Origin of the sequence: Spirulina subsalsa CS-330, assembly GCF_028330765.1 — a bacterium.
GTDB lineage: Bacteria > Cyanobacteriota > Cyanobacteriia > Cyanobacteriales > Spirulinaceae > Spirulina > Spirulina subsalsa_A.
Genome location: NZ_JAQMTY010000101.1, coordinates 1 through 47,340, shown reverse-complemented (window position 1 = coordinate 47,340; position 47,340 = coordinate 1). Strand labels below are relative to the sequence as shown.

Sequence of the window (47,340 nt, the reverse complement as noted above, 5' to 3'; positions counted from 1 at the left end):
TCCCCCTTATCCTAACTTTCCTACAGGACTAAGTCAACCCTGTAGGATTCGCTTCGCTCAGTTTTCTTTGTTGGTCAAAATTCATCTCACCGTTAAGCCTTCGGCTATAACGGGAGTCCTCTTTTGACACTTGAGATAGGGCATCTTTTCAACCCAAGTGGCTAGCTGAATCTGGGCTGAGTGAGCTAGAGGCTCACACTACTGTCGTGGCACAGCTAAAATAATGCTTAATTGTAGGGTGGGTTAGGCGGCTTAAATATAGACTATAACTGCAATCCAGTAATCCGCCGTAACCCACTGGTTAACGTGTGTCGTGACACTACCATGATTGAAATTCTCTCTGCACCAGTTTCCCAGTCGAGCCTGATGGATGAGCAAAAGCCCTCTGGGAGAGGGCTTTTCAGCAATATTGAAGCGGATTAGGGATGGCGAGGCTTAGAAGCGATGACCCACACCGAACTGAAGGCGACTATCCCCCGTGTTGGTGATGCCAAAATCTGCCCGCAGAATACCGATGGGGGAATTAACCCGCACCCCTGCGCCGTAGCCGAAGCCAGTGCCGGGTTTGGTGGCTTCCGCTTCACCACTTTCGCCCACTTGGGCCGGCGTGGAGCCGAGATCGCTGGCAAAATCAGCGAAGACGACACCGGACACCGGCGAACTAAACAAGGGCACGCGATATTCTGCTGAGGCGAGGACGTAACTGCGACCGGCGGCTAAATCACCAGAGCCGAAGCCCCGCACTGTATTCGCCCCACCGAGTAAGAATGTTTCATAGGGGGGTAGATCCCCGATCGTCGTGCCGCCTTGGACATTGAAGGCGAGGACTTCGGGATTGTCCTGATCCAAAATGCGGGTGGCTTGGTAGGTGGAATAGCTAGCGTTGACTTGGTTCATCAAAATGTTGCCGCTGCCGAGGGGGATGGATTGCTCGCTGCTGAGGGAGACGACCGATCCAGAGGTGGGGTTTACGGGGTTGTCGCGTTGGTCGTTGCTGAGTTGGGCGCGGACGGTGTAGAGGTCGTCGATGCCGGATTCGCTGGTGGAGAGGGCGTTACCGTATTGATCGACGGGGGCGAGGTCTCCGTTGGCATCGCGAATACTGACGCGGCGGAAGTTCACGCCCACGGAGGTATCCCACTCATCGATCGCACCATTGACGGCCACGCCACCCCCAAAGCGACCTTCACGGGGGCGATCGCCGTTTTCTAAATACACATCTTGGTCGAAGTTGCCGGAAATCCCCCGTTGGCGAAAGGCGGTGATGCTGTAGCCCAGTTGATCGGGGTTCGTGACGCGATAGGCGCGGCTGAATTCGGTGTTAAATTGCATATCCCGTGTCCCGATCTGGAGGTCAAGACCGAGATTTTGACCAATGCCGCCGACGTTGCGATCGTTATAACTGACCGAACCAAACACGCCGGAATCTTTGCTATAGCCGCCCCCGACATTCACGCCTCGCGTGGCGGCTTCGTTCAGTTCGTAAATCACATCAATGGTATTGTCACCGCGATCCGCAAGGGCGATCTGGGCGTGCTCGAATAAACCCAGGCTATAGAGTTGGCGTAAATCCGCTTGGGCCTGTTCGACCTTGAACACCTCTCCCGGCTTGATGTTCAGTTGCTCCAGAACAAAATCATCGCGGGTGCGGCCATCGGTGACCATCCCTTCATCATCGGTAAACTGAGCCTGCACCGATCCCACCACCCCTTCACTGACGGTGATGCTGAGGCTGCCGTCTTGCTGCGATCGCACATCTTGCACTTTCGCCAACACATAGCCATTGTCCTGATACCAGGTGTTGAGCCGTTCAATCCCGGCATTGATGGCGCTGGGTTGCACCGCTTGACCCAGTTGCTGATCAAAGAGGGTAGTGGCAATCTCTGGGGTTAAAACGCGGGCATTGTTGAGTTGCACCCGGTTGAGCACAACGGGATTGAGGGCGTATTGCACTTGCCAGCCTTGGTCGTTGGGGATGGCGTTGACCTGCACATCGTTGAAGAGTTGGGTGCGTTTGAGGGCGGCGAGATCGGCGTTGAGTTGGCTGGCACTGGTGGCTTGGCCGGGTTCGGTGGCGATCGTGTTGCGGGCGATCGCGATCAGTTCGGGGTTAGCTCCGGTGATGTCTACATCCGTGGCCATGACGGCGAGATCCTGGGTGATCGGGGCGTTGGGTCGGCGGTTGGCGGCTTGGGGGGAAAATTCAGGGCGTTGGGAAAATTCGGGGGTGGCTTCGACGGCGACGGGTTGCACCGGATTCGCAAAGGCAGCGGGTGCAATCAGAGTTAAGAGGGTGGTGGAGAAGATAGCAGAGCGCATAATCAATATCCTTTGAATCGGTGCTAGATACAGGTTATGACTGCTGAAATCCCCACGGGTTGCGGGATTTGGAGCGGTTTATCATCTGGCACAGGGGTTACTGTGACAGTTGGCCAGGCGGCGATCGCTCCTGTTCCCCAAACCAGACAAGGCAGCTTTAGCCCCTTGCCCATCCCACAAAAAAATCCCCCTGACAACACAGGAGGAACCAAGGGGATCGGTGCAAGATTACTAATTACAGCGTCAAGCGGAAATCGGGTTTAAAGCCCAAGGTGAGGGGATTTTGGGGGGCGTATTCGCTGAATAAATCACTGTGACTAGGCTGGAGATTAAACAGCGGCGCAGGGGTATTGAGAGCGATCGCACTCTGCCACGCGGGACTAACGGGGATAATCTCGTAGGCCTCAAACACGCTCTCCCAATCGCCAAACAAGCCATCAAATTCTGTCGCCAGATCAGCAAAGGACACAGCGGTTTCGTTCAAGAAGTCCGCTCCAAATCCGAGATCCTCAAACTTGATAGCAAACTGGGCATTCTCCCAAGGGGACAAATCCGTAAAGGTGGCGATCGCATCATCCCAATTCACCACCGACAGTTTCAACGCCGCCAGATTAAACCGGGGCATCGTAAACGCCGTGCTCAGATTCACGGATTCCCACATCATTTCGGTAGTGGGGGCGTTGGGGTTGGTGGGGCTGAAGTAGCTCACCTCGTCCCCAGCGGGGAAGGCCGTCACGTCCATCATGAGTCCCGATTCTAACGGGGCACGACGCACAGAACCGACCACATCCTGGCGAATGGTGTCCAGATCCCGTTCAAGCTGTTGGAGGCGGGGAGGAGTGGCCGCCCCAGCAGCAGCGGAGACGGAGCGGGCCGGAGCGGGCGATCGCCGTACCACCGGCGGCGCAGGGGACGGGGCGGGAGCTTGGCGGGCCACCTGTGCCGCCGGTAAGCCGCCTGTCCGCTGACGATTCGCCGCCGTGGAGGGGGAAATTAAATCATCAAAACTGCGGTTGTTGCGGTTGATCTCCTGAAAATCCATGGTCCGCACCGCCGACTGTTGGGCTGGCGTTTGGGGGTTAATCGCTGTCCGCACCATAGGGTCATTTTCAATGAAGGGGGTGGCTGTCGGCATGGGGCGCGGGGCGGCCTGGGGTCGAGGGGGCGGCGGCGCAATATTGACCGAGGGGGTGGGTTCGACATCGAGAACGAGGGGGGCCGGCGCTGGGATTGGGGCGGCGATCGCTTCGGGGGGGGTTACGGTGGGTTGAGCCGCGATGGGTTGCGTTGCGATCGCATCGCCACCTATCGCATCCGGAGCATCGGGCATCGCTTGGGCAAGGTGAATATTATTCGTTTTCACCAAGGTGCGCTCGACCAGGGAAACATCTTCCACAGCTTGAGCCGCCACATTTCCCAGAGCCACCCAGCCCAAGGCCGCCGAAGTGGAGTAGGTCATAAACCAAAATTTTGTCATCTTCAACATCCCCTTATGATTATTTCGTCGCTCAAATCACTCATGATCATCAGTCTATGATCACCATTAATAGATCATAGACAGTGAAGCCGCATCCGTGGAAGGGCAACATCGCTGAATTATGGTGAATGTTTACCCGGTTAGCAATCTTGATCGTGCCATACCCGTGAGAACAGATGGCCAACACGGTACGGGTTTAGGGCGCGATGTGACCCACGAGTTCCGGCCCCGTCCATTCTAGAGTGTCGCCGATCGCCGTCCCGTCATGGTAGGCCGCAAGGAGCACTTCACTGGTTTTGCCCCAGGCGATCGCCCCATCCGCCGCCAGGGAAATCGCACCCAGATCCCGCTTATTTTGGGACGCTTCGGCCATGGATTTTGCGATCGCCTCCGCCAAGCTCATCCCATCGGTCACCCGAATCACAATCTTCGCCGCCAAACATTCATCGATAATATCTTCGCCAATGCCGGTACAACTCACCCCGGCTTGAGGGGTGGCGTAGTTCCCCGCCGGCATTGCCGAATCACTAACCCGACCAATCCGCTCAAACCCTTTACCCCCCGTCGAGGTTCCCGCCGCAATTTTTCCGGCTTGATCCAACACCACCACACCAATTGTGCCGCGCCCTGCTTCGGACTCTGCCCCTAGCTCCTGCTCGGCAATCACCCCCGCCATGGTTTTGTCAAAATCGCCCTTCCGCTCGGCGAGCCATTCATTGAGGCGGAGATCCGTCAGGGGGTTGTAAATTGGAACATTCAATTCCCGCAGGAGTTCTGCCGCGCCGTGATCGGAGAGAACGCGATCGCTCTCCGTTTGCAAGGTTTTCGCCAACTGGATCGGATGCTGCACCCGCATCACATTAATCACACCGCTAAACCGTTGGGCCGTCCCATCCATCAACGCCGCACTCATGCGCACCTGGCCATCGGACTGCAACACCGACCCCGTCCCCGCATTAAACCGGGGGTGATCTTCGAGTAATTCGCACCCCTTCACCACCGCCGCCGCCGCCGCCGCCCCCTGGAGGAGATCGTCATACACAGCGGCGACAATGCCATGGAGGGCCTCCCGCACCACAGCCAAGCCCCCTTTACCTTTCAAAGAACTACCGGCTCCACCATGGATAATCAGTTTCGGTTGCATGGGTTTTACGTTGGGATGGGAAATTTTTGCATTGTTGATCTTATCGCGTCTTGGGTTAGAGTTTTAGGAGAGATCTGAGCATGGGTCTGGAATGCCTGATAAGGCTCATGCATCAGGTCTAACCGTTGTATTCTTGGTGCCGGAGCAGGTATTTGTGCCGAAACAGTCCCAAAAATCGCTACTGGGGTCAATGGATGATATTCCCATTGCCCAACGGGATCTGCCCAACTCATCCCCACGCCGATCCCCCTGGTTGATCGGTGTGGGGGTGGTGCTGGGGGGAGGGGCGATCGCCGCCGGACTCATCTTCTGGATCTCGCAACAACCCCAACCCACCGTCACAGCACCCGATTCAGTAGAGTCCCCCGCAGCACCGCCCCCCGTGGAAAACATTCTGGGCCATCTCCCCTACGAGGAAGCCAACCCTGAAGAGTTAACCGCCATCACCGCCGATGGCTCGATTCGGCTGCGTTCCGCTGCGGCCCAACGGTGGATCGAGATGGTGGATGCCGCCCGCCAGGAGGGGATCACCCTCGCGGCTTTATCGGGCTACCGGACAGCCGAAGAACAGGATTATCTGTTTTTCGAGGTCAAAGAACAGCGCAATCAACCCCCTAGCGAACGCGCCGAAGTGAGCGCCCCCCCTGGCTTTAGCGAACACCACACCGGCTACGCGATCGATATTGGCGATGGGAATGATCCGAGCAGTTATCTCACGGTGGAGTTTGAAAACACCCCCGCGTTTCAATGGCTCGCCACCAACGCCGCCCGCTTTGGCTTTGAACTGTCGTTTCCCCCCGATAATCCCCAAGGCATCGCCTATGAACCGTGGCACTGGCGGTTTGTCGGCGATTCCGACAGTTTAGAAACCTTCTACCGTGCTCAAAATTTACCCCAATCCCCCGCAAGCCCATGACCTACGAACTGGAAAACCGTGAATGGTGGGTGGAGCGGTGGCTGGAACTGCTTGATTCCTATCGGTTTAAAAAACGGCTTGAGCGGGCCCGTCGCTATTCCACCGAGGGCAATGTGATTAGTATTGACTTCCAAGGGGCGCGGGTGGTGGCCCATGTCCAGGGGAGTGATGAGGAACCTTATGTGGTGTCTCTGTCGCTGAATCCGTTTAGTAATGAGGATTGGCGCTATGTGATTAGCACCATGTCCCAGAAATCCCTCTATTCGGCGCAGTTGTTGGCGGGGGATATGCCAGCGGAAATTGAGGAGGTGTTTACGGCGAATGGGTTGAGTTTGTTTCCGTTTACGCTGTCGGAGATTCATTCGCGCTGTACCTGTCCGGATAAGGCGAACCCCTGTAAGCACATTGGGGCGGTGTATTACCAATTGGGCGATCGCTTCAGTGAAGATCCTTTTGTTTTGTTCCAATTGCGCGGCCGCACGAAGGCCCAGATCCTCGATGCCCTGCGCCAATTGCGCGGCAAGGGCAACCGCAAGAGCCGCACGGGGAAAAAAGGCGGGGCGAAACCGGGGACAGTGCCGTTGGTGATGAAGCAGTTTTGGGTCTACGATGAACCCCTTGATCCGTCTCTGGTGGCGATCGCTCCTGCCCCGGCTCAGCAAACCGTCCTCGATCGCCTCGGCCCGATTCCACTCCCCACCGCCGAAGCCCAAGACCTCCACAGCACCCTCGCGGAAGCCTATAACCAAATTCGCCAAAATGCGATCGCTCTGGCCCTGAATCGGGATTAAGACCGCCAAGCACTTGAAGGTCTTGGCTCAGAGCCGGGGATTTCAATCTCCAGCGTTAACCCTTCACCCCACTACCAGCAGCGGTGGGGATAATATACCGCTGCACGAACAGGAACACGATCAGAATCGGCAGAATGGAAATCACGGAACCCGCCGCGATCAGTCGCCAATCGAGGGAAAAGGTACTGGCCAGATTCGCCACACCGAGGGGGAGGGTGTAGTATTCGGGGCGATCGATCACAATCAACGGCCAGAGGAAGTCACTCCAGGAGCCGATGAAGACGAAGATGGCGAGGGTGGCCAGGGCCGGACGCACGGCGGGAATCATCACATGCCACCAGAGGCCGAGTTCGGTGCAGCCGTCGATGCGGGCGGCCTCTTCGAGTTCTTTGGGGACACCTTGGAAGGCTTGGCGCAGGAGGAAGATCCCAAAGGCGGAGGCGATCGCCGGAAAGATAATCCCTAAATAAGTATTGCGTAACCCAAGCTGCACCGTGAGGACGTAGAGGGGAATCATCACAATCTGAAACGGGATCATGATTGTCGAGACGACGCTCGCGAAAATCACGTCACGCCCTCGGAAAGAGAGGCGGGCGAGGGGATAGGCAGCGAGGGAGCAGAATAACAGGTTCAGGGTGACGGTGAGGCTGGCAACGATGACGCTGTTGGTGAGGTATTGCCCAAAGGGGTAGCTTTGCCAGACGGTGCGGAAGTTGGCGAGGGTGGGGGCTTGGGGAATGAGTTGGGGGGGGAAGCTAAAGACCTGCTCACTGGGGGATTTGAGGGAGGTGCTGATCAGCCAGAGCAGGGGAAAGAGCATGATCACGGCGATCGCACAGAGGGCGAGATAGAGACCAACAATCTTGAGTAGTCGAGTTTGGGAGGTGGGCATGGGTTCCACAAGTGAAGGCTGCGCCTATTCATCATACGGTGTGGGTTGATCGGCTGGGGAGGGGAACGCGATCGCCGAGTGCGATCGCAACCATGACCCGATGGCGGTGCGATCGGGTCTCCACAGACCGCGAAAAAGCAACTTTGTAATTCTTATTTTTTAGATCGCTTTTCCCCAACTCAATCCCCAGCTTTTCCACAGGTTTTACGGCAGTTTTCCCCAGAAAAAAACGGGTTCTCCACAGAATCAAAAAGCGAAGACCGAGTCTCTGGTGTGATCAGCGATTGGCGGTGGGGCGCTGGGGCAAAGGTGGACATACTGAGTTTAAGTAAAGTTGTGTAACAAAAAAAGGCTTCAAATTCTGATTCTGTCGTAAATCTTTAGCTTTTCTAAAGTCGCTGTTAACATTTCTCAGCATTGACAAATCCCCCCATTTTCCCCGAAATAGGAATAGAGTCGTAATTAACCTACGATTAACATTCGTGAAAAACCTGCCAGTCACGCCCACGGTTTTTCACCATTCGTGCCTTGCCGATGGTCATTGTGGTGTGAACCTGTCCTGCGTCGGCTGTTCTCCCTGCGGCGTTGTCATTGGGGCGATCGCCAGTGATAACCCCCCGTCACTCACCTGAGGCTGATTGGCCACGGCTCCCCTCTTCGGCGGTGTTGGTGTTGAGCAACGCTCGCAACACTGACGATCATTTCGTTGCTTAGTCCCTGCTCGTGAGGTCATCATGACAACTCAAATCAGCATCTTGACAGAAATCCCTGAAGACCTACACCAATCGTTGCGGAATTACCTCGATCAGCATCCCACCTGGGATCAAGACCAAGTGATGACAGCCGCGCTCTCGTTTTTCTTGCTCTTCAGCCAAAGTCAGCGCCCCTTGCAATCGACGCAATCCCTCGATCCGGCCTGCGCCAAGGCGTACTTGGAAACCTTATTTCACACCTAAGGAAGTGGTAAACTAAGCCCTGTTTCTCTATGCTCTCCTCCTATGTTAGACAGTCTGATTGTGGGGGCCGGTCTCAGTGGTTTGACCGTTGCCCATACCTTGCAGCAGTGCGATCGCACTATTCTCGTCGCGGAAGCTAGCCCCGATGTGGGGGGCAATATTATTAGCCGCCAACAGGGTGAATTTCTCTGGGAGGAGGGCCCAAACAGTTTTCAACCGAATCCGATCCTGCTCAAGTTGGCGGTGGATGTGGGACTAAAGGATGACCTCGTCTTTGCCGATCGCAAGCTGCCCCGCTGGGTCTACTGGCAGGGTCGTCTCTTGGCTGTGCCCATGAGTCCGGGGTCTGCGGTGCGATCGCCCCTCCTCAGCCTGACGGGAAAACTGCGGGCACTGTTCGGGGCGCTGGGGTTTGTGCCGCCCTTGGTGGGGAATCACATTCAGGCCCAAGGCGGCGATGAAACCATTTGGCAATTTATTAACCGTCATTTAGGACCAGAAGTGGCCGAGCGGCTGATTTCGCCCTTTGTGTCGGGGGTCTATGCCGGGGATGTTCACGCCCTGAGTATGGCGGCAGCGTTTCGGAAAATTTATCGCCTCGAAACCCTCGGCGGTGGCTTGGTGGCGGGGGCGATTCGTTCTCGACAGGAGAGCAAAGGCGATCGCCCCCCGGTTGATCCCCACATCCCCACGACGAAGCCGGGCCAGTTGGGATCATTTCGGGAGGGGATGGCGATGTTGCCCAAGGCGATCGCGGCTCGATTGGGCGATCGCCTCCGCTGTCAGTGGACGCTCACCCAGATTGACCCCCTAGAGCAGGGCTATCGCGCCCATTTTGACACCCCCGACGGCGGCCAAACCATTGAGACGCGCACCCTCGTTTTAGCGATTCCCGCCCATCGAGTGGCTCCCCTCCTCGCGCCCCTGATGCCGGAGTTAAGCGCCACATTACAAGCGATCCCCTATCCTGCCGTAGCCTGTACCGTCATGGCCTATCCAAAAACGGCCTTGGTGCGATCGCTCCACGGCTTCGGCAACCTCAACCCCCGCAGCCAGGGCCTCCGCACCCTCGGCACGATCTGGTCATCCACCCTCTTCCCCGGTCGTGCGCCGGAGGGTTGGGTGATGTTGAGTAGTTTTATCGGCGGCTCCACCGATCCGGCGGTGGCGCAGATGGATGAAGGCGCGATCGCCCAAGCCGTCCATCACGACCTCAGTAACATTCTCGTTAAACCCGACAGCACCCCGAAAGTGCTCGGCGTGCGGCTCTGGTCAAAAGCGATCCCGCAATACACCCTAGGGCATTGCGATCGCCTCTCCGTCATGGCCGAACACCTCAAAGCTCACCCCCACCTCACCCTATGCAGCAACTACACCGACGGCGTGGCCCTGGGCGACTGCATCCGGCGCGGCATCGAAGCGGGAGAGGCGATCGATCGCCAGCTTTAAGCCCTCACCCAACCCTCTCCCACGGGAGAGGGCTTACTCCCTTCTCCTGGGGGAGAAGGGCGGGGGATGAGGGAAAATTGCCCTAGAGTTGATCGGGATCGATCCCCAGGGTTTTCAATTTTTCCGCCAGTCGTTCAGCCCGTTGATATTCCTGTTCAGCGCGTTGACTCTCTTGTTCGGCTCGTTGATCCAGTTCCAGCATGGATAAAAATTTGCGACCATCGGGGCGATAAATTTCGAGCGTTTCCGGGGTTAACGTAAACCGAATTTCCAGCCGTGGACTCGTCCAATTGTGCAGATCTTCAATCACCGTCAGCGTCTCTTCACCCCGATACAGACCATTGAAGTCATGACGGTCAGGATCATAAATGTAGTATTCTTCCACCCCATAGCGATCATAGAACTGTTGCTTTTTCGTCATTTCCTTGAGGCGATTCCCCGGCGAAAGAATCTCAAAAACCACCTGAGGCGCAATGTTATCTTCTTGCCATTGGCGATAGGAACCGCGATCGCCCTTGGGACGACCAAACACCACCATCGCATCGGGAGCCACACGAATTTCGGGATGTCCTTCGACGGGATACCACAGCAAATCCCCGGCCACAAAGACATCCGGCTGCTCGGCAAATAGCAATTCTAAATTCTCTTTAATCAACACAATCCAGCGAAATTGCTGCGTATTATCTGCCATCGGTTGGCCATCACTGTCCGGGTAAACAATCGTCTGCTCTACGGAAAGGGTCATGGGCGGTCTTGCCTCGTAGCTCGCTGCCTATAGTATAAATAAACTTCTCCCAGCGCGATCGCCCCCCCTCCCAACCCTAGACTGAGCAGCCCCCCTAACCCGCCGAGGCTGCCGATCAGGAGGGCGATCATTTTCGTTGCTTTTTTAGTCAATCTAATAGCACTAAAAAAGAACGTTTAATTTGAAATGGGGGGGTTTTGATGGGTTTTGTGGATGACGGAGATAACTCGTTCGAGATCGGCATGGGTGAGGTTGGAACCGGAGGGTAAGCACAGACCTTGTTGAAAGAGATGTTCTGCAACTTCACCACCAATGCGATCGCAGTCGGAAAAGACGGGTTGAAGGTGCATGGGCTTCCACACGGGGCGGGATTCGATGTTGTGGGCTTGGAGGGCTAGGCGTAGTTGTTCGCGATCGCATCCAAAGGCGTTGGGATTGATGGTGAGGCAGGTTAGCCAGCGGGTGGATCGTCCGAAGGGGGCTTCTGGCATAAATTCGAGGCCGGGTAGGTGGCCTAGGGCCTGTTGATATCGGGTAAAGTTGTCTCGTCTGGCTTGGACTCGTTCGGCTAGGACTTTGAGTTGTCCTCGACCGATGCCAGCGAGGACATTGCTCAGTCGGTAGTTGTAGCCAATCTCGCTGTGTTCATAATGGGGGGCGGGATCACGGGCTTGGGTGGCGAGGAAGCGGGCTTTGGCGATAAGGTCGGGGTCTTCTGAAACTAACATGCCGCCGCCGGAGGTGGTGATGATTTTGTTGCCGTTGAAGGAGTAGATGCCCATTTTGCCGAAGGTTCCGGGGGTTCTCCCTTGATAGGTTGCACCGAGGGCTTCTGCGGCATCTTCGATGAGGGGGATGTTGTAGTGGTTGCAGGTTTTGAGGATGGGATCGATGTCGGCACTTTGTCCGTAGAGATGGACGAGTACGACTGCTTTGGGGAGTGTGCCGGTTTTAGCCCGTTGGTCTAGGGCGGTTTGCAGGAGGTCTGGATTCATGTTCCAGGAGGTGCGATCGCTGTCGATAAAGACGGGTTTTGCGCCGAGGTAGGTGATGGGGTTGGCAGTGGCAATAAAGGTGAGGGTGGAGCAAAAGACTTCATCGCCGGGTTGGATGCCAATGAGTTGGAGGGCAAGATGGAGGGCGGCGGTGCCAGAACTGACGGCAGCGGCGTGGGTGGTGCCGACGAGTTGACAGAATTCTTGCTCGAAGGCATCGACATGGGGGCCAACGGGGGCGATCCAGTTGGTGTCAAAGGCTTCTTTAACAAATTCGAGTTCTGCTGCTCCCATATGGGGAGTTGAGAGTAAGATCTGTTTTGTCATGTTGAGAAATTGGTTTGCCTAATTTTAGCTGGACAGCCATAGGCTAAAACATGGGAAGGCAAACACTGAATGACCACTGAGCCTGCACCACAGGTGGTATATTCTCCAATTTCAAGGGAAGGACAAACTGTACTACCTGCACCTAAAAACACACTTTTTTTAACATGAACTTGACCACAGAGAGCCGAACCTGGGGCAATGTGGCAGTAGTCATCGATCTGACAATCATGATCAACCGTTACTCCTGTGTTGATGATGACGTGATGACCGATTTGGGTATCAGTGTTAATAACTGCATTGGCCATGACGACAGTACCGGGAGCAATCTTGACTCCTAGGGCAATTTGGGCTGAAGGATGGATCGCTGTGGTGAATAAGTGTCCTTGGTGATTAAGTTTTTCAGCAATACGTTGACGAGTTTGGTTATTGCCAATGCAGATAATCCATTGACTTTGCTCCGCTATCGTGCTGAGGAACTCTGATGCTAAGTGAACAGGGATGCCATGAATTTGCTTTGTTTGAATGGCAGGATTGTCATCCACAAATGCTGTGACTGACTGTTGTTGTTTTTTTAGAATATCAAGAACAACTTTAGCGTGTCCACCACAACCGTAGAGGTATGTTTTCACGGATATAATCTTTATCGATTGGAGGATTTATTGCCTTGGAATTCACTCATGGTGACATGGTTTGCTGCTGAGATTCCTTCCCGTTTAATTACTTTTATAATTGTGAGGAGGAGAATTTTTAGATCAAGCCAGAGGCTCCAATGATCAACATACCAAACATCTAGTTTGAATTTTTCTTCCCAACTAATGGCGTTTCTACCGTTGACTTGGGCCCAGCCGGTAATTCCGGGTTTGACTTGATGACGGCGGGCTTGTTCTGGGGTGTAACGGTCTAGGTAGGAGACTAGTAGGGGACGTGGGCCAACAAAGCTCATGTCTCCTTTCATGATGTTGATTAATTCAGGGAGTTCATCTAGGGATGTGCTACGTAGCCATTGTCCAAAGGGGGGAAGACGTTCGGCATCAGGTAGGAGTTTTCCTTTCTCGTCACGGTCATTGGTCATGGTGCGAAACTTCAGGATATTAAATAATTTACCATTAAGACCAGGACGTTTTTGACAAAATAAAATGGGTTTTCCTAATTTTAACCTTACTAATAAGGCTAAAATTAAAAGAATTGGACTGAATATAACAACAGCTAAAGATGCGGCTATTTTATCACAAGTTCTCTTGATAAATAAATTTACAGAATTAAGCATAATTTAGTTCAGAAGTCTTTTGATGGATAACTGAAAATAGGTTTGAATTATTTTCAATTATTAAGATAAGAATATTTTCAACTATTAAATTTTAACTGAGAACTGCTTCATAAAAGCTTATCAAAGCTTGAATGATTTTTGTTTGATCAAAGTCCTGTCTAGCACGAAGACATGCTTGTTTAGCTAAAGATTGACGTAATTCAAAATTATTGAGAAGAAAAGACATTTTATCAGTAATATCTTGAATATTCCCCGCTTCATGCAATAGTCCTGTTTCTCCATCTACCACTGCATCGGTGATTCCATATATCCTTGATGCCAAGGCAGGCAATCCAACACTAGCGGCTTCAATAATAACATTTCCGAAGCCTTCTCTATAACTGGGTAAACACAGAATATCTGCTGTTGCCATGTATTGTTCCGGTGTATCGGTGTAACCAACGTAGTGCAATTTACTAGAAGCACTTATAATTGATTCAGATTCATGAAAAATTTGGGGCATTAAATTTTCTTCATCTGGCCCTACTAAAAGTAAATGTATATCTTTTTCATCATTAATTAAGTTTCTAACAAAAGCCTTGTGCAGATCCAGAATGCCTTTGTCGTGATTGATACGACCAATAAATAAAAACACAATGGCATTGTTGTCAATATTGAAATTTTGCCTTAATGAGTTGCGGACTGAAGAGTTCGGAGAGAATTTATTGATGTCAACTCCGCAGATCGAACCCTTCCCCAATACATAAGATTTATGAAAACTTACGATATTATTTTTGAGCAAAAACTCTCTCTGAGAGAGACTATCTGCTAACAAATGAGTTGCGCAAAACGAAATTACTTTATCAAAGAATTTGAGCATCCAGCGACTAACCCCTTTCTTTGTAACCCAAACTTGGCCAGTAAATGTATGTATACGGCTAGGAACTCGTGTAAGAAAACCGGCTAGCATGGTGAGCAATCCAGCTTTTGGAGATATTGAGTGAACTAGATCAAACTTTTGAGTTTGAAAAAATTGTATTAGAATACATAATGCTTTTAGATCAGAAATAAAACTAATTTGGCGTTGAATAGAAACTGGCTTTAGTTCTGCACGAATTCCAAGCTCTTCTAGGAGTTTGCTATTGTCAGTATTTACCACAATAGTTACTTCATAACTTTGCTGTATTTTTCTGACTTGAGCAGCAAGAAAAACCTTTAATGTTAATTCGCTAGAAGTTACAATACAAATTCTTTTCAGTTTTTTTTCCATACCTGGACTGTTTTATAAATAGATTCAGATAAAAGACTGTTATGTTGATAACCTAATTCCCGCTCTATTTTAAGAATTGGATATAAACTACGGGTAGTCAAAGCATTTATTCTAGAAGGTTTCAAAGGATTATAGGGAACATATTGTAGAACTTGAGTAACAAAACGTACTAAAGGTTCTGACAATCTACCTTTTGGTGAAGGAACACCTAATGCTAATGCTATAGAATCGATAAACTCTTCTAATGTGCAGTAATTTGATAAGTTATATACTTGATTTCTGGATAGTTCATGAGTTGAAACTAACAAAAGTGCATTTACTACATCTTCAACATGAATATAATTAGCTGAGGCACCAGGTTGACCGATATAAAAAAAATATCCTTTTTTGACCATAGATACTAATTGAAACAAAAATGCACTTGGCATATCCCAACTAAATACGATTGACGGACGAAGCAATGTAGATTCAAAATATCCTTTTGAAGCAGCATCTTGAACTATCAAATCAGACTGAGCTTTACTTTTTTCATAGTCATTAACTGGGTTCAAATTTGATTTTTCACTAATACTACCAAATTGGTGTCTTCCATAAACTCCTACACTTGAAAGTTGAATCCACCTTCCAACATTGCCTTTTGCTGCTTCAATCAAGTTGGCTGTTCCTTCAACATTAACCCGATGCATTTTTTTCTGATCTTTGATTTCAGCAGCACAATGAAATAGAATATCTACGCTTTTTGTAAACGATTCAAGAGAGTTGATATCACTCAAATCACCTTGGTAATATGTTAAATATTTAGAATATTCTGATTTGGCAAAATATTCGTAACTACGGTTATGCCGAGTAAGTAAACGAATATGATGATCATTTTTTAATAAGCGAGTTATGAGGTTTTTCCCGATATATCCTGTTCCTCCAGTAACAGCAATAATCATCTTATTTTCAATTTATTTCAGATCAATTGTTTTGTTTTTCTAAGGGAATTAATTTTTTTGTGTTTTCAAGAGTTGCTAATGCCATAAAACCATTAAGTAGTAGTAATCCATAGGCAGGAACATGATGGCGTGCGGCTGTCCCCCAATTGAGTGTTCCAATTGACCAAATCAGTTCTATCATAAACCACATCATCAAAAAAATATCTCCATTAGTTCGATTAAAATACGATAGTTTAGAGCGATTGGATATATATATAATCACCAAAAAAAGACGAAAATAGTTTTCTATAGATATAACGATATCGAATACATGCGTTACTCTGTTTGGTGTTGGCATTAGTTGGTATGACAAGAATGTAGGTAAAATTGTCAAAGGATTTGTGATTTGAAAGAATGCACCATATTCTGCCCTCGCTCCTTGCAATCCCCTAGCTGCATAAATATTAGCTTCTCGAAAGATTTCACCAGTTTGAAGTTGTTGAATTCTGGGACTAAATGAAAGCACAGGAGTCAATGCAATAGCAATACAAAAAACAAAAACAATAGTTATTAAAAGCCGCTTGGTTATACGGGGAACTCCTCCTGTAAAATCGAAAGATTTTCTATCTACCCTTGTGCTTCCCAAATATATAGACAAGATAACAGAGACTATCATCATAATGATCATTGTGCTATGAAGCATTGCACCAAATAATAATAAAAGTAACACTAGTGCTAGCTTTGATAAAGAATAACCTTTTTTTCTAATTGAAAGACCTAGATAAGCTACACCTAATATGCAAAGACTTTGCCAAACCTCTCTCAATATATAAGATTGATTAGTAATAACTGAAGGGGTTATTGTGTATATAACCAATAAAAACCTTAGCTTTTTGAGTTTTGTGGGAAATATTAAAAGCCAAATTTTGGATATAAGGAACAGGCAAACAGCACTGCCCAGTAATGAGAAAGTATGACTGAGAAGAAAATCTGAATCCCCTAGCTTCAAAGCCCATTGTATTATTGCGTGAATATTTACAATAAACTGTGATCCTGTAAAAAGATATGAAAAACTCCAATCCAATTTGGATATGTCATTAGAGTTTTCTACTGCATCATTAAAGAATGTTATTGCATCTGCATGTGAACCAGGCAATTTGCCATCTAATAATACGTTGACTAAGACTAATCCTAGCCTTAATAACATTGTAAGATAAAATGTAAATCGTAACGAGTGAGGTAGTTTTGCCGAAAAAACAATAACAAAAACAATTAGTATTAATAGTCCAATCATATTAATTTAATAGTCCAATCATTTCTTTAGGTAAGGTTTTTTGACAAGGAATGATAGAGTTTATTTAATAAGATTGCTTTGCTAATAAATGGTTTACTAGCCTCTTGAATCTTATTTTTGCTGATGCTTCTCATTTTTTGAGCAAATTCTAAAATTTCAGAAAAAGAGGGAGATCCATGACGAAAATAAGGGAAGTCAGGAGGTAAAGCAGGATCAGTATAGTTTCCATAAGTTGGCAATCCAAGAGATAAATATTCTCGTGTTTTAAGAGGGCATGCTGCACTCATTCCTTTCCTTTCAAGTGCAAGAGATGAAATACCACACCACATATGTCCCATGATTTTATAAATATCACTTTTGCTTAACTTGCCATGAACAACAAAACGTGAATCATTCAAACAACCTTCTAAATCTTTTGGGCTTACGTTACCAACAATATGAATTCGACATTCAGCATTACTCTCTTTGACCGATTCAAGCAAGAGGTCTAAACCATGCCAATGCGAAAAATTGTGGGCTGTAAATATAAGTTCAGGCAGCAAATTTCGGTGGTCTTCACAAACTAAATCTTCATCTAGATAAATGCCATTTGGATACACAAAACTCCATGGTTCTGTACTGCTTTTTCTGCGGTGCAATTGATGATCTAGTATTTCGTTTGTAACAGCTATTATTCCTTGACATTGATTAAGCGTAGCACTTCCTATCTGTTGCTCTAACAATGAGCGAAATTTTCCCGTAATACCATCTATTTTCAATTCATTTGTTTCTAGTGTGTGATGTACTGTAATAAGTTTTCTAGAAATTTTTTTAGCTAGTTGCCACTCAAACAGGTCATGCACTGAGTGTCTTAAAAGAATAAAGTCATATTTTTTTTCATGTTCAACCAGCCACTCATAGAATTTCTTTCTAAGCTGGTAATAGCGGATTATTTTTTGTGCTGGTAAATTGCCCCAATGGTAAACAACTGAACTCTCAATTTTTTTAGGTGTGTGGAGAGTGACATCCCACTGTAAATCTAACTGTCTTGCAGCGGCTAACTCCCACTCCATTTGATGGACAACACCTATGCTAGGATTCATTGAGACTGCTGCATGAAGTATTTTTAAATGATCTGATTTTGACATGATTAAGGTTGTGGTTTAGATGGTCTGCTGGTAGTAGTGAAGGCGTTAAGAATTTTATCTTGATCGACACCGGCTACTTGGTTCCAACCTGCTTCTACTGTTTCTATCCATTCAGTCTCTTCTCGTAGAGTTATACAGGGGACTTGATGAAAATAAGCTTCTTTCTGAATCCCCCCTGAATCTGTGAGAATGATTTAGGCACTCATTTGTAAACGTTATAAACTAAATAAACTAATATTTCTTTTATGTCTGGGGTTGGGGTGGAACGCAAGACACGAGAAACGGTTGCAGCTTTAATAAATTGGGGTCTAGCACCAACTATGGTGACGCATTTCATTATTAATTAGGAAATTATTTTCCTGTACAGGATGATTTCTTGTGGATTGATGAATCTGCTATTATGCCACAGCAGGGTAAAATCTCCATTAAATAAATGACAACGCTGCTTGTATTGTTGCATTAGTTGCCTAGCTGAGTCATGTTCCACACCCAAATTCATGTAACGTTCATCAATGATTGTACATTCCATCACGACGAGAGGACGCTCTTTTAGTTTCAATGGTTGGCTACTTTTAACATTAAATGTAGAAAATTCATAACAAACTCCACAGCGAAATCCTGCGACATCTGCAAATAATAAGGTTGTATCATAATCTAACCCTGCATCGTCCCAATTTTGAAAAGTCGTTGGTGTTTCCCAGCGTAAGTAGTGTTGACGCCCTCCCCAGCTATTTTGTTCTATTCCTTATTCAGCACAAACTTGTTTGAGAATGTTAAATTATTTTTGGTTTGTCAATGGTTTTTGATAGTTGTTGTAGCTGGTATTTTAACTTATTTAATTGGATAATTTTTTATTTTTGTCTTTAATAATTATGAAAAAGTTTTGCAATTTTTAATAAATTTGTCTGTTTATAATCTATTCATTTTAAAAATTGCAAAACTTCTTTTGTCTATTTTAGGGTGACAATCCTAAAAATAAAAATAGCTGGAACAAATAAGACCAGCAAAGCGATTTTAAACCCTATTCCTAACAATAAATTATCAAAACTCCAGTGTGTACCAGCCCAAATTAATAGAGCAGACAATCCTAGTATAGCTATCGCTGGTTGAAAACGATAAGGAATTGGGTACATTTGCTGCGATCGCCAAAAAAGATAGATTGGGATTATGGATTGGGAAATTAATGTAGCAATGGCAGCACCCATCATCCCCATTGAGGGAATAAGTAAAAAATTCAGAATAATATTTAAACCAGCAGAAAAAGTAATCGCAACTCCAGTGGGTGTTGAAGTTTTGACAATGGCTGGACCAATAGATGCAATATAGGTTAAGCCAATCATCACATAACTAAAGGTTAGTAGTCCCACCACGTTACTAGCACCCAAGTATTGTTGAGTAGCAAATAGCTGAATGGCCTCTGGTGCAAATAAAGCCAAAGCTGTACTGACTAGAGAGGTTAACCATAAATAAGCTAACAATACATTGGCATAAACTTTTTTAGAATCTGCGTGCTGATGAATAGACATGGCAAATGGTCCCCAAGCTTGCTGTTGGCAACCCTACATAGCTTAAACCAATTACGCAAACTGTAGTCATTTACTTTTCTTTAGTATCTTTCTCGATTAGCATCTTTCTCAGTTAACCGACGGAGAACCAGCGTAGCGGCATGACCATTTCCGTAAATTTGAATATTACATTGTTCTATGGATGGGGACTTTAGTAAATCTTGAATATATTTTAAAATTATATTTTTGTCGTTAGATGGAACTAAAGAATTCCAACCCATCTCTACCAGTTCCACCCACTCCGTCTCCTCACGCAAAGTAACACAAGGAACCCGATAAAAAAAGGCTTCTTTCTGCACACCACCAGAATCAGTAGCAATTAAACAGGCGTTTTTCTCTAACATCACCATATCCAAGTATCCTACTGGGTCAATTAGCACTAAGGATTCAGATACTTCTGAGAATAAATTTTCCCTTTCTAGTGCTTTGCGAGTGCGAGGATGAAGAGGAAGCACCACTGGTATTTTCTGGTCAACCTGCATCAGTCCTTGAAAAATAGCCTGAAGGCGTGCAGCATCATCGGTGTTTTCGGATCTATGGATTGTAGCCAAAATATAGCCTTTAGGAGACAATCCCAACTTAGAGAGAATTTGGCTCTGAGTATCAGCTTTCGCTCCATAATATAGAGCCGCATCATACATCACATCCCCAACTAAGTGAACCTTATTTTCGGGAATACCTTCATGGAGAAGATTTTTTACCGCTGTCTCAGTAGGAGCAAACAATAGGTCTGAACTATGGTCAGTCAGAACTCGATTAATTTCTTTTGGCATTTTGCGGTTAAAAGACCGCAGTCCCGCTTCTACATGAGCCACTGGGATATGTAGTTTCGCCGCTGCCAAAGCACCTGCTAGAGTGGAGTTTGTATCACCATAGACTACAACCCAGTCAGGTTGTTCCTGAATTAGAACTGCTTCAATAGCTTCTAGCATTTTACCCGTTTGACTGCCATGAGTACCAGAGCCTATACCTAAATGGTAATCTGGCTGGGGAATTTCTAATTCGTCGAAGAAAACCTCGGACATATTGGAGTCATAGTGTTGTCCTGTATGGACTAATATTTCTGTTATGTCTGGGGTGGAACGCAAGAGACCAGAAACTGTTTCCGCTTTAATTAGGGTCGAACACCAACTATGATGACAATTTTCTTCATTATAAAAGTTGCGTTTTCTCTAAAAGACTATTAATAATTTTTTTAAGTTCTTTACTCTCTTCCTCAAAACAAAGAACTTGTGCGGCTTTATCACTTTTATTTTTAAAATGCATAATTTCTTCTGGCTTTAACTTGTTTAGGAGACTGGCCATTGACTGAGGATTAAATGATTCAGAAATGATACCACATTGATATTCACGAACCAACTCAGCCATATCAGGTGAAGGTCCAATGGCAACCATAAGTCGAGCTTGAATAAACTCAAATAACTTGTTTGGCAGACAGTGCTTCAGATTAAATGTTGTAGGCTCAAAAAGGAATAAGCCAATATCATAGGTATTTAGCATTGGACATATTTCACTAAAGGACACTGGATTCATAAATCTAATAGATGAATATTTTTTCGCAATATTTATTAAACTATTTTTGTAAGATTCATCACCGCCAGAAAGATAGAAATCAAGAGTAAACCGCTGATCTAGAAATTTAAACATCTCAATCATATTTTCTAATTTTCTATTTCTATTGGCAACCCCGTGATGAACCATTTTAATTATATTTGAATTAACTGGATTAGCTGGCAGCGAAATGTAGGTTGGTACACTTCGTATAACTGATGTATGGATGTTAAAAATTTTTATATAGGCTTTAGCTAAACCAGGAGATACCGTAATGACTTGATCGCATAATGGAAGAAAATTTTTACATAGTTTGGTTATGAATTTGCTGAGAACAAGCCGAAAGATGAGATTATTTTCAAATTGTTTGGGATAAAACTCTCTAGCATCAAATAATACTTTACTTTTGTTCTTATTCTTTAATCTAATAGCCAGAGGGAGCATTTCTAAGTTTTCAACCACAATCAACTCAAATTTTTCCCTCATCAATTCATCAGGATTCTTTAAGTTAAATAAAAACTCATTGATACTATTTTGAATGTAAAAACTGGGTATAATTTGGGAGAATAACCTCAAGGACAACCTAGTCAATCTTAGCAGTATTGATCTGGAAGGCTTTTGTATCACAAACGATTGAGCGACTGTTAAATTACCCTTAATTTCAAAAGAAAAAACACTTACGTGAAAAGCACTATTAGATAGCCACTCAATTACTCTACGGGGCCTCGGATTTCCACTTGGATCTGCAAGACACATTACTAAGGCTCGTCTACTAGATTGATTTTCGTTGCTCATTTAACTCCTACTATAACTATATCTAAATCTAAACTATGAACACGAAACAAAATAAGGCTTAACCTGATTTCCGCCGGTTCAGGAACCTAGTAACGAATATTCTTAGTTTTAGCATCCTGGGAAGATGCTAGATTGAGATTTAAATTACAATTTATCTCTATTAACCACAAAAACAATTTACTTTCATAACTACAAAATACTTACGGCATAAGCGCTTTATGGGTTGAAAAGGCAAAAACAGTTAAGAATAGAGAGGAATGTGGCGTTTAAATTATTAACAAACATACTACATTGATCTTGTGAATTTTCTCTCATTACACAAGCCTCAGAATAATATAATTTTTTTTACTGAAAACCTATAATTATTCACGTGCTGGTGTTGACAGCGTACTTCCTGAGTATCTGATAGACAAATATAGGCTATACTACAATCTATCATTTAATGTTGGATTAAAATAGTGACTGTTACTTGGGCGGCTGTACCTGTACCATACAGGAAAGAAACCTCTGGATTAGCACCCGAAGTTTTATCTATACCACTGAGTATGGAAGTCTTAATCGATGTTGGATTACAGGGAATTGCTAAACAATTCCATCCCATCTCCACTAATTCCACCCACTGCGTCTCCTCACGCAGAGTGACACAAGGAACGCGATAAAAAAAGGCTTCTTTCTGCACACCACCAGAATCAGTAGCAATTAAACAGGCGTTTTTCTCCAACATCACCATATCCAAGTATCCTACAGGTTCAATTAGCACTAAGGATTCAGATACTTCGGAGAATAAATTTTCTCTTTCTAGGGCTTTGCGAGTCCGAGGATGAAGGGGAAGCACCACTGGTATTTTCTGGGCAACCTGCACCAGTCCTTGAAAAATAGCCTGAAGGCGTGCAGCATCATCAGTGTTTTCGGCTCTATGAATTGTAGCCAAAATATAGCCTTTGGTGGTCAATCCCAACTTAGAGAGAATTTGACTGTGAGTATCAGCTTTCGCTCCATAATATAGAGCCGCATCATACATCACATCCCCAACTAAGTGAACCTTATTTTCGGGAATACCCTCATGGAGAAGATTTTTTACCGCTGTATCAGTAGGAGCAAAAAGTAGGTCTGAACTATGGTCAGTCAGAATGCGATTAATTTCTTCTGGCATCTGGCGGTTAAAAGACCGCAGTCCCGCTTCCACATGAGCCACTGGGATATGCAGTTTCGCCGCTGCTAAAGCACCTGCTAGAGTGGAGTTGGTATCACCATAGACTAAAACCCAATTAGGTTGTTCCTGAATTAGAACTGCTTCAATAGCTTCTAGCATTTTACCCGTTTGGCTCCCATGAGTACCAGAGCCTATACCTAAATGATAGTCTGGCTGGGGAATTTCTAATTCGTCGAAGAAAACCTCGGACATATTGGAGTCATAGTGTTGTCCTGTATGGACTAATATTTCTGTCGTGTCTGGGGTGGAACGCAAGACACGAGAAACTGTTGCCGCTTTGATAAATTGGGGTCTAGCACCGACTATGGTAACGAATTTCATTATTATTGGTAAATTTCCCTGTATCCTTCCCGATAAAGGCAAAAACGCCGCTTCAATAATTACTTAGCTTTTTTGCCTTTATCCAATATATTTTAACTGGCTTTGAAGTATATATGATAGGGATTCATTAACATATAACCCGAATCGACATAATCATAGTGTTCCTTGAGAAGATTGATAATTTCTTGGCGAGATGATTGATGACAAGATCCTACTTCCCAAAAATGGGCTGAACCGATTTGTTTTGGTAAGTCAACATTAAAACTCATTCGGAGCGGATAAGCAGAATTTTTGGGCAACCTCAAGAATCCGTACAATCCAAATGTTCTTTTGTAATTTGGTAAAGTTAAAAAGAGTTTCTGTCCCAAAGATTTCAAATACTTAATATTATTTTCTAGCCTTTCTAAAGGCATATGTTCTAACACCTCACAACAAACAACAAGATTAAAAGTTTGCCCCCCTAGAAAATTATGAATTTCATCAAGAGGTGCACAAATATCTGGTTCAAGAGATGGGTTTATATCTGCTGTTGTAATTGTATAACCAGCTTGCCTAAAAAAAGTGGAGACAAAACCATTGCCTATCCCCACCTCTAGAATTGATTGTGGCTTCATAGAATGAATTTCATGAATTTGTTGAGCCAAAGAAAATAGCTGTCGTAAAGAAAAGTAGGAATCGCTAAAATAAACTGATTTGGAAAGCGATTTTTCTCGATCTTCTCCTCTGAAAGCGAGTTCATCAATTTTATTTTTCATATTGTTTTCTACTTTGATAATGAATGAACCTTATCTAACAGATTGGGATAAATATTTATTATAGATAGCGACCCTGAATCATTTTGAAAATTGATCGGATGCCATATCATAATAGACAATAACTCTTTGATAAGGGTTCGATCTCCCCAACCCCCCTTTTCACGGGAGGATTTTTGGCTTGGTAAAGCTTTATTGTCTATTGTAGTGCGATCAAAATGCTACCTTTATCCCCAGACATCTTCAATAATTGCCTGTCATTACAGCCGATTGATGCTTTATATCTGATTTATGGAGATGTCTAAGGGCAAAATGATTTAGACCTCCTATATACAGTTCCTAAATCTTTTATTGAAGAATTACACGATATTGATTAAGAATCAAGAATCCTGTTAAGAGCAAAGATGCAACTAATAGTAATGAATTTGATGGAATCAAATTAGTAATAATAATAGGGCTAACTAAAATGCATCCTCTAATAAATGTTTTGCCTGTGGATTTTATAATAATTGCCAATGGATTTCCTGATATTTTGAATATCCATCCTAAAAAAGCTAAATAAGAAAAAGCGCTTCCCAAAGAAAACAAAAAAACAGCTAACTTTAAATCACCTAACGTTGCACCAATTATACAAGAAACGGCACGACACACACACATAATACCCTGTAAAAGCATATTCTGATCTTGTCTTTCTAAGACATTGAGGATAGAAGAAATAGGGGATAAAATGAACTGGAAATACAGCATAGGAGTCATCAAACGCGCAAATATTCCAGCATCATGCCACTCTGGGCCAAATACCCAGACAAACAAATCAGGTCCAATTATAGCCAGCAGAAGTGCTGGAGGCATAGCAATTTGAGCTAACTTTTCATGGACTCTGGCAACAAGTACAGCTAAATTACCTTCTCTACGCGCATCTGCTGCTTTGGCTAAAAACACATTTCCGATCGCTTGCCCCACTAAAGACATTGGTAAGGACAAAACCCGATGAGCTAGAGCATATATACCCGCAGCAGCAGGACTAAAAAGGATAGCAAACAATACTGGCGGCATTTGAGCGCCAATTGTATTGAGCAAACCACCCCAAGTAGAGAAATAAGGAAACTGGCGATATCGCCAAGCAAACCATAACACCTGCTTGAAGCGAACTGCTTTAAACAAATCCCAGCGATTTCTTACTGCTACAACAGCAAGGGAAGAAATCCCTGCTGCTTGACCCACTACCTGACCTAATAAAAGCGCTATAGTTCCAAAAGAGGCTCCACCAAGCTGAACAACGACTGAACCGACTGATTGCGTGAGCTTAGTTCGAGCTATAGCAGAAAATGCCTTAACCCGCAAGCCCCAATAATAGAAAATTTGATAAATACTGCGAAGCAATAAACCCAAGGGCAAAAGCCAGAGATAACCCGCCATTGCCGGAAGATTAACCGCTGTGGCAATTTGTTCTCTAAAGCAGAGGACACCGAGAAACGTCAATAAGCTAATTCCTAGTGCAACAAACAGCCCTAGTACAACCCCATGAACAGCCTCATCATCATCTTTGGCAATTGGAATTGCCAATTCGTAACTAAGACTTGAAACTACGCTAAAAATGCTCAACATGGAGCCAAACACAGCCACTAAACCAAACTGCTCAGTGGTATATAAACGAGTCAGCAGAGGAGCAGAAGCCATAAGAATGACTTGACTCGCCGTTGCTCCCCCTCCCAGAAGGAGTACCCCACGAACAAACGAGCTACGGGGTAGCCAACTTTTTACCACTTGAACAATGCTCATTGGCAACCAGCTAGTATTTTATGAATCGGACTTAACCTTGGATCTATGAAAAGAAGCGGCACATAAGGCCATAAAAAAGTATTTAATATCATAATAATCCGTAAAAATTTTAGTCAAACCTAAATTTTTTGAATCAAATTAGTCACTTTCTCAATATTTTGATAACTCAGTTCAGGCCATATTGGTAAACTCAATACCTCAGTACCCAACAAATTACTCACTGGCATTTTCGGATACTGTCCCTGATAAACAGGCAACTGGTCTTGCGGCACTGGATAATAAATCATCGACCCAATTCCCTGCTCACCCAGATATTTCTGTACCTTATCCCGCTTTCCATTCAAAACCCGAATAGTATATTGGTGAAACACATGACCATCCGCTAACTCTGGATTAATTATTCCCACAACATCTGCCAATAACTCATTGTAAGTTTTAGCAACCCTGCGTCTGCCCTCATTCCACTGCTCCAAATAGGGCAACTTCACCCGCAAAATCGCTGCTTGCAATGTATCCAGACGGGAATTATATCCCAAAACTTCATTATGATACTTCTTTTTCGCCCCATGCACCCGCAACATCCTCGCTACTTCGGCCACATGGTCATCATTGGTGACAACCATACCCCCATCCCCATAAGCGCCCAAATTTTTGGAAGGGAAAAAGGAATAAGCGCCCACATCTCCAATAGTCCCCGTAAATTTCCCCCGCAATGACGCCCGCGTGGTTTCCTGACAATGACCATCACAAGAGGAACAAGTTCCCCAATATCTTGCCCCAAAAGATTGAGCGCAGTCTTCGATCGTCTTTAAACCATGCTCTTGGGCAATTTCCATAATCTGCCCCATCGCGGCGGGTTGCCCATAGAGGTGAACAGGCATAATCGCCTTAGTCCGAGGAGTAATTTTCCCTTTAATCTCCTTGGGGTCAATATTGAAGCTTCTGGGGTCAATATCTGCAAAAACAGGCTTTGCCCCCACATTGCTAATCGACTCAGCGGTGGCGAAAAAAGAAAAGGGCGTGGTAATCACCTCATCCCCTTCCCCAATTCCCAGCGCCCTTAGACCAATCACCAAGGCATCCGTACCAGAGTTGACAGCGATCGCATGCTTCACCCCTAAATAAGCCGCCACATCCTCCTCAAACAGCTTTACATCCGGCCCCATAATGAACTGGCCCGACTCTAAAACACGCTGAATCGCCTCCTGCACCTCATCCTTGATTTGTTCATACTGAGGCCTCAGATCTAAAACGGGAATTTTCATATTATTCATGCTTAATCAACACGCTCTACTACCTGCGCTGAAACCCGACGATACCTCACCCCCTGAGAATCCACCGCCAAACCCGCCGCATCAAACGCCAACACATCCCCATAGGCGCTCATCCAACCGATAATTCTCGCTGGAACCCCCGCCACCATCCCATAAGCTGGGACATCCTTCGTCACCACCGCTCCCGCCGCCACAAACGCACATTCATGGAGCGTCACCCCACAAACAATCGTCGCATTGGCTCCAATACTCGCCCCCCGCTTCACCAATGTGGAAAAATAATCATCACTGGTATTACGAGGAAACTCACAACGGGGCGTTTTTACATTTGTAAACACCATCGAAGGGCCACAAAATACATAGTCCTCTAAAACCACACCCTCATATAAAGAAACATTATTTTGAATCTTACAACCATTGCCAATCACCACATGATCAGCCACCAACACATTTTGACCCAAAGAACAATTCTCACCAACTTTTGCCTTTCCCATCACATGAGAAAAATGCCAAACTTTTGTCCCCTTACCAATTACCGCTCCTTGATCAACATAAGCAGACTCATGGACAAAATAATCAACCACCAACAGCCTCCTTGATTATTGACACAAACAAAAACCGCCTAGTCCTGTCTCGACCGATCCAGGCAACCCTGAACTTTTTCCAAAACTTCCACAACAGCCACACCATTCCAGCCATTAGAGCGAGGCTGTTGCCGAGTCTCCAAGCAATCAAGGAAATGCTCACATTCCAACTTTAAGGGTTCAGATTCAGTAACCTCAGGACTCCAACTGCCCTCATCCCGATTACTCAAATCTTCGTGGATTCCCTTGTTATAAACCGTTACCCGCTGGGATATCTCGTCATAGACCAGCATTTCCCGCTCAGCAATCACGGTTGTGCTACGCTTCATCTCTGGCCAATACCAAGAACAGTGCAAATGCCCCGTTTTTCCTCCCTCAAACGCTAAAGAAACATGAACATCATCTTCAACCTGAGACTGCAATATTGCTTGTCCCTGTGCCTGTACCTCTTGAACAAGAGGATTACCCAATAAAGCCAAAACCACCGAAACATCATGGGGGGCAAACGACCACCACACATTTTCTTCACGACGTACTCGCCCTAACTTCAGCCGCTGTGTTGCCACATGATAAACCTTGCCTGCCTGTCCACTCTGGAGATAATCCCGCATCCAGCGAATAGCCGGTTGATACAACAAGAGATGACCCACCATCAAAATTCGAGACTGTTGATTCGCATACTCCGCTAACTGCCGCGCCTCTGCGCTTTTCAGCGTCATCGGCTTTTCCACAAAGACATCCTTCCCAGCAGCCAAAGCCGTCAACGCCAACTGAAAGTGAGTCGGGGCCGGCGTGGCTAAAACTAGAGCCGCAGCAGAACTGGCTAAAGCCTGCTCATAATCCGTAAACAGAGCCACATGCGGATATTGCTCTGCCACCGCTGCCCTTAACTGGGGATTTACTTCTGCTACCCCGGCTAAAGCTCCCAACTGAGCAAAATTGCGAATCAGGTTTTTTCCCCAATTCCCCGCTCCCACCACAACGACTTGTTTCACAATAGCGTCACCTTCGTTTGATCGCACTCTAAATGCCGCGTAATTCCTCGAGTATCCAGCACCGCTTGAGCCTGATACACAACATTGCCATAATCAAGAGCACGATGATCCGTAGCAATAATTACAAGATCGACAGAACCGATTAACTCATCGGTCAACTCCTGAGAATAAAACAGCTTACCGTTAACCTCAATTTCAGCCACAAACGGGTCATGGTAACTAATCGTTACCCGATCCGCCTGTAAATACTCAATAATATGGATCGCGGGAGATTCGCGCCAATCTCCCAAATCCTTCTTGTAGGCAACCCCTAAAATTAAAACCCGCGATTGAGAAGGTGCAATCCCCAACTCATTCAAAACACGCCAAGCCTTCTGGCGCACGAATTCCGGCATCCGGCGGTTAATCTCACCCGCTAGGGCAATAAACCGGGTTTCAAAGTTAAACTCTTTAGCTTTCCATTCCAAATAATGGGGATCTAACGGGATACAGTGCCCCCCCACCCCTGGCCCCGGATAAAAAGGCATAATCCCAAATGGCTTTGTATTGGCAGCATCAAGGACTTCCCAAACATTGATATTCATGCGATCACACAGCAACGCCAACTCATTCACCAGCGCAATATTCACCGCTCGAAACGTGTTTTCAAAAACCTTGGTTAACTCCGCTGCCTTTGCACTACTAACCGGCACTACATTTTCAATGGTTTGCTGATAAAAGAGCGTAGCAACATCTAAAGATATGGGGTCAGAAGCACCCACCACCTTATTCGTGTTCTTCGTTGTGTAGCGTTGATTGCCAGGATCAACCCGCTCCGGTGAATGGGCCAAAAAAAAGTCTCGGCCTTGCTGCAATCCACTACAAGCTTCCAAAACCGGAGCCATCACCTCATCAGTTGTACCGGGATAGGTTGTTGATTCTAATGTAATCAGTTGTCCAACCCTTAAGTTTTGAGCAATTTGCTCAGTCACGCTCTCAATGTAGCTGAGATTAGGTGTCAGGTTTTTCGTCAATGGCGTAGGAACACAAATGACCACTACATCTAGCTCCGGTAATTGCTCAAATCCCTGAACAGCCCGAATATTTCCCTGCTCCACCAATGTTCTCAGTTCTACATCGCTAACATCTGCAACATAGTTCTCACCTCGATTAACCTTTGCTGCCCGTTGTGGATTTTGCTCAATGCCAATCACATTGAAGCCCACCTTTGCTTTTTCCACGGCAAAAGGTAAACCCACATACCCCAACCCTACAACGCCAATGATTGCAGAGCGGTTGATAATTTTTGCTTTTAAATCCGTAGCAATAGTAGATAAATCAGTCATTCAATAATGTATTAGTTTTTAACAAAAAATTATTGCGAACAAAGAACTTCAAAATGCTTAAACCATTACCCCAAAATCTCGCACACCCGATCGCGCCTTTGCCTGCCGTCGCGTAAACTCCCCCACCGAAGGATTCCCCCCCGGATTGATCACCCCGGTCGCCTGCATCCATAATTCACAGGGAGCTAGTTGGACTTCATAGGTGCGATCGCCCACTTTTCGCACGTAGTACCAGTTGGTTTCCTGGCAGTCATCACACCAAAATGCCTCTAACCATTCTCCCACCAACGGCACTGCCGTATGGGTCGCCACTAGCAATAGCGCCGAGAGCCGATTGATGCCTCGAGATTGTAGCGTTCCCGCTGATTCCGTATAGAGGGAATACTTTTGACTAACGCTGTCGAGATAACAACCGTGATGGGGACAATAGATAGCACGACGCTTCGACCGTTTTCGATTTCGGGCACACCTCTTCTGCACTTCGACCTCCGATTTTACGTCAGACAGGGGGTAAAGTTCCCCAGGGGACAAGAAGGCTGCGGGGAAGGAACTGAGATCATCAAGACCATCAAAGCTCGCTTCAACAGGAAAGTTTAAATCGTAACACTTGTGAAACCATACCGGATCTTTGCTTAAAGGGAAAGGGGAAAATCTCAAAATGGCAGATTCAACGCTGATCCAGCTTGAGAACCGGCAGAGTCAGGGTATGCTATGCCTAGATTTCAATCTCTCTGGCATTTTCTGAAAACATGGTGATGAATCCGGAACAGTCCCCAGTCTATGATGACGATGAAATTTCGTTGGTTGATATCATTCGCTTTTTCCAGCGTCGTTGGCGTTTTATCGGTGTCACTACGCTCATGGTAGCGATCGCGGCTACGGCGACAACAGCCTTGCAAGCCACCACCACCTATCAACAAATAATCACGCTTGGGGTTGAACCCGATCCCTTAGATAGCCTGTTGACTCAATTAAACCCAGTTGAAACCCCCCGCCCAGCCCCTAAAACTCCGAGTCAAATTGGCCAGTGGGCTGTGACGGCGGTGGGGACGGTGACACCAGATGCAGTAAGCATTAGTGCCGCTCCCTATGATGCCACGAGCAATACGATCGCCCTCACCCTGACGGCTGCCACTGCACCGCCGTTAGAGGATCAGACAGAACCCCTGATGGCAGCATTAGCGATCGCGTGGCAAGACCCTCTGAATGAGAGAATTACCGATGAATTGAGAACGCTGGCTGTTCAGGATGCCCAGGTAGAGCAAGCGATCGCCAAGTTGGATGCGGCGATCGCCGCCACCCCCCCCGATAATATTGCTCGTCGCACAGCCCTCGAAACACAACGGGCGGAACTCCTGCGAGCCGAGGCCACAGTGTCCTTTCAACAAGGGTATTTCCAGGATATTCAGGACGATCTCGCTGACAATAGTGCGGAATTTTTACCGCTGACTGTGATCCAGGAGTCGGAGATTAGTGCCGTGCAGCGATCGCCCCTCCAGATTGCGATCCTCTCCCTCATTGCGGGCTTTATGGTGGCTACCCTGGCGGCCATTCTGCTCGAACAATGGCCACACTTACAAGCCGAACTAGCAACGCAACAAGACGAGAAACCTAAAGCGGGGGGAGTACGTCCGGAGTGAGGTACAGTGCTAAGAACAATTACGGGATGTGGAATTGATGGGGAAACGAGTTCGCCTACCGTCGGTCTATCGTTTAGCGCATTTTGGCTTAGATGGGTGTGTCGCCTGGCTGATGTGCTTAGTGGCATTTTGGGTCAGGTTTGAGGGTCAGATCGCCCCCCCTCATGTCACCCTGGCCTGGGTGTTACCGTTGATGGCCATTCCCGGACGGTTACTCACCCAAACTTGCTTTGGACTCTATCAACATGTGTGGCGCTTATTTTGCCTCAAAGACTTCATCCGCCTCCTGAATGCAGTGACGTTTTACTCGCTGCTGGTGCTGGTGACAACACGCTTAATTTTGCCGCGCCTAGACATCACCCAAACCGGAATTCCCTTGGGAGTGGCAGTGATTGACTGGAGTTTTTGTTTAATGGGGATGGTGGTGTTGCGCTATGCTCGGCGGCGTTCGGTGCAGCAACCCTTTGGGCCACAGGCGGCGCGTCATCGCCGCACCAAACCAGTACAGCGAGTGCTGTTGATTGGGGCGGGTCAGGCAGGGGCGTTGGTGGTGCAGGAGAGTCGCCAAAATGTGGATTTAGCCCTAGAGATTGTCGGGTTTGTGGATGACGATCGCACCAAAGTCGGCCGCACCGTCGAAGGCGTGAAGGTCTTGGGCACAACCGCGCAGCTTGTGGAGATTGCCCAATACCATGGCGTTGCCGAAGCCCTGATCACGATTCCGTCTGCCCATCCTGACCAAATCCGGCGGATCTTGGCCTTGGTCAACTCAACCCCGCTCACCCTCAAAATCCTGCCCGGCCATGCAGAACTGTTGCGCGATCGCTCCCTCACCCCCCAAGCCCGCGAGATCCAAATCCAAGACATCCTGGGCCGGGCAGAAATTAACCTGGACTTTGGCGAGGCCTTTAACACTCAACTCCCCTCCGCCCGCCAGCAAATTGAGCAGCGCACCGTCCTCGTCACCGGAGCCGGCGGTACCATTGGCTCGGAAATTTGTCGCCAAGTGGCCACCCTGCGACCTCACCAAATTTTGCTCTTGGGGCGCGGCGAAAATAGCATTTTCACCATTGAACAAGAACTACGGCGCACCTTCCCCGACTTGACGCTTCAGCCCCTGATTGCTGATATTCGCCACCGCGATCGCATCACCGCCCTGCTGCACCAGTGGCGACCGGAAATTATTTTCCACGCCGCCGCCCATAAACATGTGCCGCTGATGCAGCAAAACCCAACGGAAGCCCTGGAAAATAATGCGATCGCTTCCGCCGATCTCGCCCGTCTCGCCACCGAAGTCGGGGTGAAAACCTTCGTGATGATTTCCACCGACAAAGCCGTCGAATCCAGTAATTTCATGGGCTTAAGCAAACGCCTCGCTGAACTCTTGGTGCGCTCCTTTGCCACCACCGGGACAACACGCTTTTTGGTCGTGCGCTTCGGGAACGTCCTCGGCAGTCGCGGCAGTGTTGTCCCCATCTTTAAAGCCCAAATTGCGCGGGGTGGCCCCGTCACCGTCACCGATGCCGCCATGACCCGTTACTTTATGACCACCCCCGAAGCCTCGCAACTGGTGATTCAAAGTTTGGCGGTGGGTCAATCGGGACAAATCTTAGTCCTGGACATGGGCGAACCGGTGAATATCTACGATCTCGCTGAACAGATGATTACCCTGGCGGGCTTCACGCCAGGTCACGACATTCCGATCGCGATTACGGGGCTACGGCCAGGCGAAAAACTCCACGAATCGCTCTTCAACACCAGTGAGCAGGTTCTCACGACAGCACACCCCAAAATCCGCGCCGCCTCTAGTCAATTCCCCACCCTCGACAGCAGCGAAACGATCTATCACAAGCTCCAGCAGGCAACCCAGCACCCCCAATATTCCGAGCCAGAACTGTGGCAATTGGCTCAACAATGCCGCCTGGATCTAGAAGCCCACCTCATTGATCAAGGCTCTCAAATTCTATCGTCACCCTAGCGCCATGACACAGCCAAAATGATATTTTATTGTAGGGTGGGTTAGGCGGATTAAATTCCTGTTATCACTGCAATTCAGCGATCCGCTGTAACCCACCAATTAGCGTGTGCCGTAACACTAGCGTCAGGGGGCAGCAGCACGTCGGCTCAGGGTGGAGCAATGCCGTCAAGATACTGATCCACAATGTCCTTCGCATCACCCGCCGCTTGAATCGAGCCATTAGACAGAAAAATACAGCGATTGCAGGATTCGCGAATAAAGTCCATCGAGTGGGAGACCACGAGGACGGTAACGTGATCTTGCCAAAACGCATCTAACCGCTTTTGGCATTTGCGCATAAAGCTTTCATCGCCAACGGAAAGCACTTCATCCAAAATCAAAATATCGGGGTGAACATCGGTGGCGATCGCAAACCCCAACCGCGCCGTCATCCCCGACGACAACGCCTTCACCGGCGCGAGATAGTAATCATTCAATTCCGCAAAATCTAAGATGGAAAACGCCCGCTGCTGCATCTCTCGGCGGGAAAATCCCAACATCACCCCATACATCACGATATTATCGAACACCGATAATTCCACATCAAACCCCGCCCCCAACTCAATCAAGGGCGCAATATTACCCCGCACCCGTAACGTGCCGTGGGTGGGTTCTAAAATGCCACTGATCACCTTCAGTAAGGTGGATTTTCCAGAGCCATTGGGGCCAATAATGCCGAGCTTATCCCCCCGCTCAATCACCAAGTCAATCCCATCTAAAACGAGCTTGCGTTTTGGACGATTAAACTTTCCCTCTAGCACTGACAAGACTGTTTTTTTTAAGTCATAGGAAAACTCTTCTTGCGTGCGTCGCCAAAGGGAGACTTGATCCAGTCGAATCACTTCCTGCATTTACAATAAGTCCATAAAACGGGGTCGCCACCACCGAAAGCAAAGCCAGCCCATCAGCAGGAAGAGCAAGCCATACATCAAGCTCAGGAATACCTCAATGAGATTTGGCCCGCCTAGGTTTTGACCATAGCCCCAGATTGTGATCACTCGACCATCTAAGGCAATATCGCGAATGCTATCGATGATATCAATTAGGGGGTTTAAGGTCAAAAAGGGTTTGATAGCATCCGGAATAATGTCCTTGGGATAAAACACGGGGGAACTAAACCACAACACAAAGGTGACAAGTTCGTAGAAGTACGGGAGATCTCGAAAAAAGACAAATAAGGCGCTCACAAAGAGGCCAATTCCCGTACAGACTAAAACTAGGGAAATAAAGGGAAGCATGAGGGCGAGAACGTTAAGAAGGCTGTGCGATCGCACCAAGGTGACAATCGCTAATAGCGGAAACATTCCCACACAAAATTGAAAGACATTAGAGGCAATCATGGCGACCGGAAACACACTCACCGGCAGCTTAATTTTATTCAGTAAAACACCATTTCCCACGACGCTAACCAGGGCTTGGGAGGTTGACCCTGAAAAGAAATGAATCACGCTCAACCCCGTAAAGGCGGCGAGCATATAGTCAACTAGAGAATCCCCATAATACGGCGAAAACACATCACCAAAAATCGCGGTGTAAATGCCCGTCATAATCAGAGGGTTTAACAGTGACCAATAGACCCCCAAGAGCGATCCCCGATATCGTGCTTTTAAGTTACGTTGAACCAACACATATAGGAGTTCCCAATACCGCTGTACCTCTGTTAAACGGGCGGTGTTTTTGAGCGAGATCGCCATAGGCCTCAATAAATCTTAGGAGGGTATTGTATCTTGACGGTGGAACCTTTGGCGAGTTTCAACAACAGAGGGAATGGGACGGATCAGGACACCAATGCAGCGGTTTTAACCTGACGCACGAAGTTCGCCAGCAATGTTAATCCGGCGGTGGAGGATTTTTCGGGGTGGAATTGAACAGCGGTGATGTTTTGGGTGGCGATCGCTGCCGTCACCACTTGCTGCCCATGTTGCACCGTGGCCGCGCAGACCGCCGGATCAACGGGATCAACATAGTAGGAATGGACAAAGTACACGTAGGGCGATGATCCTAACCCTTGCCAACTCCAATGGTGGGGCTGGGTGAAGTCCAACGTATTCCAGCCCATGTGGGGAATGGTTAAGCCGGGTTCAGGGCGAAAACGGCGGACATAACCGGGGATAATCCCTAATCCGGGTTCAATGCCTTCCTCTGACCCTTCAAAAAGTAAGTGGAGACCGAGACAAATGCCTAAAAAGGGTTTGCCGCTGGCGATCGCATCACGAATCGGCCCCGCCAAGGAACGCGATCGCAACTGCTGCACTGCTGGATCAAACGCCCCCACCCCCGGCAAGACGATCGCATCCGCCCCAAGAATTTCCGCCGCAGCACTCGTCACCACCGTTTGCGCCCCGGCTTCCGTCAACCCCTTACAGGCCGAGTGCAAATTCCCCATGTCGTAGTCAATCACGGCAATCGTCGCCATCTTCAAAATTCCTCAACGCTATTGCCTATGATTTAGGCATCCTAACCATCCATCTTAAAGGGACTCTTTACCTCTCGTCATGGCAAAACCGGAAGTCGCGATCGCAATCATCCCATCCCAAGACCACTTTCTCATGCAACTGCGGGACGATATGCCCGGCATTGCTGCCCCCGGACAGTGGGGCTTTTTTGGCGGCCACCTCGAACCAGGAGAAGACCCCGCCACCGCCCTCAAACGGGAACTCTACGAAGAAATTCGCTACACCCTCACCAGTCCCCCCGTTAAGTTTGGTGAATATCCCGATCAGCACGTCCAGCGCCATATTTTTGTCTGCCCTCTGACAGTTCCCCTCGATCAGCTTGTCCTCCAAGAGGGGTGGGATTTAGGACTAGTCAGCTCAGCCGCCATTCAACAAGGGGAGCAATACTCTCCGGTCGCGCAGGAAGTTCGTCCCCTCAGTGTGCTTCACCGTCAAATTTTGTTAGATTTTATGGAGAGTCAAAGAAGTTGAGAAACTGTCTATATTCCCTCGTCAAGGTAAATTCTGAGTGAGTTTTTCCGCATTTGTTTAAGCCATGGACTGGGCGAACGTTCAGACAATCAGAAAACTGGCTGATTCGTTCACTACGTCCTCAAGCTCTTGATTTATCCTGAGAATTAGCCTGTACCCGCCCCTGTGCGGTGATGTTGGGCTACTCTTGCTCGATTCCGCCCCCTTCTTCGTCAAGTCGAGATTATGAACCGATCTGCCTTTAAACCCTCCGCCTTTTTGCCTTCTTTCCTTCTCAACAGTGCGATCGCTACCTTAGCCACCGCCTCAATGCTGGCCCCTGGCATTACCCCCGCAGTGGAGGCTGCTCTGGAGGATAGCCCCAAAGTGGTTATTGATGAAGTTTGGCAGATCGTCAACGACGAGTTTGTGGGCACAGACTTCGACATGAATGCCTGGCAGGCCACACGCCAAGAACTCCTAGGCCGACAGTATCTATCCCAAACCGATGCCTATACCGCCATTCGGGACGCGCTCAAACTGCTCAATGATCCCTACACCCGCTTCCTCGACCCCAGTGAATATTCTGACCTCACCAATCAAACCTCCGGCGAACTCTCTGGGATTGGGGTTCAACTCACGGTTGATGAACAAACCAGTTCCTTAAAGGTGATTCAACCCCTAGAAGATTCACCGGCAGCGGCGGCAGGCATTGAAGCGGGCGATCGCATTCTCCGCATCGACAATCGCCCCACGGCCCTGATGACCGTCGAAGAAGCCAGCGAAATCCTGCGCGGCGAAGAAGGCAGCACCGTGCGCTTACAACTGGTGCGCCCCCAAAAAGGCCTGTTTGAAGTGACAATCCAGCGGGCACAAATTGAGGTTCCCGTTCTGCACTACAGCCTCCAACAGGAAGGCAACCTCAGCATTGGGTATTTACGTCTCGATGAGTTTAGCTCCCACGCCGCTGAACAAATGGGGAAAGCGATCACGGCCCTGGAAGCCCAAAACGCCCAAGGTTTCGTCCTCGATCTGCGGGGCAATCCGGGGGGACTGCTGTTCGCCAGTGTGGATATTGCGCGGATGTGGATGGAAACCGGCATGATTGTCCGCACCGTGGATCGTCAAGGGGGCGATCGCCAATACAGCGCCAACCGTACTTCCTTGACGGAACTGCCCCTCGTGGTACTCGTGGATCATTACTCCGCCAGTGCCAGTGAAATTCTCGCCGCCGCCCTCAAAGACAACGGCCGGGCGATCCTCGTCGGCAGTCGGACCTACGGCAAGGGAACCGTCCAATCCGTCCATCAACTCTCCGATGAATCCGGCCTCGCCGTCACCATCTCCCGCTACTATCCCCCCAGCGGTATCACCATCAACAAACACGGTGTCACCCCCAATATTGAGGTGGATCTCAGCCGCGATCAGCAACGCCTCCTGCGGGCGAATCCGTCCATCCAAGGAACCCAGCGTGACCCCCAATATCAACGGGCGATCGCAGCCCTCCAAGAAACCTTTTTTGGCATGACCGTTCCGGCCCTGCCCACACCGATCACCCTCAACGGTCAACAGCCTCGTTAGTCCCCAAAATCCCGCCCAATCCTTATCATGCCCATCAATCCGGGAAGAAACGTCTCTCATCCCCAAAAACAAGGGGCTAAAGCCCCTTGTTTTATGCTGTGATTTGAGCCTTATTCGGTGATTTGATCGACGATTTCGGGACTGTAAACCCGTAAATAATTCCAATAATTGCCAAACACGGATTCCACATAGCCCTGGGTTTCACCAAAGGGAATCTCCTCGACAAATTGATCCACATCGTTCAAGCCAAACCGCTGCACCCATTGGCTGACATTGCCCGGCCCCGCATTGTAACTAGCGATCGCCAGCATCGAATTACCGTCATACTCCCGATGGGTATAGTCCAAAAACCACGTCCCCAATTGAACATTGTCATCCGGGTCAATCAGTTGATAGTCACCCATCCCGCTTTGTTCAGCCACCCATTCCCCCGTTTCCGGCATCACTTGCATTAAGCCGATCGCCCCCGCTGATGACCGAATATCCGTTTGAAAGCGGGACTCTTGACGGATGAGAGCAATGACCAAGAGGGGATTGAGTTGACGCTCTTGAGACCATTTAAAGACGGTTTCACTAAAGGGAAACGGAAACAGGGTTTGCCAATAGTAGTCCTCGTTGCGCAGGGCTTGCCATTGGGCCTCGTCTTCTGGACTGTCGCGCTCTTTGAGGCTCCAAATGTCCGTAATGCCTCGGATATAGTCCCCCAGAGCGACCTTAATCATGCCTTCGGTGAATTGCTCATTCACGGTCAAATCAGCTTGATCGCCGTAGTGGAGGGTGGTGCGATCGCCCATTTCCCCATACCACACCAGCTGGGCATCGTGATCCTGACCCAATTGATACAGTTCTTGGAACAGAGCCGATCCGGCCGGGGGAAGCGGTCGCACCGTGGGAAGGGTGATCCGAGGAGAAAGGGCGCGCACCGTCGTAAAACTGCCCACATCCAAGCCGAGGAGGGAGGCCGATCGCCAGGCATAGTAAGACTCTGGATGCTGGGTCAGGACATAGCGATAGGCATCGTTCGCATCGTCCGTGCGTCCCAGTTCATTGGCCCATTTCCCCACCCAAAATGCGGCTTTGGGCGCGAGGCTATGTTTTGGGTCATTGAGGGCGATGGGATAGGCCCATTTCCACGCATCACCATAGTTGCCAGCTTCGGCTTTGGCCTGGGCCTGCTGCCAACGATAGCGGAGGGCCGCATCGGAGTTGGGATAGCGATCCAAGAGGGCTTGACGAGCTTGGCCGGCGGCATTGCCCCGGCGCAATTCCTCTAAGCGATCCGCTTTATTCACGAGGGCGGTGGGGGCGTGGTCTGGAAATTGGCGGATCACTTGGTTGAGGTGGGGAATGGCATCTTCGGCACTGGACAGACGCGCGAGGTGTAACAAGCCTTGGCCGGTGTCTTCGGCATCTCCGAAGGTGTTAGCGAGGTTTTGATAACTGATTTTTGCTTCGCTGCTTTGACCTGAAATATCTTGGCCGCGGGCAATGCGGTAGAGATTTTGGGCGGTGCGGGGGGCACGACGGTAGGCGCTGGCGGCGTTGCCATAGCGCCAGGCTTGCCAATAGCCATCGGCGATCGCTTGCCAATCGGTCGGGGTGAGTTGATCGGCGTAGTTTTCCACAAGATAATCGCGCAATGGGTCGGTTTCAGCACTGCCGCTGTCGTAGCGCACGAGGAATAAGAGTAACTCCGGCTGCTGAAGTTGGCCATCGAGGCGATCGCGCACCATCTGATGCACCGCCGGATGGTGAGGATGTTCAGCGATCGCCCGCTCCCAATCGGCCGGATCAGTCTCACCCAGCTTGACCAACGCCTCCCCCACCATCACAGAATCAGGATACTGCTCCACTAAGGCTTTCAACGCGGCGGTGGCCTGCTCAGGGTTGTTCGTCAGTGCATACCCCCGCGATCGCTTCAGCAAAATCGCCGGAGCCAGCACCGGATAGTCTGTTTCCAAACCATCCAACAACCGTAAGGCCCGCCCCCCTTCCAGTTCCGTCAAGAGATCAATCGCCAGCAAATAACGAGCCCGGTACTGTTCAACCCCATGCCCGGACTGAGACACCAGACGCTCCAACGCCGGGCGGCGGTCTTCTACGGACTGACTCACCAGAGGCAACACCTCCGATTGGTCATCTAGGGGTTTTTGATTGCGTTCAAAGGGAGACGGGAGGGAAAATCGAGGCAGTCCTAACTTCGTAAACCATCCCTGCTGTTGGGCCCAAAGGATGCTGCCGCCTAACAACACAAGACCCACAACAACCCCAGAGCTTATGGTGAGTAAAGCTTGCCAGGTGCGACTTTTTGCCATACGAAATTTCTGTTTTTCACACTTCTAGACATCTTGACATAATCCCGCTGTCACGGTGTGCTCTCGATTAGGATTTTTTCCGCCCCTTAGTAGTCATAATCGAATAGGATTTGAATCCACTTGGGGGGGCGAGGAATGGGGGTTTTGAGGCGATCGCACATCAGCAACGCCACTAAATGCACCGTGAACAGATAGATCGCACTATTCACCAGCAGGAGCGCGATCGCCGCGATTTCCACCCAGACCCGTTCCGGCTGCGTCAACAACCCCAGCCGCATCACCACCCAATCGGCCCAGGTCGTCACCTGATTAATCACATAGACCCACAAATTTTCCCCCAGCAAAATCGACAGCAACCAAAACCGAAACAAAAACCCCAGCGTTCCCAACAGCGTCCCCAACAGAATCGACCAATACCAACTGCTCCCCCGCCGCCACATCATCCCCAACTGCACCCCCATCAAGCCGTAGGGCATCACATACAGAATGCTCCGCGTCGGCCCCATCAACACCGACAGCAACATCCCCGACACCAAAGCCGCCATCCAAGCCGCCCGCCGTCCCCGCCGCAAATACACCAACGCGATCGGAATCGGAAAAAAGATCCGCAAAATCGGCCCCAAGGGAAAGTAATAATTAATCAGCCAAATCAAACTCGCGGCACTCGCTAAAAAGGCCGTCTCCACCATCACCAACGGCGTGCGAGAGGTTTCGGATGCTAAAGAGAGTACGGGAGACTCCGGTTGAGTGGGGGGGAGATCGTCATCCAAATCAACCCAATTCACATCATCATTGGTACTGTGTGTCATTGCCGCCCTTGCCAATCGTCCGACGATCATATCCTACCGAAGCGGCCACCAAGTCACCTTATCCCGCGTCGCGCTGTAGATATCCTTTAATCCGTTGGGATCAGCAATATAAACGCCATCTTCGGTGACGGCACTTTTGGGCGGCTTGGCGAGATACCCTTCCTTTTGTAAGCCTTTGAGCACTTGTTCGACGGTGCGGGGGTTGAGTTGACAGGCGCGGGCAATGACATCAATGGGCAGGTCAAGGTGATAGAGGCCGTCGGGGTTGGGTTGGTTGCCCAGTTCTCGTTCTTGGTAGATGAGGGCGCGGAGCAGGGCCGCGACGGCTTGGGGGGGGTAGGTGCTGCAATTGAGCAGATGATATTGAAATTTGATGCGCAATTCAAAGAGGTATTGGTAGCGATCGCGCAATTCAGGCTGTTCATGATACATCCCCTCCAGGGCAGCGAGGGGAAGTTTCAGCACCTGAGTTGTTTTGTAGGCTTCTACTAAACTCGGAAACGCCCGCGTTGCCTGACCATGACTGAAAGGGAGATTGCGCATCCCAAAGCAACTGTAGGGATAGGTAATCGACACAATCCGATCCAGGGGCGTGCTGCGCGTCACGATCAGCCCGTCTTGAATCACCACGTACAGCACATCTAGATAGATGTCGGGCAAGAATGCCGTATAGACCGGACGGTTAGAAAAGAGCGTCTCCAGGTGCAACGACTCCTGCGGCAGATAGGCCCCTAAGGTGGCTGGAGTCATGCCCCGAAAGAGATACACCTGTTCGCACAAGGTTGTCAACAGGGCTGAGGCGGCGGGGTTAGACATGGGTATAAAGAAACGATCACGCTCCCATGTTCCCACAGCCATTTCTGACTTTAGGGAACAATTGAGTTTACATTTGGCTTGTAGTGAAATACAATCAAGATACAAATTCAAAACTGTCTCGTTGGGATTTGAATCTATTTGAGGAACGTTTTATGACTATCGCCGCACGTCGTCCGTTTCGCCCCTGGTTGGGTTTGGCAATGCTGGGATTGAGTGCGATCGCTGCCTGCACCCCCGTCCCCAACGCTGACCTAGCCCCAAACTCCAACCCCGAAACCGTTCAATTGACGCTCGTGTCCTACGCCGTCACCCAACGGGCCTACGAAAAAATCATCCCGATGTTTGCGGAAGAATGGCAGGCTAAAACGGGGCAAACCGTGATTGTTGATCAAAGTTATGGCGGGTCAGGATCGCAAACACGAGCCGTCATTGATGGCTTAGAGGCCGATGTGGTGGCCTTGGCCTTGGCATTAGATACCCAAGCCATTGAACAAGCGGGCCTCATTGATCCCGGTTGGGAAACGGAAGCCCCCCACGCTGCGATCGTGACGCGATCGGTGGTGGCCTTGGTGACGCGCCAAGGGGAGCCGCCGGTTAGCGGTTGGGCGGATTTAAGCCAGGGCGATCGCGCCATTGTCACCGCCAACCCGAAAACCTCCGGGGGCGCACGGTGGAATTATCTCGCCCTCTGGGGCGCGATCGCCCAGTCTGGACAATCCGACACCGCCGCTGCGGATTTTGTCGCCCAAGTGTATGGCAACGTCCCGATTTTGCCGAAAAATGCCCGTGAAGCCAGCGACGTATTTTACAAACAAGGCCAGGGCGACATCCTGATTAATTACGAAAACGAAGTGTTATTGGCAGCCCAAGAGGGCGACGATCAACCCTACACAATCCCCACGGACTACAACATTTCTGTAGATAACCCGATCGCGGTGGTGGATGCCAACGTGGATCAGCGTGGCACACGGGACGTAGCCGAGGCATTTGTGGCGTTCTTGTATACCCCAGCGGCCCAGCGGGAATTTGCCAAGGTGGGTTTTCGTCCGGTGGATGAAACCGTTGCCGCTGAATTTGCCGCCCAGTTTCCCACCATTGAGCATCTGTTCACCGTGGCAGATTTAGGCGGTTGGGACATGATCCAAACTCAATTTTTTGATGATGGTGCCGCCTTTGACCAAATGATTGCCGCCCTCGGTCAACGCTAATCCTGCCAGAAAAACGGGCGGGAGATCCCTGCTGTCCATTTCCCGTCACGCTTCAACGGTTCCGATTCAATGCAAACCTAATCGCATTCTGATCCAGTTCTATGTTGAATTTCCTGCCTTTGTCCTCTCCTCAAGCGCGGCGCTGGTCGTGGCCCTGGGTGATCACTCTCGGTTACCTCAGTGTGATGCTCATCCTGCCGGCGATCGCCCTCATCCAAAAATCCCTCTCCCTGGGGTTCTCCGAATTTTGGCAAATTGCCACGCAACCCATGGCCCTGTCTGCCTATAACGTCACCTTCCTCACGGCCCTGGCTGCCGCTGGGGTAAATGGGGTGATGGGCACGGTGATTGCCTGGGTGTTAGTCCGTTACGACTTTCCGGGGCGGCGGATCGTGGATGCCTTGGTAGACCTGCCCTTTGCCCTGCCGACCGCCGTGGCCGGGTTGGCCCTCGCGACGGTGTACAGCGATCGCGGTTGGGTCGGGTCGTGGTTCGCACCCTTAGGGGTCAAGATTGCCTATACCCGTCTAGGGGTCTTTTTGGCCATGGTCTTCATTTCCTTGCCCTTCGTCGTCCGAACGCTGCAACCGGTGTTACAAGCCATGGAAACGGAAGTCGAAGCCGCCGCGCGATCGCTGGGCGCAACCCCAGGGCAAGTCTTTCGCCGCGTCATTCTCCCGCCCCTGATGCCGCCCATTTTGACCGGGGTCGCCTTGGGCTTCTCCCGCGCCGTCGGAGAATATGGCTCCGTCGTCTTGATCGCGTCGAGTATGCCCTTCCGTGATTTGATCGCGCCGGTTCTCGTCTTCCAACGGCTTGAACAATACGACTATGCCGGAGCCACCGTCGTCGGAACCGTGTTGTTACTGGGTTCCCTTGCCGCCTTATTGGTCATTAACCGCCTACAACAATGGGGACGCTATTATGCAAGCCGCTAAACCTGCCTCGCAACTGACCTCCGGCCAATGGCTCCTGACGGGGCTAGCCGTGACCTATCTCGGTTTTCTGTTTATTTTGCCCGCCTTGGTGGTGTTTACCACGGCCTTTAGTGACGGGATTCCCGCCTTTATCACCGCGCTCCAGAGTCGCGCCTTTCTCCAAGCCACCCGGCTAACCTTGATCGTGACCGCGATCGCCATCCCGATTAACACCCTCTTTGGCCTCTGCGCCGCTTGGGTCATCGCTCGCAATCAGTTTCGCGGCCGGACGTTGTTGATGAGTTTGGTGGATCTACCGTTTTCCGTGTCGCCCGTGGTGGCAGGGTTGATGTTGGTCTTGCTCTACAGCGATCGCGTCGGTTGGTTCAGTCCTGTCTTAACCGCCCTCGGTGTCAAAATCATCTTTGCCCTACCGGGGATCGTCCTCGCCACCCTATTTGTCACCTTGCCCTTCGTCGCCCGAGAAGTCATTCCCGTTCTAGAAGAGTTAGGGTCAGAACCCGAAGAAGCCGCCCGCATTCTTGGCGCGACCCCAGGGCAAATTTTTCGCCGCGTCATCCTCCCGCATATCCGTTGGGGGCTGCTCTACGGTATTTTGCTCACCAATGCGCGGGCGTTGGGAGAGTTCGGAGCCGTGGCGGTGGTGTCCGGCAGCATCTTAGGCCGCACCGCCACCTTACCGATTTTCGTCGAACAATCCTATCAAAACTATCAATCAGTCGCTGCATTTTCCGCCGCTGTGGTGTTAGCCGGACTCGCCGTTTTAACCCTGATCGGCAAAGCCATTTTAGAACGCTATTACCTCCACAAACTCCCCACCCATTAAGCACGGTTGCATCGCCAACTCCCTTGGGCCATGGGACTCTCTCCCCATCTCCACCCCCCAGACCCCACCGCGATATCAACCCCATTCACCCTTAAACCGCCCGGAGCATTATGAGCATTATCGTTGAAAACATCTCTAAACAATTCGGTCAGTTCCAAGCCCTCGATCGCGTCAGTTTGACCATTCCCGATGGTAAATTGGTTGCCCTGCTGGGGCCGTCCGGTTCCGGAAAATCCACCCTGTTGCGGGCGATCGCTGGTTTAGAACCCCCGGATCAGGGTCGAATTTGGATCAACGATCAAGACATGACCCATCTCAATGTTGAACAGCGCCAAATTGGGTTTGTGTTTCAACACTATGCCCTCTTTAAACACCTCACCGTCCGCCAAAATATCGCCTTTGGTCTCGAAATCCGCAAGATCAACCGCCCCGACATTCGCCAACGGGTCAATGAACTGCTAGACCTGATTCAATTGGCCGGATTGGGCGATCGCTACCCGATCCAACTCTCCGGTGGTCAACGGCAACGAGTCGCCCTCGCCCGCGCCCTCGCCGTCCAACCCCAAGTGTTATTACTCGATGAACCCTTTGGGGCCCTCGATGCCCAAGTCCGCAAAGATTTACGGCGTTGGTTACGCAACCTACACCACGAAGTCAATGTCACCAGCGTCTTTGTCACCCATGATCAAGAAGAAGCCATGGAAGTCGCCGATGAAATCGTCGTCATGAACGAGGGCAAAATTGAACAAATCGGTTCACCCCAAACCATTTACGACTATCCCGCCACCCCGTTTGTAATGAAATTTGTCGGTGAAGTGAATGTGATCCCCAGTTTTCTCCACCAGCCCCAGGGCTTGCCCCATGACATTTTTGTGCGCCCCCACGGGGTCAAACTCCAAACCCAAGTGACCGACACCAGCATCCCCGCCAAAATCATCCAAATCATCCATCGGGGTCGGGATATTTATCTGGAATTGTCCCTCCTCGATCGCATCCCCTTTATGGCTCAAATGAACCGAGACGAATGGCAAGCATTAACCATGCCAGCGGATCAATGGGTGCAGGTGGAATTATTACAGCCGATTACGTTTCCCCAAGCATCCGCGTCCCCTCATCGTCTGCCCGCCGATTCTGTCACTGCCGCGTAACCCCATCCCTGGGGTGGGCTGTTCGCTCAAATTCAGGTCAGGTCTTCGGAACAGCGGGAACTCTTTCCGCCGCAGACTGTCCACACCTAAAGCTCCACCCCGGCGATGGTATCGGCTGAAACCCAAGGTAAATGCCTGCTAGGATGAATAGCCGGTGTCTCTTTTGATATCTGGCGCTGTTTTAAACTCATTTTCAAGCTCTATGAAACCTCAAACCGTTGCGCTCTTTACAGCAACCCTGCTGCTTATTGTCGGCTCCAACTGTCTCACGCCGGATCACAGTGATGCGGCTGTGCCAGAAGCGATCGCCACTGAAACCCTTGACCTCCATAGATCCGATTTCGGGGCCAACGGCGATCCCCGTCTCTTAGCCCTTCTTTACGAAGCCAGCATTGTCGATGTGAACGCCAAACGCAGCGACCAGAACACCGCCCTAATCCTGAACATAGTCCGCGCCCTGGACTAGGGCCAATTCCGCCCGGACGAACTCCCGCCCTAAATACAGCGCATGATCCAGACACGACAGCGGGCAGGGTTTGGTCTTTTCGGTGATTTCCATCCCCAATTCCTTCGCCGTCCGACCTTTAAAAATCTGAGTCGGGACACGTTCCACCTTGCCGCGCACCGGTAAGGGTTTCCCTGTTTCTGGGTCGAGGGCGAGGCCCTTTTCGCTGATCGTGTTGGTGTAGTGGGCGGCGCAAATTAGGCCGGCCTCTCGTTCGAGAAAAATCAGAAAATACCCGTCCGGATCAAGCTCAATAAAGCGTTTGGAAAGTTGATCGTCTAAAGCAGCGAGATCCGCTGCATTGATTTGTGTGGGCATTAGAGTACAATTCCGCAATTCAATAGTTCAGAGGGCCTATTGTAGCGGCTTCGCTCACAGGGGGGCGGGGGTTAGCCGCGCAGGGCTTTTTGGAAGTTTTTGCGGTAGGACTTGTTGACGATCAGGAGGGCGGGCCAGAAGAGGGCAAGGTTGACATACTCCTCGCGCTAAAGCGACGAGGATTCTGCGATCCTGGCGTAGCCAGCAAACCTTCGTTCGTCTTACGACTACTCTCGCACTAGACAATGCCCTGCCTAGCTGAATGATTCAGACTCCAGAGTTGGTTTTCTT

44 protein-coding genes and 2 pseudogenes are annotated in these 47,340 nt (G+C 49.1%); 15 read left to right on the top strand and 31 right to left on the bottom strand.

Going from position 1 to position 47,340, the window contains the following annotated elements; all coding sequences use genetic code 11:
- Positions 1–435: 435 nt before the first annotated feature.
- The 3 genes from PN477_RS06990 to PN477_RS06980 all read right to left on the bottom strand — a co-directional run bounded on the left by PN477_RS06990 (position 436) and on the right by PN477_RS06980 (position 4,940).
- Positions 436–2,319 (bottom strand): BamA/TamA family outer membrane protein, encoded by a 1,884-nt coding sequence (locus PN477_RS06990; protein WP_272116993.1) that lies wholly within the window; start codon positions 2,317–2,319, stop codon positions 436–438.
- Between the two features lie 235 nt (positions 2,320–2,554).
- Positions 2,555–3,796 (bottom strand): hypothetical protein, encoded by a 1,242-nt coding sequence (locus tag PN477_RS06985; protein WP_272147107.1) that lies wholly within the window; start codon positions 3,794–3,796, stop codon positions 2,555–2,557.
- A 196-nt stretch (positions 3,797–3,992) separates the two neighbouring features.
- Positions 3,993–4,940: an isoaspartyl peptidase/L-asparaginase gene (locus PN477_RS06980; protein WP_272116990.1), complete on the bottom strand. Its 948-nt coding sequence runs from the start codon at positions 4,938–4,940 to the stop codon at positions 3,993–3,995.
- A 190-nt stretch (positions 4,941–5,130) separates the two neighbouring features.
- On the opposite strand from PN477_RS06980, the gene PN477_RS06975 reads away from it, so the two are divergent.
- Together PN477_RS06975 and PN477_RS06970 are read left to right on the top strand one after the other, a co-directional pair.
- Positions 5,131–5,856: a M15 family metallopeptidase gene (locus tag PN477_RS06975; protein WP_417158769.1), complete on the top strand. Its 726-nt coding sequence runs from the start codon at positions 5,131–5,133 to the stop codon at positions 5,854–5,856.
- Positions 5,853–6,647, top strand: a complete 795-nt coding sequence (locus PN477_RS06970) for an SWIM zinc finger family protein (protein ID WP_272116985.1) — start codon at positions 5,853–5,855, stop codon at positions 6,645–6,647. Before PN477_RS06975 ends, PN477_RS06970 begins: the two co-directional genes overlap by 4 nt.
- 55 nt (positions 6,648–6,702) lie before the next feature.
- On the opposite strand, the gene PN477_RS06965 is transcribed toward PN477_RS06970, so the two are convergent.
- The gene (locus PN477_RS06965; protein ID WP_272116983.1) at positions 6,703–7,539 is read right to left on the bottom strand and encodes a carbohydrate ABC transporter permease; all 837 of its coding nucleotides are present in this window, start codon (positions 7,537–7,539) and stop codon (positions 6,703–6,705) included.
- Between the two features lie 11 nt (positions 7,540–7,550).
- Between PN477_RS06965 and PN477_RS06960 the strand changes: the two genes are divergently transcribed.
- From PN477_RS06960 to hemG, 4 genes are all read left to right on the top strand, one after another.
- Positions 7,551–7,688: a hypothetical protein gene (locus tag PN477_RS06960; protein ID WP_272147105.1), complete on the top strand. Its 138-nt coding sequence runs from the start codon at positions 7,551–7,553 to the stop codon at positions 7,686–7,688.
- Positions 7,689–8,021: 333 nt separating this feature from the next.
- Positions 8,022–8,171 (top strand): hypothetical protein, encoded by a 150-nt coding sequence (locus tag PN477_RS06955; protein WP_272116981.1) that lies wholly within the window; start codon positions 8,022–8,024, stop codon positions 8,169–8,171.
- A 102-nt stretch (positions 8,172–8,273) separates the two neighbouring features.
- Positions 8,274–8,495 (top strand): DUF2811 domain-containing protein, encoded by a 222-nt coding sequence (locus PN477_RS06950; RefSeq protein ID WP_072619202.1) that lies wholly within the window; start codon positions 8,274–8,276, stop codon positions 8,493–8,495.
- A 42-nt stretch (positions 8,496–8,537) separates the two neighbouring features.
- Positions 8,538–9,944, top strand: coding sequence for a protoporphyrinogen oxidase (gene hemG, locus PN477_RS06945; protein ID WP_272116979.1), 1,407 nt, complete (start codon positions 8,538–8,540; stop codon positions 9,942–9,944).
- Positions 9,945–10,026: 82 nt separating this feature from the next.
- Here the strand turns inward: hemG and PN477_RS06940 are convergent, their stop codons facing one another.
- The 20 genes and pseudogenes from PN477_RS06940 to PN477_RS20830 all read right to left on the bottom strand — a co-directional run bounded on the left by PN477_RS06940 (position 10,027) and on the right by PN477_RS20830 (position 30,502).
- Positions 10,027–10,689, bottom strand: coding sequence for a Uma2 family endonuclease (locus tag PN477_RS06940; RefSeq protein WP_272116977.1), 663 nt, complete (start codon positions 10,687–10,689; stop codon positions 10,027–10,029).
- A 176-nt stretch (positions 10,690–10,865) separates the two neighbouring features.
- The gene (locus PN477_RS06935) at positions 10,866–12,011 is read right to left on the bottom strand and encodes a DegT/DnrJ/EryC1/StrS family aminotransferase (protein WP_272116975.1); all 1,146 of its coding nucleotides are present in this window, start codon (positions 12,009–12,011) and stop codon (positions 10,866–10,868) included.
- Positions 12,008–12,640, bottom strand: coding sequence for an acetyltransferase (locus PN477_RS06930; protein WP_272116972.1), 633 nt, complete (start codon positions 12,638–12,640; stop codon positions 12,008–12,010). The genes PN477_RS06935 and PN477_RS06930 overlap by 4 nt, the downstream gene beginning before the upstream one ends.
- Before the next feature lie 11 nt (positions 12,641–12,651).
- Positions 12,652–13,278 (bottom strand): sugar transferase, encoded by a 627-nt coding sequence (locus PN477_RS06925; RefSeq protein WP_272116971.1) that lies wholly within the window; start codon positions 13,276–13,278, stop codon positions 12,652–12,654.
- Between the two features lie 91 nt (positions 13,279–13,369).
- A complete protein-coding gene (locus tag PN477_RS06920; RefSeq protein WP_272116969.1) occupies positions 13,370–14,527 on the bottom strand; it encodes a glycosyltransferase in 1,158 nt (385 codons plus the stop codon).
- The gene (locus tag PN477_RS06915) at positions 14,512–15,465 is read right to left on the bottom strand and encodes an NAD-dependent epimerase/dehydratase family protein (protein ID WP_272116967.1); all 954 of its coding nucleotides are present in this window, start codon (positions 15,463–15,465) and stop codon (positions 14,512–14,514) included. Before PN477_RS06915 ends, PN477_RS06920 begins: the two co-directional genes overlap by 16 nt.
- A 22-nt stretch (positions 15,466–15,487) precedes the next feature.
- Positions 15,488–16,738, bottom strand: a complete 1,251-nt coding sequence (locus PN477_RS06910; RefSeq protein WP_272116964.1) for a hypothetical protein — start codon at positions 16,736–16,738, stop codon at positions 15,488–15,490.
- Positions 16,739–16,764: 26 nt separating this feature from the next.
- Complete coding sequence (locus PN477_RS06905; protein ID WP_272116962.1) at positions 16,765–17,865, bottom strand: glycosyltransferase family protein; 1,101 nt, start codon at positions 17,863–17,865, stop codon at positions 16,765–16,767.
- A 2-nt stretch (positions 17,866–17,867) separates the two neighbouring features.
- Positions 17,868–18,056 (bottom strand): annotated as a pseudogene (locus PN477_RS20835) (UDP-N-acetylglucosamine 2-epimerase); the annotation flags it as partial.
- 759 nt (positions 18,057–18,815) lie between these two features.
- Complete coding sequence (locus tag PN477_RS06900; RefSeq protein WP_272116960.1) at positions 18,816–19,391, bottom strand: oligosaccharide flippase family protein; 576 nt, start codon at positions 19,389–19,391, stop codon at positions 18,816–18,818.
- A gap of 80 nt (positions 19,392–19,471) precedes the next feature.
- Positions 19,472–20,583, bottom strand: a pseudogene (gene wecB, locus PN477_RS06895) (non-hydrolyzing UDP-N-acetylglucosamine 2-epimerase).
- Positions 20,583–21,776: a glycosyltransferase family protein gene (locus PN477_RS06890; RefSeq protein WP_272116958.1), complete on the bottom strand. Its 1,194-nt coding sequence runs from the start codon at positions 21,774–21,776 to the stop codon at positions 20,583–20,585. The pseudogene wecB (PN477_RS06895) and the gene PN477_RS06890 overlap by 1 nt, the downstream one beginning before the upstream one ends.
- A 439-nt stretch (positions 21,777–22,215) precedes the next feature.
- The gene (gene wecB / locus PN477_RS06885; protein WP_272116956.1) at positions 22,216–23,310 is read right to left on the bottom strand and encodes a non-hydrolyzing UDP-N-acetylglucosamine 2-epimerase; all 1,095 of its coding nucleotides are present in this window, start codon (positions 23,308–23,310) and stop codon (positions 22,216–22,218) included.
- Positions 23,311–23,402: 92 nt separating this feature from the next.
- Positions 23,403–24,065 carry a class I SAM-dependent methyltransferase gene (locus tag PN477_RS06880; protein WP_272116954.1) on the bottom strand — a complete coding sequence of 221 codons (663 nt, stop codon included), beginning with the start codon at positions 24,063–24,065 and terminating at the stop codon, positions 23,403–23,405.
- A 345-nt stretch (positions 24,066–24,410) separates the two neighbouring features.
- Complete coding sequence (locus tag PN477_RS06875) at positions 24,411–25,844, bottom strand: oligosaccharide flippase family protein (protein ID WP_334310533.1); 1,434 nt, start codon at positions 25,842–25,844, stop codon at positions 24,411–24,413.
- Positions 25,845–25,963: 119 nt separating this feature from the next.
- Entirely contained in the window at positions 25,964–27,118 is a 1,155-nt protein-coding gene (locus tag PN477_RS06870; RefSeq protein WP_417158768.1) for a DegT/DnrJ/EryC1/StrS family aminotransferase, read from the bottom strand.
- A gap of 2 nt (positions 27,119–27,120) precedes the next feature.
- Positions 27,121–27,702 carry an acyltransferase gene (locus tag PN477_RS06865; protein ID WP_272116947.1) on the bottom strand — a complete coding sequence of 194 codons (582 nt, stop codon included), beginning with the start codon at positions 27,700–27,702 and terminating at the stop codon, positions 27,121–27,123.
- A gap of 38 nt (positions 27,703–27,740) precedes the next feature.
- The gene (locus PN477_RS06860) at positions 27,741–28,697 is read right to left on the bottom strand and encodes a Gfo/Idh/MocA family protein (protein ID WP_272116945.1); all 957 of its coding nucleotides are present in this window, start codon (positions 28,695–28,697) and stop codon (positions 27,741–27,743) included.
- A complete protein-coding gene (locus PN477_RS06855) occupies positions 28,694–30,022 on the bottom strand; it encodes a nucleotide sugar dehydrogenase (protein WP_272116943.1) in 1,329 nt (442 codons plus the stop codon). Before PN477_RS06855 ends, PN477_RS06860 begins: the two co-directional genes overlap by 4 nt.
- A 57-nt stretch (positions 30,023–30,079) precedes the next feature.
- Positions 30,080–30,502 (bottom strand): hypothetical protein, encoded by a 423-nt coding sequence (locus PN477_RS20830; RefSeq protein WP_417158767.1) that lies wholly within the window; start codon positions 30,500–30,502, stop codon positions 30,080–30,082.
- A 269-nt stretch (positions 30,503–30,771) separates the two neighbouring features.
- On the opposite strand from PN477_RS20830, the gene PN477_RS06845 reads away from it, so the two are divergent.
- Both PN477_RS06845 and PN477_RS06840 read left to right on the top strand, forming a co-directional pair.
- On the top strand, positions 30,772–31,662 hold the full coding sequence (locus PN477_RS06845; RefSeq protein ID WP_272116940.1) for a hypothetical protein: 891 nt from the start codon (positions 30,772–30,774) through the stop codon (positions 31,660–31,662).
- 37 nt (positions 31,663–31,699) lie between these two features.
- Entirely contained in the window at positions 31,700–33,640 is a 1,941-nt protein-coding gene (locus PN477_RS06840) for a polysaccharide biosynthesis protein (RefSeq protein ID WP_272116937.1), read from the top strand.
- 146 nt (positions 33,641–33,786) lie between these two features.
- Here PN477_RS06840 and PN477_RS06835 read toward each other — a convergent pair whose 3' ends face one another.
- The 3 genes from PN477_RS06835 to hisH all read right to left on the bottom strand — a co-directional run bounded on the left by PN477_RS06835 (position 33,787) and on the right by hisH (position 36,095).
- Positions 33,787–34,530, bottom strand: a complete 744-nt coding sequence (locus PN477_RS06835; RefSeq protein ID WP_072622892.1) for an ABC transporter ATP-binding protein — start codon at positions 34,528–34,530, stop codon at positions 33,787–33,789.
- Positions 34,531–35,373: an ABC transporter permease gene (locus PN477_RS06830; protein WP_272116933.1), complete on the bottom strand. Its 843-nt coding sequence runs from the start codon at positions 35,371–35,373 to the stop codon at positions 34,531–34,533. It lies immediately after the preceding gene.
- An 83-nt stretch (positions 35,374–35,456) separates the two neighbouring features.
- Complete coding sequence (gene hisH / locus PN477_RS06825) at positions 35,457–36,095, bottom strand: imidazole glycerol phosphate synthase subunit HisH (RefSeq protein ID WP_272116931.1); 639 nt, start codon at positions 36,093–36,095, stop codon at positions 35,457–35,459.
- Positions 36,096–36,174: 79 nt separating this feature from the next.
- Here hisH and PN477_RS06820 point away from each other — a divergent pair, with 79 nt between their 5' ends.
- Together PN477_RS06820 and ctpB are read left to right on the top strand one after the other, a co-directional pair.
- Positions 36,175–36,606 (top strand): NUDIX hydrolase, encoded by a 432-nt coding sequence (locus PN477_RS06820; protein ID WP_272116928.1) that lies wholly within the window; start codon positions 36,175–36,177, stop codon positions 36,604–36,606.
- A 225-nt stretch (positions 36,607–36,831) separates the two neighbouring features.
- On the top strand, positions 36,832–38,166 hold the full coding sequence (ctpB, locus tag PN477_RS06815) for a carboxyl-terminal processing protease CtpB (RefSeq protein ID WP_272116926.1): 1,335 nt from the start codon (positions 36,832–36,834) through the stop codon (positions 38,164–38,166).
- 110 nt (positions 38,167–38,276) lie between these two features.
- On the opposite strand, the gene PN477_RS06810 is transcribed toward ctpB, so the two are convergent.
- From PN477_RS06810 to PN477_RS06800, 3 genes are all read right to left on the bottom strand, one after another.
- On the bottom strand, positions 38,277–40,481 hold the full coding sequence (locus PN477_RS06810) for a lytic transglycosylase domain-containing protein (RefSeq protein WP_272116924.1): 2,205 nt from the start codon (positions 40,479–40,481) through the stop codon (positions 38,277–38,279).
- Between the two features lie 86 nt (positions 40,482–40,567).
- Positions 40,568–41,290 carry a DUF2232 domain-containing protein gene (locus PN477_RS06805; protein ID WP_272116922.1) on the bottom strand — a complete coding sequence of 241 codons (723 nt, stop codon included), beginning with the start codon at positions 41,288–41,290 and terminating at the stop codon, positions 40,568–40,570.
- 33 nt (positions 41,291–41,323) lie between these two features.
- Complete coding sequence (locus tag PN477_RS06800) at positions 41,324–42,106, bottom strand: Crp/Fnr family transcriptional regulator (RefSeq protein WP_272116919.1); 783 nt, start codon at positions 42,104–42,106, stop codon at positions 41,324–41,326.
- A gap of 152 nt (positions 42,107–42,258) precedes the next feature.
- Here PN477_RS06800 and PN477_RS06795 point away from each other — a divergent pair, with 152 nt between their 5' ends.
- The 5 genes from PN477_RS06795 to PN477_RS06775 all read left to right on the top strand — a co-directional run bounded on the left by PN477_RS06795 (position 42,259) and on the right by PN477_RS06775 (position 46,692).
- Entirely contained in the window at positions 42,259–43,314 is a 1,056-nt protein-coding gene (locus tag PN477_RS06795; protein WP_272116917.1) for a sulfate ABC transporter substrate-binding protein, read from the top strand.
- Between the two features lie 101 nt (positions 43,315–43,415).
- Entirely contained in the window at positions 43,416–44,252 is an 837-nt protein-coding gene (cysT, locus tag PN477_RS06790; RefSeq protein ID WP_417158766.1) for a sulfate ABC transporter permease subunit CysT, read from the top strand.
- On the top strand, positions 44,239–45,078 hold the full coding sequence (gene cysW, locus PN477_RS06785; RefSeq protein WP_272116913.1) for a sulfate ABC transporter permease subunit CysW: 840 nt from the start codon (positions 44,239–44,241) through the stop codon (positions 45,076–45,078). Before cysT ends, cysW begins: the two co-directional genes overlap by 14 nt.
- A gap of 110 nt (positions 45,079–45,188) precedes the next feature.
- The gene (locus PN477_RS06780) at positions 45,189–46,226 is read left to right on the top strand and encodes a sulfate/molybdate ABC transporter ATP-binding protein (protein WP_272116911.1); all 1,038 of its coding nucleotides are present in this window, start codon (positions 45,189–45,191) and stop codon (positions 46,224–46,226) included.
- Between the two features lie 202 nt (positions 46,227–46,428).
- Complete coding sequence (locus PN477_RS06775; RefSeq protein WP_272116909.1) at positions 46,429–46,692, top strand: hypothetical protein; 264 nt, start codon at positions 46,429–46,431, stop codon at positions 46,690–46,692.
- Here the strand turns inward: PN477_RS06775 and PN477_RS06770 are convergent.
- Entirely contained in the window at positions 46,660–47,049 is a 390-nt protein-coding gene (locus PN477_RS06770) for a DUF4346 domain-containing protein (protein ID WP_272116907.1), read from the bottom strand. The genes PN477_RS06775 and PN477_RS06770 overlap by 33 nt on opposite strands.
- Positions 47,050–47,340: the final 291 nt, after the last annotated feature.

Coding starts and splice junctions, on each gene's coding strand:
- PN477_RS06990 (WP_272116993.1), bottom strand. CDS start 2,319: ATGCGCTCTGCTATCTTCTCCACCACCCTCTTAACTCTGATTGCACCC.
- PN477_RS06985 (WP_272147107.1), bottom strand. CDS start 3,796: ATGACAAAATTTTGGTTTATGACCTACTCCACTTCGGCGGCCTTGGGC.
- PN477_RS06980 (WP_272116990.1), bottom strand. CDS start 4,940: ATGCAACCGAAACTGATTATCCATGGTGGAGCCGGTAGTTCTTTGAAA.
- PN477_RS06975 (WP_417158769.1), top strand. CDS start 5,131: ATGGATGATATTCCCATTGCCCAACGGGATCTGCCCAACTCATCCCCA.
- PN477_RS06970 (WP_272116985.1), top strand. CDS start 5,853: ATGACCTACGAACTGGAAAACCGTGAATGGTGGGTGGAGCGGTGGCTG.
- PN477_RS06965 (WP_272116983.1), bottom strand. CDS start 7,539: ATGCCCACCTCCCAAACTCGACTACTCAAGATTGTTGGTCTCTATCTC.
- PN477_RS06950 (WP_072619202.1), top strand. CDS start 8,274: ATGACAACTCAAATCAGCATCTTGACAGAAATCCCTGAAGACCTACAC.
- hemG (WP_272116979.1), top strand. CDS start 8,538: ATGTTAGACAGTCTGATTGTGGGGGCCGGTCTCAGTGGTTTGACCGTT.
- PN477_RS06940 (WP_272116977.1), bottom strand. CDS start 10,689: ATGACCCTTTCCGTAGAGCAGACGATTGTTTACCCGGACAGTGATGGC.
- PN477_RS06935 (WP_272116975.1), bottom strand. CDS start 12,011: ATGACAAAACAGATCTTACTCTCAACTCCCCATATGGGAGCAGCAGAA.
- PN477_RS06925 (WP_272116971.1), bottom strand. CDS start 13,278: ATGCTTAATTCTGTAAATTTATTTATCAAGAGAACTTGTGATAAAATA.
- PN477_RS06920 (WP_272116969.1), bottom strand. CDS start 14,527: ATGGAAAAAAAACTGAAAAGAATTTGTATTGTAACTTCTAGCGAATTA.
- PN477_RS06915 (WP_272116967.1), bottom strand. CDS start 15,465: ATGATTATTGCTGTTACTGGAGGAACAGGATATATCGGGAAAAACCTC.
- PN477_RS06910 (WP_272116964.1), bottom strand. CDS start 16,738: ATGATTGGACTATTAATACTAATTGTTTTTGTTATTGTTTTTTCGGCA.
- PN477_RS06905 (WP_272116962.1), bottom strand. CDS start 17,865: ATGTCAAAATCAGATCATTTAAAAATACTTCATGCAGCAGTCTCAATG.
- PN477_RS06900 (WP_272116960.1), bottom strand. CDS start 19,391: ATGTCTATTCATCAGCACGCAGATTCTAAAAAAGTTTATGCCAATGTA.
- PN477_RS06890 (WP_272116958.1), bottom strand. CDS start 21,776: ATGAGCAACGAAAATCAATCTAGTAGACGAGCCTTAGTAATGTGTCTT.
- wecB (WP_272116956.1), bottom strand. CDS start 23,310: ATGAAATTCGTTACCATAGTCGGTGCTAGACCCCAATTTATCAAAGCG.
- PN477_RS06880 (WP_272116954.1), bottom strand. CDS start 24,065: ATGAAAAATAAAATTGATGAACTCGCTTTCAGAGGAGAAGATCGAGAA.
- PN477_RS06875 (WP_334310533.1), bottom strand. CDS start 25,844: ATGAGCATTGTTCAAGTGGTAAAAAGTTGGCTACCCCGTAGCTCGTTT.
- PN477_RS06870 (WP_417158768.1), bottom strand. CDS start 27,118: ATGAATAATATGAAAATTCCCGTTTTAGATCTGAGGCCTCAGTATGAA.
- PN477_RS06855 (WP_272116943.1), bottom strand. CDS start 30,022: ATGACTGATTTATCTACTATTGCTACGGATTTAAAAGCAAAAATTATC.
- PN477_RS06845 (WP_272116940.1), top strand. CDS start 30,772: ATGGTGATGAATCCGGAACAGTCCCCAGTCTATGATGACGATGAAATT.
- PN477_RS06840 (WP_272116937.1), top strand. CDS start 31,700: ATGGGGAAACGAGTTCGCCTACCGTCGGTCTATCGTTTAGCGCATTTT.
- PN477_RS06835 (WP_072622892.1), bottom strand. CDS start 34,530: ATGCAGGAAGTGATTCGACTGGATCAAGTCTCCCTTTGGCGACGCACG.
- PN477_RS06830 (WP_272116933.1), bottom strand. CDS start 35,373: ATGGCGATCTCGCTCAAAAACACCGCCCGTTTAACAGAGGTACAGCGG.
- hisH (WP_272116931.1), bottom strand. CDS start 36,095: ATGGCGACGATTGCCGTGATTGACTACGACATGGGGAATTTGCACTCG.
- PN477_RS06820 (WP_272116928.1), top strand. CDS start 36,175: ATGGCAAAACCGGAAGTCGCGATCGCAATCATCCCATCCCAAGACCAC.
- ctpB (WP_272116926.1), top strand. CDS start 36,832: ATGAACCGATCTGCCTTTAAACCCTCCGCCTTTTTGCCTTCTTTCCTT.
- PN477_RS06810 (WP_272116924.1), bottom strand. CDS start 40,481: ATGGCAAAAAGTCGCACCTGGCAAGCTTTACTCACCATAAGCTCTGGG.
- PN477_RS06805 (WP_272116922.1), bottom strand. CDS start 41,290: ATGACACACAGTACCAATGATGATGTGAATTGGGTTGATTTGGATGAC.
- PN477_RS06800 (WP_272116919.1), bottom strand. CDS start 42,106: ATGTCTAACCCCGCCGCCTCAGCCCTGTTGACAACCTTGTGCGAACAG.
- PN477_RS06795 (WP_272116917.1), top strand. CDS start 42,259: ATGACTATCGCCGCACGTCGTCCGTTTCGCCCCTGGTTGGGTTTGGCA.
- cysT (WP_417158766.1), top strand. CDS start 43,416: ATGTTGAATTTCCTGCCTTTGTCCTCTCCTCAAGCGCGGCGCTGGTCG.
- cysW (WP_272116913.1), top strand. CDS start 44,239: ATGCAAGCCGCTAAACCTGCCTCGCAACTGACCTCCGGCCAATGGCTC.
- PN477_RS06780 (WP_272116911.1), top strand. CDS start 45,189: ATGAGCATTATCGTTGAAAACATCTCTAAACAATTCGGTCAGTTCCAA.
- PN477_RS06775 (WP_272116909.1), top strand. CDS start 46,429: ATGAAACCTCAAACCGTTGCGCTCTTTACAGCAACCCTGCTGCTTATT.
- PN477_RS06770 (WP_272116907.1), bottom strand. CDS start 47,049: ATGCCCACACAAATCAATGCAGCGGATCTCGCTGCTTTAGACGATCAA.